A 47,803-nucleotide genomic window follows, 5' to 3' on the forward strand; every position below is an offset into this window, starting at 1 on the left:
CTACCGGTGGCTCGCTCGACACCGGGCCGGCCGCACCGAACACGTCGGCCGCGCGCTCCTGCAACTGCCGCTTCCATTCCGTGATCTGGTTCGGATGCACATCGAACTGCTGCGCCAGTTCGGCGAGCGTGCGCTCGCCCTTGACTGCCGCCAGGGCCACTTTCGCTTTGAACGCCGCTGAGTGCGTGCGTCGGGTTCGTTTCGTCATTTTCTCGGTTCCTTTGCCTGCATTATCGCTGGCTCAGGCCCCGGTCGTTCCACTTATCCCGCTGTCCGATTTTGCGCGGCCACCTCTAACCGATGTGTCGCCGGCTGAATTTGTTCCGTTGCAACTCCCTGCGCCTCTGAGTGCCGCGCCAGCGTCCGGCGCAATCGAGGTGGAAGTACGGTAAGCGTCATTTCGTGGCCGCATGGTGGACAGAGCTGAAGCCGGTGTCCAAAGTGATGCCCACTACTTCAAGTGGTGGGGACTACTGTGGACACTGGTATCATGCCGGTGTGGATGGGCGCTGATCACGGATGGTTGGCACCCTCAATGGGTCGAGGTGCATGCAGAGGAAACGAAACACTGGTCGTTCCGATGTCCATTTGACGTCGCGATTGCTGAGCTTGATCTTAAGTCCGTGAGCGGGGAATCATGAACCCACTTGCAACGCGATGCAATCTCCTGATCGGTATAGAGGTAGCCTTCAGTTGACATCTTCGAACCATTTGCATAACGAATAAGTCCCGCGGCAGGCATGTCATGAGCCAGTTCAACGAAGATTATCCGTTTTTGACTTGGGTTTCGGCCGATATGGTCCGAATTCTGATGTGCCCAACATTGAATGCGAAAAGCCTTGCCGCGATTGAATCGCTGCGCAATGCTTTTCGGAAAGATGACCGCCAGATCCGTGTTCATCACGATTTCCGGCGCGACGACGAAATGCGGCAGCCTGAGCACCACGGAGCGCTTGAAATTCAGCTCGTCGAGCCATTGTTCGACCATGCGATGGCCCGTCGCATTAGTGCTCGCGTAAATGTAGCGCAGGCCCATCAGGTCTTCGCGGGTGGGCTTCGTTTTTCGCAAGGGGTGTCCCGCCCGCACGACACAGACATGCTCGTCGACGAAGAGCGTCTGCGTCGTGCAGTTGCCGTCAAGCCCCGGCACGTAGCCCAGCGCGAGGTCGATTTCGCCCGCACGCATGGCCACGCTCACCGATTCGACTGGCAAGTTGGTCACTTCGATACGAATGCCGCGCGTCTCGCGATCCAGTTTGGCGAGCAGTGGCGGCAGAAAGTAGAACTCCGACATGTCCGACATCGAAATGCGGAATACGCGCTGCGCTGTGGAGGGCTCGAAGTTCGCGAGCTGCTGGACAGCCTCGTTGATCATCGCGAACGCCTGCGCGAGGGGCGGATAGAGGCGGAACGCGGCATCGGTCGGCACCATGCCGTTCGGGGTGCGCGCGAAGAGCGGGTCGTCGAAGAGCGTGCGCAGCCGGCGCAGTGCGTGACTCACGGCAGACTACGTGAGCTCAAGCCGCTCTCCTGCTGCAGTCAGGCTGCGCAGATCCCAGATGGCGAGGAATACCCGCAACAGGTTCAGGTCGACGCCAGCGAGGTTCGGTTGACTCATGCACTGCGCCTCTAAGTGTGCGCGCGTGGGCCGCGCGCCGGGGCATCACGCTGGCCTGATGCCACTACGGGTCAACGACCGTGCGAATGCCGGTCACGGTGCTGCGAATTTACCGTAAATACTGCGCATTGGGTAATGCGGAGTTGCCCCGCTATAGGGAGGCAACGTCTGAAAGTCACGCCGCATCGCGTCACGCACCGGCGAGGCGAGCGCGTGGGCGAGTGCGTCGGCGTCGTCGAATACGACCTTATTGCGCTGCATGAGCGCGGTACATGCGAACGGCAAAGCGCTGCGGCTTTCCACGGGCGTGTAGATCTCCAGCTCGCGCAACGCCGGTAGCTGCAGCATCAACGGCGGATGGTGCGCCAGATAATGCGTGAGCCACACATTGAAGTCTTCGGTGGGACCTTCATAGGCGACCATGTAGCTGCAACGTTCCATGCCATTATGCAAGGCCGTGCGTTGCGGCGGCGTGAAAGTCTGCACGGCCATGGTCTGCTGCGAAAACGAGTGGGCATCCATCGCGAGCGCCGCGCGTCGCAACGCGCGATCGACCGCGCCGTTTGCCGCGAGCTCGGCTTCGAGCGCGACGAGGTCGCTGAAATACCATTGCAGTATGCATGAAGGCGCCTGCGGGGCCGGGGCGATACGCGGATCGACCGCCTTTGCGATCGGCAGGTGCGCGACCAGCTCGCAAAGGCCATCGATCTCCCTGGCCTCGCGCTGCAATGCATGGACATCGACAGGCGGCTCGGCGCCGCCTTCCCCAGTGAGAAAGAGACAGACTTGCATGCTCACCCTGCCGCACAGGTGGAGGCCGCACGCGCGAGCGGGTGGAACTGCCGGCCGAAATAAATGAGACCTTCGCCTTCTTCGCGCAAGGCAATATGCTCGATACGAACGAAGATCACCGAGTGCGAGCCGACGGTCTTGCTTTCGCACACCGTGCCCTCCAGGCTTGCGATGGCTTCGTCGAGCACCGGGACGGAAAGCCGGCCCGGTTGCCATGCGCATCGTGCGAAGCGCTCTTCCATTGAACAGCCGGTCATGCCTGCGAACAGGCGCGCCAGTTCCTGGCCTCGCGCGCCCAGCACGTTGATGCACACCCGCTCGTTGCCATGCAGGATGTCGTGCACGTAGCTCGACTGATTGATGCAGACGAGCATGGTCGGTGGGGAATCCGTCACGGAACAGACCGCACTCGCAGTGATGCCGCAACGCCCCTGCGGACCGTCGGTCGTGATCACGTTGACAGCCGCAGCGAGTGAGGCCATCGCGTTGCGAAACTGCAGCCGCACATTTTCCTGAGTCATGGTGGTCGGCCCTCTTCGATTACGGGTAGGGCGTCACGGGCTGGATGCCCACGAACAGCGCCCCGGATGCGTCGTAGGTTCCTTCGCCAAGGAACGCGTGCTGCGTCACCACGATCGAGTCGCGTACGAGGCGCTGCAGGCGGCTCTCGCGGTAGATCGCGCCGATGCCCGCCATCTTGTAGGCCGCCATCACGACTTCTGCGCAGGTGTGCGCCGCATGCGTCGCGCTCAGGCGCAGGATATTGGCCTCGGCGGGCGCGACGGCATCGCCCGCGAGGATCGTTTGCCACGCCGCTTCCGCGGATTCGAAGAAGAACGCGCGGGCGCTGCGCAATTGAGCCTCGGCTTGTGCAAGGCCCGAGCGGTAATAGGCCCGGTCGGCGAGGCGCGGCGCACCGGTCGTGGTTTGGGTCACGCCCGACATGCCTGCGAGCAGATCGAGCGCGGCTCGCGCGAGACCGATATTCACCGCGGCATGCACCTGTGCCTGATAGGCGACGGTCGGGTAGCGATAGAGCGGCTCGTCGATCGTGGCCGCGCCGCCACGCGCGAAGGTCCATTGCTCGTCGACGAACTTGTCTTTGAGGCGCAAATCGTGGCTTCCGGTGCCTTGCATGCCCACGACATTCCAGTTGTCGACAATCTCGACCTCGCTGGAAGGAAAGACCGCCGTAAAGGGCTTGCCGGCGTTGTCCGGCGCACCGCCAATCCCTACGCCAATCCAGTCCGCGCCTTTGCAGCCACTCGCGAACCGCCATTGGCCGCTCACCATGAAGCCGCCCGGCACACGGATGCCTTTTTGCAGCGGGTAGAGGCCGCCGGCAAAAACCTGGTCCGGTCCGCTTGCATAGAGTTTTGCCTGGGTTTCGACAGGCAGAGAGGCGAGGTACGTATTCGCCGAGCCGAACGCGGCGACCCATGCGGTCGAGCCGTCGGCAATGGCGATGCGTTCGAGCATCGCAAGGAACTGGTGGGGTGGCAGCGCGTCGCCGCCGAAACGCCGTGGTGTTCCCGCCCGAAAGATCCCGGCGCGCTTCATTTTCCTGACCATGTCGCGCGGGACGTGCGAGAGGGCGTCGAAGTCGTCGCGCCGCCGTTTGACTTCTTCGATCAGGGCGTCGAGCGAAAGCGGACCGGCGTACTCCGGATAGTCGTCTTCTGGGCCGGCAATATGGAAACTGGCGGAACTGGCCTCGGAGCTAACGGTGTTCAGGGCGTGCATACGGGATACCTTTGGATCAAATTGGAACGAAGCGTGCGTCTCGGGTCTGGACAGAGCCACCTCATTCGGATTCTTGGCGAAATTTTTCGCGCATGGCTTTGGGAAAGGTTTCCGGAGCGAAGCAGGTCGCGATGACCGTGACCAGGCCGAGCGCACCGAGATAGAGTGCGACTGGCACCGCACTGCGGTAGTGGGCGAGCAGGCCCGTCGCGATCATCGGCGAAAGGCCGCCGCCCAGCACCGAGGAAATTTCCCGCCCGATGCCCAGCCCCGAGAAGCGCAGATGCACGGGCAGCAACTCGCTGATGAAGGCCGGCTGTGCGCCTTCGAGAATGCCGAGCGTCAGGCTGTTTGCGAGCAGGAGCGCGGCGATGACTTTCCAGTACTCGCCCGAACCGAGCAGTGCGAAGTATGGCCAAGCAACGAGGACCATGGCAATGGCGCCGAGCAGATACACCGGCTTGCGCCCTACCTTGTCTGTAAGGTGTCCGACGAACAGCGCGACCGGAATCATGAGCAGCATCGAGAGTGTGAGGCCGCCGAGTATCCACGACGATTTCACGCCCAGAAACTGGCCATATGCGATCGAGAACGCGAAAAAGATGTATGACGCGCCACCTTCGCCAAAGCGCAGGCCGAAAACCGTGAGCACTTCACGCGGGCACTGACGCAAGACGTCGATGACAGGCATGCGGCTTTCGTGCCGCGTAGCCTTTACTTGCTCGAACGCGGCGCTCTCGCTCACCGATCGGCGCATCCACAAGCCAAGCACGACGAGCGCGGCGCTGCCGAGGAAGGGCACGCGCCACCCCCAGTTCTGGAAGTCGGCGGCGGGCAGGTTCTGGGCGAGCAGAAAGGCGGCTGTCGAGAGCACGAAGCCGAGCGCTGCGCCGCATGGACTCCAGGCGGCCAGTGCGCCACGCTTCGATGGCGGCGCGCTTTCGTGGATGAGCAGGATGCTGCCGCTCCATTCGCCGCCCGCAGCGAGTCCCTGGAGTATGCGCAGCATCACGAGCAGCACAGGAGCCGCAATGCCGATCTGGTGATACGTAGGCAGCGCGCCCATCAGCATCGTGGCTGTGCCCATTGTCATGAGCGTGAGCATCATCACTCGTTTGCGGCCGTAGCGATCGCCCAGATGTCCGCAGATCACGCCGCCGATGGGGCGCGCGATAAAGCCAACGGTGAAGCCCCCAAATGCCGCGATCGTGCCCGTCAGCGGGTCGCTGCCAACGGGAAAGAAGAGCTTGCCGAATACCAGCGCGGCAGCCGTTCCATAGAGAAAAAAATCGTACCACTCGAGTATCTGGCCGAGTACAGCTGTGGTGACGGCTCTGCGGACCGCGCGCGCCGGACGCGCTGTGCGGGGCGAGGCGAGGGGAGCACTTAGGTTGGACCTGACGGCGTCTGGATTCATGGCTGATGGTCTGCACGAGATTGAAGTTCCGCGCAGCGGCAACTGCAGGCGGCGCGGGCGATCACATCGGGTTACATGGCCGAACGATAGGAGTCGCGCAATCAGCGGTCAAATTCGAGCCAAAAATGGGCGCTATGAATACGCTTCATGCTCATCGCGCACATTCCCCGAATCAACATGAAATCCATTCCATGGATGAGGGAGGAGATTTATGACTGATTTGACAGACGCGCTTCGCCGCGGGTGTGGGCATGAATCGTGCGCTTGTGAACAACCTCGAGATCAGCAACGACTAGCGATAGCCGCGTCCGGCGTTTTGGTGGATCATCTGACCCGATAGCACTGCGGGAACCACCGCCATTCACTAGGGAAGGTCTTATGTGGACGCCTCCCGGATTGCAAACAGTGTTGCGATTTTTGGCTTTCAGGTAAAGGCAGCACGCTTATGTCCGGCCCGTTTTCGCAGGTCGTTATGCGCCTGCAGGCCCTAATGGAATTCGCTGGCGAGGTCCTCATCTGCAAATCGAACACAATGGTTCATCTTCCCTATCGGGTTTTCCTCGCCCCGGTCCAACCTGTTAGCCATCATGCAGCACTTGCTTGCGCTCCTTGAGGAAGGTTTCAGGAACCCGTCATAACATGAAGTCTACGCAGCAGCGGGCGGTGAAGCCTGATAGCCCTGCGTTCGGGCAAGTACCGCCCAGATGGTTCGTGCGAGTTTGTTGGCGACAGCGGCAACGGCGACATTAAACGGTCTGCGCTTGAGCAGGCCGTCAATCCACGCCGATCGTGTGCCTTGGATAATGACCGAGCGGGCGCCGTGCATTAGCAGTGTGCGCAAATAGGTGTCGCCGCGTTTGCTCAGGCCCATCTGTCGTACCCGTCCACCCGTTCCCGTTTGCCTCGGCACCAGACCCAGCCAGGCGGCAAACTCACGGCCGGATTTGAACGTTCGCGCATCGCCTATAGATGCAACCGTCGCGGTGGCCGTGAGAAGGCCAACGCCAGGGATGTCGGCGACCTTCTGGCAGTCCCCGTTGTTACGAAAGGCGGTAGCGAGCCGCCGCTCAAGCACGGCGATTTCCTTGTCGGTGGCCTGAACGCGATTCCATTGCTCACGCAGGCTGTCGATCAGGATTGCTGGCAGACGTTCAGCGACTCCTGCAAGCGTGGCAGGGAATGCTTTGGTGAAGGCCCGATAACTCTCGGGCAGTGCTTCGCCGAACTCGTACAGCAGACCGCGCAACGCGTTGGTTTGCATGATGCGGAACTTCATGAGTTGGGCACGCATCCGATGTATCGCCAGGATGGCTTGCTGAGCTTCACTCTTGATAGCAACAAAGCGCGCGTCCGGCTGCTGCGCCGCTGTGCAGATGGCTCGGGCATCGGCCGCGTCGGTCTTGTTACGCAACACAAACGGCCGCACCGACCGGGCGGAGATGAGCCTCGCATCATGACCGAGCTGCTGCAGCCGTCTCGCCCAGTCGTGTGCGCTGCCACACGCTTCCATCACAACAATCGAAGGTGCGCGCCTGGCGAAGAACTCGAGAACCTGTGCACGCTTTAGCTTGAGTCTTTCGATCTGGCCGCTCTGCGGGTCGAGTGCATGAAGCTGGAATACCTGCTTGGCAATGTCCATTCCGATAAGGGTGGGTTTCATTTCCGGTTCTCCTTGACGCACGGTTTACGGGCACCCTTACTTTGGCACACGCAGACTGACGCGTGCCAAGTCTCCCGCGCCCGGGCCGTCACTTCCACGACGGCCCGTTTCCGGGGGGAGGCGTCCATACCATCTGCAAAAGTCCTGGAGTTGATGTCTGGTTGGCCTATCCTGGAAGAACGCGAGTTAAAGGAGTTCCTCGATGACACAGCTCGGCCTTGGTCTGGATCTTTCAACGAAACGCACGCGCAAGCGGGAATTTCTCGATGAGATGAGGCGCGTTGTGCCATGGTCGAAGTTGATTGCGCTGATCGAACCGCACTATCCGAAGGGTAAGACTGGAAGGCCGCCGTTTCCAGTTGCGACGATGCTGCAGATCCACTTTATGCAGCAGTGGTTTGGTCTGTCAGACCCGGCGATGGAAGAGGCGCTTTATGACGTGCCGCTGTATCGTGAGTTTGCGCAGCTGGACGAAGGTATGACGCGTTTGCCGGACGAGAGCACGATTCTGCGGTTCCGGCATCTTCTCGAAACGCACGGTCTGGCCGCGCAGATGCTCGCACTGGTCAATGAGATCCTGAGTGAAAAAGGCTTGATGTTGAAGGCAGGGTCAGCGGTCGACGCGACCTTGATTAGCGCGCCCAGTTCGACAAAGAACGGCTCTGGCAAACGGGACCCGGAGATGCATCAGACGAAGAAAGGGAATCAATGGTACTTCGGGATGAAAGCGCACATCGGCGTGGACGCAGAGTCGGGTCTGGTCCACACCGTCATTGGTACGGCGGCCAACGTTCACGACATCAATGCGGCCGAAGCGTTGTTGCACGGCCAGGAAAAGGATGTGTACGCTGACGCCGGCTATCAGGGTATTGAAAAGCGCTGTCAGGCGAGTCCGGTACGCTGGCATGTTGCGATGCGACCGGGCAAGCGTCGACAACTGGACCTGAACAATCGTCTGGACGCGATATACAACCAGATTGAGCGTCTGAAGGCTGGTGTGCGCGCCAAGGTTGAATATCCGTTCCGCGTGCTCAAGCAGCAGTTTGGCTATACGAAGACGCGGTACCGAGGATTGATGAAGAACACCGCGCAGATTACGACACTGTTTGCGCTGGGCAACCTCTGGATGTCGCGCAGGGCTTTAGGCAAAGCGTGAAACGCCCGTGGGTTCAGGCCGTGAGTCTCGGCAAACAATGGTCGTCATGTTTGAAAAACCAGACGACCAACCTGCGAGCAAAGGCTTACGCCTGATATGCCTAACGCGGAGAAAGATCAGCGCTCTGAAAACGTGTTGTGCAGACCTTCCCTAGCTATGGAAAACGGATTTTTGCTATTTCCGGTCGCAGCGCTTCGCGTTGAATCGACCGGCGAGCCACTCTGGTTCCGGCGCGCGCCGAGCTCGCACGCAGCGGTCATTTCCGATTTCGGAGACGTACCTGATGTGCTAATACGCTTGCCCGAAAGCTGGTCCGCCGTTCCCGGCGCGCCGCTCAAAGGATTGCATGACGACGAGGCAAGGGGCTCGTGGGTTTCCTCACCAATCTAATGGTTTTACGAGAGGTGCTACGCCACGGCGCACGGCCGCGCAAGCCGATGAAAATTGCGGGCAAAATAGACGAGCCCGTCGCCGTCGCTGCGCAGGCGGATGTGGGTCGCCTTGACGAACATGACCGAGTGAGAGCCGATGTCCTTGAGTTCGACGATTTCGCCCTGCAAGCTCGCGAGCGCATCGCGCAGCACGGGCACGCCATGCTCGCCTTCGTCCCAGAACGGCAGGTCGAAGCGCGCGTCCATGGGCAGTTGCGTGAGGCCTGCGAAATGCTTCGCTAGCAACTCGTGTTCCCCGGGCAGCACGTTCACGCACACGCGGGCATTGCCTGCGAAGGCGGCATGCATCGCGCTCGAACGGTTCAGGCACACGAGCAGCGTGGGCGGCGTGTCCGTGACGGAACACACGGCGCTCGCCGTGATGCCGCAGCGGCCGAACGGACCCGCTGTCGTAATGACATTCACGGCCGCCGAGAGATGCGCCATAGCCTGGCGAAAGTCCTTGCGGGCGTCGCTCACGGGGAGCGTGTTCGTGCTGGAGGTGTCGGACATGATGGGTGTTTTTCCGTGCAATGACTGAGCCTGTGATTCACAGCGTACGGCAAGCGCCGAGCGAAAAAAACTGTCGTGAATCGCCCGTGCGCTGGCGTCGTTCCCGAGCCGTCTAAAGGTTTCACCAGGTATTGCGGTGAGGAGCGCACGCGGTCTGGATTCGCCTGAGGGAATTACGGGGTAATGCGCATTTTCAGGGCTTTACTGAGTGGTTATGATGGGAAACGCAACTGCAGGAGCGCAAGATCGAAACGAGGCGGCACAGGGCACGTCTCGCAGCGCTCGGCAATGAACAAAAGCGGAGAGAGCAGATGACTTTACCTGCTCCGGTCATTTATATCGTCGACGACGACAACGGTATGCGCACTTCGCTCGCATGGCTGCTGGAATCGGTCGGCGTGAAGTCGGAAGGGTTCGCCAACGCAGCCGATTTTCTGCGTGCGTTCGATCCGGACATCCCCGCATGTCTGGTGCTCGACGTGCGCATGCCGGAGACCAGCGGTTTCGACGTGCAGACAGAATTGAACCGTCGCGGCGCGACGTTGCCCATCATTTTCGTGAGCGGTCACGGCGACATACCGATGTCCGTGCGTGCGCTGCAAAACGGTGCGATCGACTTCGTCGAAAAGCCGTACAACTCGCAGCAAATGCTCGATCGAGTGCAACGCGCGATGAAGCTCGCCATGCAACGTCATGCCGCCGACCAGAAACGGCGCGATTTGCGCAAGCGTCTGGAATCGCTCACGGGGCGCGAGCGCGAGGTGCTGCGCGGCGTGATCGACGGCAAGGGCAGCAAGCGTATCGCAGCGGAACTGGACATCAGCGTGAAGACGGTGGACGTGCATCGCGCGAGCATCAAGGAGAAGCTGGGTGTGGCGTCGATTGCGACGCTCGTACGCGATGTGATGGCGGTGTGGGATCAGGACGCGCAGACGCACACGCCGTGAGGCGGTGTGCGTTCTGCGTGCGCGCGGTGCGCTCTAACGCATTAACGCATGTAGAGGCCGCCGTTGATGTCCCAGCACGCGCCGTTGGCGAAATATGCGTTGCCCGAAGCGAGCAGCACGGCGGCGTCTGCGATATAGTCGGCGGCGCCCAGGCGCCCCACCGGAATGCTCGCGATCACCTTGTCGAGTTTGTCCGCGGGCACGCTTTCGTGCACGATCGGCAAATCGAGCGGCCCCGGCGAAATGGCGTTGACGGTCACGCCGGAAACGGCGAGATCGCGCGCGAAGACCTTCGTGAGCGTGATGGCGCCGCCCTTGGCCGCGGCGTAGTGCGCCCCGGTTGCCGAGCCGCCGTTCTGGCCCGCGAGCGAAGCGATATTGACGATGCGCCCTTCGCCCTGACTCGCGAAGTGCTGCCCGAACACCTGGCAGCCGAACAGCACGCTGCGCAAATTGACGTCGATAACCTGATCGAACTGCTCGGCCGTGATCTCCATGACCGGCACGACCCTGGACGCGCCCGCGTTGTTCACGAGCGCGTCGATGCGGCCCCAGCGCGCGACGATCGCATCGCGTGCGCTCACGAAATCTTCCTTGCGCGTGACGTCGAGCTTGAGCGCGAACGCGCTCGACTCATCGGTGCTCAGGCCGCGCGCGGTGGCGGTTGCGGCTTCGACAGCCACGTCGCCGAGGGCAACACGGTATCCGGCCGCATGAAAGCGCGCGGCAATCACGGCGCCGAGGCCGCGCGCCGCGCCGGTAATGAGGACGACTCTGCTGGACATGGGGTTTCCTGTTTATTGAAGTACTTCAGCTTGCAAGCGCGGCTTCGAACGCCGCTGCGACGGCGCAGACCTGTTCGTCGGCGCCATGGCGGCCGATGATTTGCAGCCCGGCCAACAGCGGCGAACCCTCGACAGGCAACGGCAGGCTCAGCGCCGGATGACCGCTGAGATTGAATGGGCGGATCAGCGACGACATCGCAATCACCGAGACACCACGGCGCGCATCGTCGATCGTGATTGGCAATGCGGGAAGCGTCGGCATTACGATGACATCGACGCCGTCGAGCGCGCGATCGACCGCCTCGGTGAAACTGCGGCGGACGCGCTCCGCCGCGCCCACCTCGTCGGGCGTCGTGGAAGAGGCGGCGCGCAGACGTGCTTCGAGATCCGCGCCGAGCTTGCCGCTATCGACGAGATGGCCAAACGCGGCCCACGTTTCGGCGTTGATGATCGCAAGCCCTGCCTGGAAAGCTTCGGCGAGGCCCGCAAGTTCGATGGCCTGCGACGACAAGCCTGCGCGTTGCGGCGCATGAGCAACGGCGGAAAGCAGTTCCGCTTGCGCATCGACCCGCGCGATACCGACCCTGCACGCCGTCACTTTTTTTAGCGCGGCTTCCCTGTCGAACGCGGGCGCCATCACGCTCATCGTGTCGACGATCATGCGCACGTCGCGCGCAAATGGACCCACGCAATCGAGCGTCGATTCAGCGGGCGCGACGCCGCGGCGGGAAACGCGTGCGAACGTGGGCTTCAGGCCCACGACGCCGCAACACGCGGCGGGGCCGCGAATCGATCCACCTGTGTCGGTGCCGAGCGCGGCCTCGGCGAGCCCCAGGCCAACGGCGCTCGCGGAGCCGCTGGACGAGCCGCCCGGAATGCGCGCCGGGTCCTGCGGATTGACGGGCGTACCCGTGTAGTCGTTTATGCCCGTCATGCCGAACGCGAGTTCGTGCATATTGGCCTTGCCCACGATTTTCCAGCCCGCGTCGAGCAGCAACTGCACGACCTGCGCGTGTTCTTGCGCGGGCGCGACGTTGGCGAGGGCGCGGCTTGCGCCCGTCGTGGGCATGCCCGCAATGTCGATGGTGTCCTTGATGGCGATGGCGGGTCCGTCGCCGCCAAGCGTGAAGGCACTGATCAATGCGCTCATCGATTCGGTCTCCTTGTGGGGTCAGGCAGTGGGACGTGGCGACACATGCCACGGCGCGTCGAAAAGACGCTCGGTGCGAAAGTGCGCGATAAGCCACGCGGAGGCATCGGGCGAACCGGCGGCCGCAGGCACGAAGTCCACTTCGAGACGTGCGCCGATCAACTCGGCGCGTTCGTCCACATAGCCCGATGCCTGCAACATGATCCAACGGCCCTTCGCGCGCTGCGGCGTCACCATGTCGATGCTCTCGGACGTGAGAAAGTGCACGTTGGTGGCGAAGTGCGGCTCCGGCGGCAGATAGCGCGAGAGCATCGCGACGATGGCCTCGCGCCCCGCGATGTGACCGAACTTGCTCGTATATTGCGGACCGATGCCTTCCCACACGGCATCCGCAGTGAACAGGACTCCGAGGGATTCGCCGTCGAGCGCACCACTCGGTACATCGCACAGCGCCATGTAGCGCGCCATCGTGCGGCGCGCCGCGGCGGCGCCTTCCAGTGCGGCGAGGCGTGCTTCGAGCGCCTCAATCGTGCGTGCAGCGTCAGTGTTCATCGCCATGCCTCAGGCGGTGGCGGCAGGCGGCACGACGAGCGCGCGGCCTACGCGCGCTTCGATCTTGCCGTAGCGCCACAGGTTGTACTCGCCCACCGGCGTCGTGCGATACAGATTGCAGACTGCCACGGCGGTGTCGAAGTCGGCGACGTCGGCCATGATGTAGAAGGTCCACGGCGCGCCGTCGGACTGGCCGACCACGAGGCGGTCGTCGTCCATGATGCCGAGCACCTTGACGCCGTCCATTGCCTCGACGGCGGCGAGCATCTTGCCGTACGCCTGCCAGATTTCGCCGATCTTCTCGCGCGGCAGGTCGAAGAAGTTTTGCGTCACACCGCAGCAGAACAGCACGCGCAACGGCAGGGTAGCGTTTGTTTCGGACATGAAATGAATTCCTTGTGACAGGTGATGTGTGTGGTTACAGATAGCCCGGAATCGGCGGCACGCCGACGAACACCGCGCCTGCGCCGTCGAAATTGCCTTCGCCAAGGAACGCGTGCTGCGTGACCACCATCGCATCGCGCAGCAAACGCTGCAACGGGTGCGTCTTGTAGATCGCCATCGTGCCGCCGAGACGGTACGCGCGATTCACGACATCGGCGCCTTCACGCGCGATCTGGGTGGCGGAAAGGCGCAGCAGGCTGACCTGCTCGGGTGTTACGGGGTTGCCGGCGAGAATCGATTGCCAGACGCTGTCGGTCGACTCATAGAAGAACGCGCGCGCCGAGCGAAGCTGCGCCTCGGCTTTCGCGAGTTCGATGCGATAGTACGCACGGTCTGCGAGTTGCGGCGCGCCGGTAGTCGTGCGGCGGCCGCCCGACATATGGTTGGCCACGTCGAGCGCGGCGCGCGCGAGCCCAAGGTTCACGACCGCGAGTACCTGGGCGGCGTAGGCAACGGTGGGATAGCGATAAAGCGGTTCGTCCACGCAGGGCGCGCCGCCGCGCACGAAGGTCCAGTCGTCGCCAACGAACTGGTCGGTCACGCGCAGGTCATGACTGCCGGTGCCCTGCATGCCGACCACGTTCCAGTTCTCGACGATCTCCACCTGCACGGGGCGGAACACGGCCGTGCGCGGCTTGTTTGGGCCGCTGCCCGCGGCGTCGCCGGTGCTGATGCCCACGCCGAGCCAGTCGGCGCCCTTGCAACCGCTCGCGAACTTCCACGTGCCGTTCACGCGCCAGCCGCCTTCGGCCGCCTGCACGGTCTGCACCGGAAAGAGGCCGCCCGCGAATGCCTGATCGGGGCCGCTCGCGTAGATCTGGGCCTGCGTGTCGAGGGGCAGCGCCGCGAGGTAGACGTTGGCCGAACCGAAGCTCGCAACCCATGCAGCGGAACCATCGGCAACCGCGATTCGCTCGATCATCTCGAGGAATTCGCCGGGCGCGCGCGCGTCGCCGCCGAAGCGCTTCGGCGTACCGGCGCGATAGATGCCCGCGCGCTTGAAAAGGTCGATGACGTCGCGCGGCACGTGCGAGAGCCGGTCGAATTCGTCGCGGCGCGCGGCCACCACGTCGATGACTTCGTCGAGCGAGAGGCTGTCGCCTGGCTGCGCCACGCAGGCCTGTGTACGGTGCTCGCTGTGGGACGCGACGGCGGTCGCAACTGATGCCATGGTGTATCTCCTGAGTGCCTGAGCCGGTGGTGGTGTTGGGGGCGTCGCTTTCGAGGGCGAATGGTCCAGTCTGGAACTCAGTCTAAAAAGGCAAAAAGGGGTCATCAATTGGGACGCCGCACGCATTTTTAAGTAGCGTTCCCCGCGCGCCTAAAGAAATCTTCAGTTTCCCCGCGCAACGGCCGGATGCTATCGTTTGGGGACCACCTGGCGGGCATGTGGCCCGCTTGGGGTTCGCTTGCGGATCATGACGATGACGTACCCCACCGAAGACGATTTCCGGCGTCTGCTCGACGCCTTGACGATGTGCGTACTGCTGCACGACGCCAGCACCAAGGCCATCGTTTGGGCCAATCGCGCGGCGTGCATCGCGCTCGGCTTTTCCGTCGAGGAACTGCTGCCGCTGAAGGCGCGCGACATGACGCGTCCCGAGCCGAAATATGCGCGCGAAATCGCCGTCGCGGCGATGGACCGGTCTATCATCGACGGCCCGCAGGGCTACCAATGGTGCTATCGCTCGCGCACGGGGCAGGACATGCTTTCCGAGGCGATTGCGACTTATGTGCCGCTCAAAGAGCGCGCGGTCGTGATGGTCCAGTTTCGCGACATCAGCGCGGAAGAGGCGATGCGCCAGGCGCTGCGGCGCTACGAAGCGCGGCTGCGCGAATTCATGCAGGACTTGAGCGAAGGCGTGGCGGTGCTCGCGCCCGGCGGCGCGGTCGAGTTCATCAGTGATTCGGGGCGGCGGCTGCTCGGCCTCGCCGCCGAACAGGCGCCGGGCTCGGTGTTCGACTATTGCAGCGAGCGCAACCGCGAACGCCTCGCCGAGCAACTCGACGACGCGCCGCAACAGCACCCGTCCGAGCCGCAGCGCTACCGCATGGTCCGGCGCGACGGTAGCGCGTGCTGGCTGCGCATCACGTGCCGGCGGCTCGTGATAGAAGGCGATCTCGACGGCCTGTTGATTCACTTTCGCGACATCTCCGACGAAATCAGCATCGAGGAAGCACGCCGCACCGAAGCGCGCATGCTCGAATACGCTGGGCGTTACAACGCGATGGGCGAGATGGCCACCGCCATCGCTCACGAGTTGAGCCAGCCGCTCGCGGCCGTGCGCAACTTCATCGAAGGCGCGATACGGCGCCTCGAACAGGCGGGGCCCGTCGAGGATGCGATCTGGGGACTGCGCAGCGCCGACCGCCAGGCGGAGCACGCCGCGCTCATCATCAAGAGCGTGCGTGAATACATCGTGAAACGCGAGCCGACCGAAACGCGCTCGGACCTGCGCGACATTCTCAGCGAAGTCGCTTACTTCATCGAACTGCGCGCGCGCGACGCCGGCGTGCGGGTGCATATCGTGCAGCCCAAGGCGCCGTTGCCCGTGCTGTGCGAACGCGTACTGATCGGGCAAGTGGTCCTCAATCTCGCGTTCAATGCGATCGATGCACTGGCGGCCGTCGATGCCGACCGGCGCGACCTGACACTCGCATGCGCGCAACACGAAGGCAGGGCGCTCGTGAGCGTGACCGACAACGGCCCAGGCGTGCCCGCCGATGCACATGGGCGCCTCTTCGACGGATTCTCTTCGTCGAAGGCGGGCGGAAACGGCATCGGCCTTTCGCTGTGCAAGAACATCGTCACGCGGCATCAGGGCGCGATCTGGGCGCAGCCTGTGCCCAGCGGCGGCCTCGAATGCTGCTTCGCGCTGCCGCTGATTTCGCCGCCCCGCGCGGACGAGCGCGCCCATTAGCGCCCGAGCGAGCGCGCCGTCTTGCCGCCGATGCCGAAGTCGGTGTTCGGGATGTCCTTGATGATGACGCGCGTCGCGTCGAGCGGCGAGTCGAGCACGTCGGCGCTGGTCGTTGCGAGCGCATCGATCAGCGCGGCTTTCTGTTCGAGCGTGCGCCCGGCTATCAGTATCGCGACGATCACCGGCAACGAAGGCGGCGCGCCGTCCGCGGCGCGCTTGCCGCCAATGCCGTAGTGCGTGTTGGCCAGTTCGCACAGGAGAATGCGCACGGATTCCGCAGGCGCGCCGATGGCTTCGACGGCGGCGTCGGTGAGGCGTCCGATCAGCGTCGCCTTGCGTGCTTCCGCGTGGCCCGCCGGCAAATAGACTTCGAGTGTAGGCATGGGGTCGAATGGAAGCAGGGCGCGCGAACATGTCTGCGCGCCCCTGGTTTTAGAGCAGGAAGCCGATCGCGCTCAACGCTTCGGTCGAATCGATCAGACGGATCACCTTCTGCATCAGTTTTGGCTCGCCGCTTGCGAAGCTGACGCGGTGCGTGAGGTCCGCGGCGAAGATCGTGTTCGTGCCGCGTTTGTACGCGACGATGATCTGCGCCGACTTCACTTCCACGGTATCGGCCGCGTCGCTCGACAGCGTGAAGCGCGAAACCGTGCGAACGGTGCGCGCCGCATCGCTCGCGGAAGCCGAATAGCCCGACGTCATGCGCTGCACGCGCAGTTCGCGCATGTGCTGGTCGTCGTACGCGTAGTTCAGCGTGGCGGCGAAGTCGGTCGTGTTCGGGTCGATCGGCACGACGTAGTGGCCCTGCGGGTCCCACAGCTCGAGCCATGCGCCATATTCGCGCCGGTCCAGCATCTCGGCTTCGCGCCAGATGAACTGCACGGCGCGCGTAAAAGTCTCTTGCGTGTTGAGTACGTTTCGATCGTCCATCATGCCTCCATCATCGCGCGCCACTGCGCATACGCTTCGCGCATGCCGGTTTCGTCGGTGGCGTGTGCGGTCTTTTCTCCGTTCGGTGCCGTCGTTTCGCGGTTCAGGCCGCGGTTCACGAGGATCGGAACGTCGGGGCCGGCGTGGGAACCGCGCTGCACGCGCTCCCAGGCTTCAGCGTCGTCGGGGCTGCCAAAACCGAATGGGCCCTGGAAATGCTCGTGAATGCGCAGCCGCACGCGGTTGGCTTCCTCCGGACCGCCGTCCATGGCGAGCGCGACGTGGCGAATTTCGGTCTCCTCGGCGGAAATCGGGCGCAGCACGCGGAAGAACGCCATCGAAAGCGCGAGGTTAGGGAACAGGTTCAGGTTGAAGCCCACACCCATCAGCGAGCGCACGATGCGGCGCACTTCCTCGGCCGTGTGGCGCTCGCCGAGTTGCGCGGCCAGTTCCTGGAAGCGCTCGGGCAGCGGCGCGCCGTCGTCCTGATCGAGGTCGACGAGTTCGGGCACGAGCACGGCGAGGCTATGGCCGTTGCCGAGCGAGCGGCAGAAGGCTTGATCGCTCGTCATGAAGCTCGTGATCGCGGCGGCCGTTTCGTCGTCGATCGACTTCATCCACGATTTGTGCACGACGGGGAAGTGATAAAGATCCGTCGTGTTTTCGAGCTGAATCTTCCAGTTGCCCTTGAACTTGAACTTGTGCTCGCCGTTGGCCTTCACGGGGTAGCCGGCGCCCTGCTTCATGAAGAGGTCGATCCACGGCTTCGCGCCGCCGAGGAAGTCTTCGAGCGGTTCGATATCCTTGTTGAAGCTCGCGAAGATGAGGCCCTGGTAAATGCCCACGCGCAGCTTTTCGAGCGGCAGGTCGCCCTTTTCGCACACGCCTTCGTAGCCGTCGCCATATGGCAGTGCGCGCAGCGTGCCGTCGAGCGCGTAAGACCAGCTATGGTAGGGGCACGTGAAGCCCTTCGCGTTGCCCTTGTGCTCTTCGCACACGGTGGCTCCTCGGTGACGGCAGCGGTTTTGCAGCACGTTCACGGCGCCCGTCTTGTCGCGCACGACGATAACGGGCTGCCGGCCGATGGTCGTGGTGCGGAAGTCGCCCGGATTGGGCAGTTCGCTTTCGTGCGCGACCCAGATCCACGTTTTATAGAAAATGCGTTCGAGTTCCGCTTCGAACAGCGCCGGATCGTAGTACAGCGAAGGCGCGATGCGGTCCGTCTCTACGCGGCCGCGCAGCGTACTCGTGTCGATGGTCTGCCAGGTATCGCTCATGATGTCGGAGTATCGGGGGTGGTTGATTGCAGGGCGTTTAGGGCCTGCGCGTTGAGTAAAAGTCTCGTCGGTGATGCTCTATACGTCAAATCGATCTAAAATTGGACCTCACATAAATCCGGCTGATAAAACCATGCCTTCTCTCGATCACGTCGATCTCAATCTGTTGCGGGTGTTTCAGGCCATCGTCGAGGAGCGCAACCTGACGAAGGCGGGCGAACGGCTCGCCCTCTCGCAGCCCGCTATCAGCTATTCGCTCTCGCGCCTGCGCTCGCTGTTCGACGATCCGCTCTTCATCCGCACGCGCGCGGGCATGCAGCCCACGCCGGTGGCGCTGGAGCTGGCGACGATCGTGGGCCGGGCACTCGACACCGTGCGCGAGGCGCTGCGTTACGCCGAGCGCTTCGATCCGGCGGTGAGTACGCGCACGTTCAGGCTCTCGCTTTCGGATGCGGGGGAAATGGCCTACTTGCCCTCGATTTGCGAGGCGCTTCATCGCGAAGCGCCGCAAATCAAGGTATGTGTCGAGCCGCTGCCGGTAGACGAGATCGAGGATGCGTTGCGCGCGAGCCGCCTCGATTTCGCGATCGGCAATCTGCCCGAGCTGACCGCGCGCACGCGCCATCAACTGCTGTTCGAGGAGACCTATGTCTGCATGACGCGACGCCGCCGTGGTTTGCCGCGCGGCGAGAAGCTGAGCCTCGCGCAGTTCGTCGAGGCCTCGCATGTGCAGGTGCGTTCGGTCGAGCACAGCCATCACGCGCTGGACGACGCGCTGCGTTCACAGGGCGTGGGCAGAAATATCGCGCTTGAACTACCGCACTTTGTTGCGCTGCCGGGCGTGCTGGCCGTGACCGATCTCTATGCGACGCTGCCTCGCCGGCTTGCGCACATCTTCAATGCGGACGGCCGCTTTCAGATCTATGAGCTGCCGGTGGCGATGCCCGTTGCTGCCGTGACGATGCACTGGCATGAGCACTTTCACGAGGACGAGGGCATTGCGTGGATGCGCGAACTCATTCAGGGCATCATGGAGCGGTTCGACGCCGGGACGCCCTGATTGGCGTGGAATGGGTCAAGCTCGTGCTCAAAGGTCGAGCACGAGAACCGGCGAGCGCGAGCGCGAAATGCAGCAGCAGATGACCTTGTTGCTCGCTCGCTCGGCCTTGCTCAGGCAATGGTCACGATGCTCCGGCTCGCCCGTCACCACATCGATCATGCAGGTGCCGCACACGCCTTCGCCGCATGAAGTATCGACCTCGATACCGATCTTTGCGAGCGCCTCGACAATCGAGGTGTTCTTCTCCACGCGCACGGTCTGCCCTGTACTGGCCACCTGCACGTCGAACGCGTCGAGCGCCGCGCCGCTCTCGGGCGCAGCGGGTTCCGCCGCGAAGCGTTCGAGATGGATCGCATCTTCGGGCAGGCGCTTTTCGGCTGCAACGACCACGCGGTCCATGAACGCGGAAGGCCCGCAGGTGTAGACATGTGCGCCTGTGCCGATGTCGGCAAGACACGAAGCGAGCGCGTCGTCCAGCGCATCGGGCTCCACGCCGAAATGCAGCTTCACATAGTCCGCGAACGGCGCGCGCGCGAGCAGCGGCAGGAACGCCGCGTGTTCCTCGCTGCGGGCGAAGTAGTGCAATTCGAACGGCGCGCCAAGTTTGACGAGGCGATACGCCATCGAAAGCAGCGGCGTGATGCCGATGCCCGCGCCAACGAGCACGTGGTGCTGCGCCTCGGGTGCGAGCTGGAACAGATTGCGCGGCGCACCGACCGAAAGCTCGGTGCCAACCGTCACGTCGTCGTGCAGCGAGCGGGAGCCGCCGCGCGACGCGCTCTCGCGCTTCACCGCGAAGAGCTGCGCGTCGCGCTGGTCGGGGTCGCCGCACAGCGAGTACTGGCGCGTGACGCCGGACGGGGCCGTGACGTCGATATGCGCCCCCGGTTCATAGGCGTCGAACGGCTGGCCGTCGAGCCGCGTAATGCTGAACGAGCGGATACCGTGTGCTTCGTCGTGCAACGCGTCGACGCGAACCTTGAATGAGCTGGCTTGCATGGTGAGGCCCGATCGCTGATATGGCTGAATGCTGTGACTGAATGGAACGCTCGCGCCGCGCACAGTGTCATGCGCGCGAGGGATGGAATCGAGCATACGGTGGCCCCGTCGATCGGGCAAATCGATAAAAAATCGCCCACCGCATAAATGCCGTTGATAATTCGGCTGCGGGAGGCGCGTTCTCGCGTCAGGCGCGCGTGGCGCTTAGCGTCGCTGCTGCCGCGCCTTGGGCGTCCCTCGTGACGTCAGCGCCCTGCGATTCCTCGCGCTCGAGGCTCAGACGGAACTGGCGGCAGCCGAAGCCCAGCAGCACGGTCGCGAGCAGCGCTGCGACAAGGCTCACGATCGACATCGAATTGCCGACGGCAAGCGGCGAGCCAAACACCTTGTCGGTCAGGAGCGCGACGAGCGTCGTGCCGATGCCGAGTCCGATCAGGTTCGACACAAGTAGAAACACGGCCGAGATCTGTGCGCGCATCTGGTTGGGCGCGAGCGTTTGCATCGCGGCGGTCGAGGTCGGCATCGGGAACGAGGCGAAGAACATCGCGATCACGAGCAACGTGAGCGAGCCGCCGAGGCTATTCACCTGCGTGAATGCAGCGGCGGGCAGCGCCATCGCCGCCGCGCCAATGCAGCCCGCGAGCATGGGGCCGTCGGTGCGGCCGCGGCGCAGCAGCCAGTCGTTGAGCCATCCTCCGCAGAACACGCCGGTCGTGTTGGCGACCAGCAGGATCGTGCCGAGGGTATAACCCGCCTCGACCGGCGACAGGCCGAAGCGGCGGATATAGAACGCCGGAGTCCAGCTCATGAGGCAGAAAAGCGTCATCGCGTAGAACGAGAAGCCGATGTAGTGGCAGAAAAACGTTTTGCCATGCGAACGGATGAAGCGCGCGGAATCGGCAAGCGAGACGCGCCGGGCGTTGCCGCTCGCGTCCTGCACGAGCCCCTTGCGTTGCGGATCGCGCACAGTAAGGATGAAGACGAGACCCACGAGCAGACCGGGCAAGCCCACGATGAAGAACGTGACCTGCCAGCCATGCACTGCACCGACAATGGGCAGCGTGACCATCGAAGCCTGCTTGAGCAGCGCGATCACATAGCCGCCGATCAGGAACGCAATCCCGCCGCCAATGAACGAGCCCAGCGAATAGACGCCTGCCGCGCGCCCGAGCTTCTCCTTGGGGAAATAGTCGGCGAGCATCGAATAGGTGCCCGGCGAGAGCGAGGCTTCGCCTACGCCCACACTCATGCGCGCGAGAAACATGTGCAGGAAGTTCTGGCTGACGCCGCACGCGGCCGTGGCGACGCTCCAGAGCGCGATGCCCGTGGCGATGATGCGCGGCCGCGCAAAGCGGTCGGCGAGATACGCGAGCGGAATGCCCATCACGGCATAGAAGAGCGAGAACGCGAAGCCGTGCACGAGGCTGAACTGCGTGTCGGTGAGATGCAGGTCGCGCTTGATCGGCTCGATCATGAGCGCCAGTACCTGGCGATCGACGAACGAAAAGACATAGGCGAGCATGCAGATCAGCACGACGTACCACTCGTACGTGTAGCGTCTTGCGCTTGTTGCGCTGGCGGGGCTGGGGTTCATTGCGTATCTCCGATGTGTCGATCGTGTTGTCTCTGGTGCATGCGCACAGATGCGCCAGCGTACGCAAACAAATTTCGCAGACATAGGCGCAAATTTCCCAGTCGTCTGCTCGCAACTACCGACCGGTCTAAAGAAATTACCAGGGGTATCGCGGCAAATCACGCGTAGACGGGCGTTTTCGGCCTTATCCGCCGTATGTCGTCGCGCTCATGAATTGAATCTATAAGTGATATATGGCCGGTTTGATCGACGTTAGATATTGGCCTTTCTAGACTCGCCCCGATTCTTCATCAACGTGACACGCTTCGCTCGCTGTGCGCGAAGCGTTGAATCACTCTCGCCGGGGACGACAGGAATGACCAACTGGAAGTGGTGTATTTCACTCGCGGGTTTGGCGGCAATGCCGGCGCTCGCGCAATCGAGTCTCACGCTTTATGGCCGCGTCGACACGTCGATCGAGTATGCGAATTTCGGGCCGAACCACGTGGTGCGCATGGGCACGGGCAATCTCTTCGCGACGCAATGGGGTTTGAAGGGCGTCGAAGATCTCGGCGGCGGCTATGCGACGATCTTCAAGCTCGAAAATGGCTTCAATTCGGCCACTGGCGCGATCAGCGGCAACGGCTCGCTGTTCGGCCGCGAAGCGTGGGTCGGGCTGACCGGTCCCTTCGGCGGTCTGCAGGCCGGCGAGACCTATACGGTGTTGCACACGTCGTTCGTGACTTACAGCCTGCCGGGCTATGGCGCGGGTCTTGCGTGGGGCAATGCGTCGAACAACTTCGTGCAGCCCTGGTTCCTGCGCACGAGCAACACGCTGCGCTATACGTCGCCGCGCGTCGCCGGGTTTTTGCTGCGTGCAACGGCTTCGCGCGGCGCGAATGGCGCGAACAATGTTCCATCGACGCTTGGCGACACCTACGGCGCCGCGCTCAATTATGCAAACGGGCCGCTGTCGATCGACCTCGACTACATGCAGCAGAAGTTCAGCACGGCAACCGCGGCGGCGCTAACGGCTGCGAGTCCCACGGGTACCGGGAACTACGCGCTCGGCGCGATCTCGTACGACTTCGGCTTCGTGAGGCCCGCGTTCATTTATTTGCGGCACCGTGGCGGCCCTGATGTGACGACGGCGGTGGCGAGCGCGTACTCGAACCCCCACAACGACTTTTTCGAAGTCAACGCGACGGTGCCCATCGGCCGCGCTTCGCTGCTCGTGAGCTATGGTCACTATCACAAGATTGCGGATAGCGCGGGCAACGCCGATTCATACGGCCTGCGTCTCGACTACCCGCTCTCGAAGCGCACGGTGCTCTACACGGGCGCGGCGATGGTCCACAACGGCGAGCACGCGGCGTTCTCGATCAATGGCGCGGGCGGAGGCGCAGTGCCGGTTGGCAAGCCGGGCGCGACCGCAAGCTCGATCGTGGCGGGCATCCTCACGTCGTTCTAGGCGTATGTCGTGGCACCCGCCCTCATGCCCTCATGCATTGAGGGCGGGCGGCTTCAGATTGGGCGGTATCGCGAGCCAGCTATCGTACGGTTCGCGCGTGCCGATACGGAAAAGCTCCATCAGGAGTGCACGGAGCCAACGGTGGCCCGGGTCGGCATCGAAGCGGCGGTGCCAGTACGCATTGACCGGCCACGTCGCCGCGTTGGCAATTTCGAACGCGGCCATTTCGCCGAGTGGCGCGAATGCCCGCGCAACGGTCCTTGGCAAGATCAGTGCATAGTCGCACCGGTAAAGTATGGCGGGCACCACCATGAAGTTGGGCACGGCCACGCGCACGCGCGAGGTGAGTCCGTGCTGCTCCAGCAAGGCTGCGGACTGCGGATGCGAACTGACCGCGATGAACTGCAGCGCGGGCGGCGCGGCGCCGTCGAGCACGAAATGATCGTCGAGCCCATAACGCTCGGCTACGCGGCGCGCCATCATCAGGACATAGCGCTCCTGCAGCAGTTCGCTGCGATGGAAGTGGCCGAACGCGTGGGGGAAATGGCCCATGGCGAAGTCGATGCGGCCCGATTCCACGGCCACGTTGAACTGGCTTTCCTCGATATGCTGCGTTTCGATCACAACGCCGGGCGCGCGCTCGTCGAGTTCGCGCATTAGCGTAGGCAGGAACGCAGTTTCCGCGAAATCGCTCATATGCAGCCGGAAGGTCCGGCGCGACGTGGCGGGCGAGAATTGCGCACCTTCGTCGAGCACGGCCTGGAGGATGGCGAGCGCGCGGTCGATCGACGCGGCAAGGCGCTGCGCACGCGGTGTGGGCTCGACGCCACCGCCCGTGCGCACGAACAGCGCGTCATGAAACAACAGGCGCAGGCGGCCGAGCGCGTGGCTCACGGAAGGCTGCGTGATGCCAAGGCGCAGCGCCGCGCGCCCGACGTGCTTTTCCGCATAGACCGCGTTGAAGGTCTTGAGCAGGTTGAGGTCGAGGTCCTGCACGCGCAGCGAGTCGACGGGTTCGTCGCCCGTGCTCGCCATGAAGTCGCTGGAGTTCGGCATGGGTGTGGGCTTCACCGGGCACGCCTGGCAGTCGCGGAAGGCGGATAGCCGTAGCGCCGCCCATACGCTTTCGCGAAGTGGCCAAAACTATGCACGCCGTGCTCGAGCAGCACGTCGGTCACGCTGCGCCCCGGGTCCGCTTTCAGCGCGCGATGCACGGCTTCGATGCGCCGCTCGCGGATGTATTCGGCAGGCGACTGGTCCAGAAACTGGCTGAACCCGTTTTGCAGCGTGCGCGGAGATACACCTGCGGCTTGCGCCAGCGTAGCGATGGAGAGCGTTTCGCCCAGATGCGCGTCGATATACTCGCGCGCGCGTTTGACATGCGCGGGCAGCGGCGGCTTCGCGCCGCGCGCGAGGGTCTCGCTATAAGAATGCGGTAGTTGCATGAGCAACAACGTCGCAAGCCACTGCGTAAAATCGGGACCGAGCAGACTGTCACGCGCGCTCGCCTCGACCTGCTCGCACAGTCCGCACAGATAGCGCAGCGTGGAATGGAACACGGCGGCACCGCTGTGCGCGCGGCTAATTTCGAGGTCGAACACGAGCGGACGGCGCAGCGAGCTTTGCAGCATCTCCGCGAGCTTGATTTCAAGTGCGGGACGATCGACGCGCAACAGCAGGCTGCGGCACGCGGTGTCGGTGCGGATCCGGCTCTTGCGCGACGGCGACGACACGCTGAGACTGCCCGCCGAAAGCGACACATGCTCAGTGCCCGATTGCAATTCGCAATGCCCCGCGAGGGTCGTGCGAAAGAGGTAATGGTGGTCGAGTTCGCCCGCGTCGATTTCGGTTTCGCGTCCGTAGCACAGTTCGAGCAGGCTCGCACGATGCATCGCGACGCTATAAAGCTCGGCGTTCAGCGGCTCGCGACCCGACACTTCCATGCGGTGCTCGCAAAGCAGCTTCGCTACTTCGCGTTCGACGTCCTCGCGCGCGCGCGTGGCGCCGAGCCGGTTGCTGTGTTTGCGCGGAATCGCAATTTCCATCGTTCAATGGCCTCGAAAGACGGCAGAGCCTCGGCGCCTATGATCCGATGGTCAATAAGTCTGTGCAAGAAAGGATTGACCCTCATAGCCGCCCAACGATACCGCCAACCATTGCGTTGCCGGAGTTGAACAGCGTCTGCGCGTGTTGAAGCGCAGCGTGCAGGCGGCCCCTTTAATCTGGACGCCAACTCATGCTCAAGCATTTGCACAAGGAGGCGAACAATGAAGGTTAGCGTACTGGGTGGCGGCCACGGCTGCTTTGCAGCGGCCATCGACATGCTCGAAAAAGGCCACGACGTGACGTGGTGGCGGCGCGATACCGCGGCATGCGCGCGTCTGCGCGAACTGGGCGAGTTGAGCGTACGGGACTGGCGCGGCACGCGCCGCGTGCCGGTAGGGGAGACGCGCGGCGCGATTCGCCTCGTCGACGATCTCGGCAGTGCGGTGCGCGAGGCGCAACTGATCGTCATTCCTCTGCCGTGTACTACGCACGAATCGCTGGCGGGCCAGCTTGCACCGCTCCTCGTGGACGGGCAAGTGGTCTATTTGCCGCCCGGCACGTTTGGCTGCTACGTGTTTGCGAAGGCGATGGCCGACGCGGGCAACCGCGCACGCGTGGCGTTCGCGGAAACGGGCACGCTGCCGTATCTCGTGCGCCGCCAAGGTGAGAACGACGTGGTCATCAGCGCCTACGCGACGCGCCTGCCCACGGGCGTGTTCCCTGCCGATGCGGCTGGCTGGGCGTTTCCGTTGCTCAAGGAGGGTTACCCCAGCGTCGAGGCGATCGAGGATGCGCTAAGCGGCGCGCTCATGAACGCCGGGCCAGTGATCCATCCGCCGCTCATCATGATGAATGCCGGTCCGCTCGAACATTTCGAAGCGTGGGACATTCACAACGAAGGCACGCAGCCGTCGATTCGCCGCGTGACGAATGCACTCGACGCGGAGCGCGTGGCCGTGCGCGAGGCGCTGGGATACGGTGCGCCGCACTTTCCGCTCGCCGATCACTACGCGAGCGAGGGCGACGAATGGATGTATGGGCGCGGCGCGCACGGCAAGCTCACGGACAGCGGCGACTGGCGCGAGAACATCGACCTGAAGGCACATCGCTACATGCTGGAAGACACGCGGCTCGGCCTCTCGTTCGTCGTGTCGGTCGGGCGCTGGGCAGGAGTGCCCACGCCGGTGGCACAAGGGCTGCTGAGCGTGGCGAGCGCCGTGTCGGAGCGCGATCTGTACGCCGAGGGGCGCACGCTCGAGAACCTCGGGCTGGCCTCGCTCTCGCGCGAGGCCATGCGCGAACTGCTGGCACGGGGGCTCGCATGACGCACAGCGCCGTCGACGTGAGGCATATCCACGTGCTCGGTGCGGGACGCATGGGGCAGGGCATCGCCCTCGCGTTCGCTTTCGCGGGATTGCGCGTGACGCTCATCGACTTCAAGGAACGCGCCGCTCCCGCACGTGCAGAATTCGCGGCGGCGGCGCTCGGCGAGATCGATCGCCATTTGCAGACACAGGTCGATTTCGGGCGCATCAATGCGCACGAGGCAGCGCTAGCGCTCGCACGCGTCGAAGTGCTCGACCGCGCGGGCGCCGAGGCCGCGCTGGCCGGCTGCGAGGTGGTCTTCGAGGCTGTTCCCGAAGTCATGGAGGCGAAAGAGGCGGCATTCGCCTGGCTGTGCGCGCATATCGCCGACGGAGCGACGATTGCGTCCACGACATCGACATTTCTCGTCACCGAACTGCAAAAGGCGGTCACACATCCACAGCGGCTCGTCAACGCGCACTGGCTCAACCCAGCGCATCTGATGCCGCTCGTCGAAATCAGCCGCAGCGGCGCAACGGACGAGGCGGTTGTCGCGCGGCTCAAGGACCTGCTGCGTTGCGTTGGGAAGGTGCCGGTCGAGTGCGCGCCATCGGCGGGTTATATCGTGCCGCGCCTTCAGGCGCTCGTCATGAACGAGGCGGCGCGCATGGTGGAAGAGGGCGTGGCGAGCGCGCACGACATCGACACGGCAGTGCGCACGGGCTTTGGACTGCGATTCTCGATACTCGGACTACTTGAGTTTATCGACTGGGGCGGTTGCGACATTCTTTATTACGCGTCGCATTACATGGCGAAGGAAATCGGTCAGCGCTTCGAACCGGCCGCCATCGTTTCGCGCCATATGGAAGAAGGGCACGACGGCATACGCGGCGGCAAGGGTTTCTACGATTATGCGGACGTCGAAGTGCCCGCCTACGTGAAGCGCCGGCTCGGCGAGTTTGGGCAATTGCTCGAATATCTCGGGCTCGCGCCGCGCTACGACTCGGCAGCATGAAAATCCATCCCATGGATGATAGGCGCCATATATGATTGATTTGACAGATATGGCGCCTGTCTTAAACTTGTGGCCTGAATCTACGTACACCACCCCACGGAATCGCAGAGTCGCCTGCCACTCTGCGAGGCGCATTTAGTATGAAATCCTAATGAATAGAGCGACGATCGAACGTATCGAAACCCGCCTCATCGATCTGCCGACGATTCGCCCTCACAAGCTATCCGTCGCCACGATGTACGGGCAAACCCTGATGCTGGTGAAGGTGTACTGCAGCGACGGCGTAACCGGCATCGGTGAAGGTACGACGATTGCCGGCATGGCCTACGGTCCCGAAAGCCCGGAAGCGATGAAGCTGGCGATCGACGCCTACTTCGCCCCGGCAATGATCGGCCAGGACGCCACGCGTATCCAGGCGCTCATGGCGCACCTGGGCAAGCTCGTAAAGATCAATCACTTCGCCAAGTGCGCGCTGGAAACTGCGCTGCTCGACGCCCAGGGCAAGCGCCTCTCCGTGCCGGTGAGCGAACTGCTGGGCGGCCGCCGCCGCGAGCGCCTGCCGGTGGCATGGACGCTCGCCTCGGGCGAGACCGCCAAAGACATCGCCGAAGCCGAGACCATGCTCGAAGTGCGCCGCCACAAGATCTTCAAGCTGAAGATCGGCGCGAAGGACCTCAAGACCGACATCAAGCACGTGGCCGACATCAAGAAGGCGATGGGCGATCGAGCCGCCGTGCGCGTGGACGTCAACATGGCCTGGAGCGAGACGCAGGCGGCCTGGGCGATTCCCGCACTGGCCGAAGCCGGCTGCGAGCTGGTCGAACAGCCGGTGGCTTCGCCCGCGGCGCTGGCGCGCCTCATGCGCCGGTTCCCGGTGGCGTTGATGGCCGACGAAATCCTGCAGGGACCGGAAAGCGCGTTCGAGATCGCGAAGAACGAAGGCGCCGATGTGTTCGCCATCAAGATCGAGCAGAGCGGCGGACTGTTCGCGGCGCAGCGCGTAGCCACGATTGCGGACGCCGCGGGTATCGAGCTGTACGGCGGCACGATGCTCGAAGGCGCGTTTAGCACGGTCGCGTCGGCGCACCTGTTCGCAAGCTTCGCCAACCTGCAGTGGGGCACTGAACTGTTCGGCCCCTTGCTGATCACCGAAGAGATTTTGACGAAGCCGCTCGATTACAGCGACTTCGAGCTGACGGTGCCGAACGGCCCGGGTCTCGGCATCGAACTGGACGAAGCGAAGGTCAAGCGCTTCACCCGCGACGGCCTCATGAAAGTCACGAAGTAATCCAGACACCTGACAAACGGAATTTGACGATGCTTTTCCACGTACGCATGGATGTGAACATCCCGGCCGACATGCCGGCCAATGTCGCCAATGAAATCAAGGCGCGAGAAAAGGCGTACTCGCAGGAGCTGCAGCGCAGCGGCAAGTGGCGCCATATCTGGCGACTGGTGGGCGAGTACGCGAACTACAGCATCTTCGATGTCGAGAGCAACGCCGAGCTGCACGACATTCTCACCGCCTTGCCGCTTTTTCCGTACATGAAGATAACGGTCACGCCGTTGTGTCGCCACCCGTCCTCGGTCAGGGACAACGACGCTTGAGCTGATTCCCCCTCAATACCAGCAAGCACCAGGAGACAAAGATGAGCGCAAAAGTATTCGACACGAAGGAAGTGCAGGACCTGCTGAAGGCCGCTGCGAATCTCAACGGCGGTAGCGGCGACGCGCGTTTCCAGCAGATCGTCCATCGTCTGCTGGGCGACCTGTTCAAGGCCATCGACGATCTCGACATCACGCCCGATGAAGTCTGGGCCGGCGTGAGCTATCTGAACAAGCTCGGCCAGGACGGTGAAGCGGCGCTGCTCGCCGCCGGTCTCGGTCTCGAGAAGTACCTCGACATCCGCATGGACGCCGCAGACAAGGCAGTGGGTCTCGAAGGCGGCACGCCGCGCACGATCGAAGGGCCGCTTTACGTTGCAGGCGCGCCGGTGCGCAAGAGCGTCTCGCGCATCGACCTCAACGCCGACGCCGATGCGGGGCCGCTCGTCATTCACGGCACGGTCACCGGACTCGACGGCAAGCCGCTCGCCGGCGCCGTGGTCGAATGCTGGCACGCCAATTCGAAGGGCTTCTATTCGCACTTCGACCCGACCGGCGCGCAGGACGACTTCAACCTGCGCGGCGCGGTCAAGACCGGCGCGGACGGCAAGTACGAATTCCACACGCTCATGCCGGTGGGCTATGGCTGCCCGCCGCAGGGCTCGACCCAGCGGCTGCTGGACGGCCTTGGCCGCCACGGCAATCGCCCGGCGCACGTGCACTTCTTCGTCACGGCCGATAACAGCCGCAAGCTCACCACGCAATTCAATATCGAAGGCGACCCGCTGATCTGGGATGACTTCGCCTACGCGACGCGTGAAGAGCTGATTCCGCACGTGGCGGAAAAGACCGGTGGCACCGCGCTCGGCCTGAAAGGCGACACGTACAAGGACATCGAGTTCAACTTCACGCTCACGCCGCTGGTCCAGGGCAAGGACAACCAGCTCGTGCACCGCCTACGCGCCGCAGCCACGGCCACAGAGACGGCGTAACTGTCCAGTAAGGCGGCGCGTCGCTGGCGCTGCCTTATCTTGAAGCGAAGGGAGAAAGTCAATCCTTCGTTCGAAGCTTCGCCGCGCGAGGCGCTGGTGTTCGACCGTGCGCCTCGCGCGGCGAAGCCGTATCAGAACTATCCGAAAGCTCCAGAAGCGGCTTCGACCAGCGACGCCGTCGTGGCGACTATCAATGACCCCTCCGCATCGGCGGACGGCAAACCGGCGATCATTCGCATCGGCATGCGCCACACGTCATCGCTTCGAAAGCAGATAGTCGAGACCCGTCGCAAACTGGTTGTATGTCGCGCCACTTTTGCCCAACATCGCATTGCCGTGCGTATAGTTGTACGCGACGCCCCATAACAATATCGGCGTAAATTGATAGCGAAAATTGACTTCGACGTTGTTGAACATCGCAGCTCCGCTCAGACCGCGCGGACTGGGTCCGGAAGAAAGCTCGCCAAAATTGCGAAAGCGCGTGTTCGAGTTGACGACACCCGCAGTGCCCGAGCCGGTCGTCCATGTAGCTGCGGCGGAGAATACGCCCATCGAGTTCGCAGACGCGTAACCTGAGTACACGGGCGCGACCGTGTTGTTGCTCGGCACGCGGTTGACGACGGCAGCTGGGCTGCCGGTGCTGCCGAAGAACGCGGAGTTGGGGTTCTGCACGACCGGGTAGCCCGCGGCGATTGTGAGCGCGCTATTCGCATCGCCAGCCGTGGCCGGCCAGATGCGATTGCGCGCGAAATTGCCGGCCAGGCAGCCCGGGCTGAACATGCCCGCGAAGGTAAAGGCCGAATCGTTGTTGCTCGTGAACTTGATCGTGGTGTTGGTTGAGTTGGTGTTGTTGATGTTGTCGAGGTCGCCAGGATGCCGTTCATTGTGTTGTCTGAACGAGAACGCGAGCTTGCTAGCAGTCTTCAGGTTGGAGCCGCTAAGTTGGCCACAGTAAGCGGCTGGATTATTAGCGTTTTGCGATATTCGCCGCGTCTACGTGATGAAAAGACGGAAGGTCCGCGATCGGGTTCGGGTTTCGCAGCCCTTCCTTAGCTCGTTGCGTAGCTTGGATTGTTTTGGCTGTTACGCATTCAACGGTTAGATTCGTCTAACATGACCAAGGGAATCTAGTACTGTTCATAGGACAGCAGTTACCACTTTCTCACGTAGGTACGAGAGAATTGATGTTTTTGAGAGATCGTGGCCAACGCCGCTGTCTTTGAACCCGCCCCACGGGAGCCTCGCGTCAAGCGGGCTCCAGCCATTGATCGCAACCGCTCCCACCTGCAATTGCGCGGCGACGCTGTGTGCAATTGAAAGGTCTCTTGTCCAAACGGTTGCTGACAATGCGAACTGCACGTTGTTTGCGATCTGCACGGCCTCCTCTGTGCTATCAAAGGGAATAATCATGCCCACTGGACCGAAGATTTCTTCCTGGGCGATACGCATTCGGTTGTCCACTCCGGCAAAAATCGTTGGCCTCACGAAATGTCCCACTGGGGGCACGCTTTCTTCCCCGGCCACAATTCGTGCGCCTTCCGACTTGCCGAGCGCAATGTACTCGAGAACCCGTGACTTGTGGCGATCATTGATCAACGCACCCATGGTGGTCGACGGGTCAAGTGGATCACCGAGCTTCAATGACTTCGCGACTTCGGCCAGTCGATTTGCGAAGTCATCCGCAATCGAGCGATGAACCAGCACGCGCGAACCCGCGGCGCAAGTTTGACCCTGATTTACGAATAGGCCCATAGCTACGCCTTGAAGCGCAGCATCGATGTTCGCGTCAGGGAAGACAATCTGGGGCGCTTTCCCGCCCAACTCCAACGTCACTTTTTTCAACTTTCCGGCGATATCTGCTGCGATCGACCGTCCTACGGCGGTACTACCTGTAAAGCTGATTTTATCCACTCCAGCGTGATTGACCAGTGCGCGTCCGGCCGTCGGGCCCCTCCCGTTGACGATATTAACGACTCCCGCTGGGAAGCCCGCGTCTGCAATAAGGGACGCGAGCGCCGAGACGCTCACCGGCGCTTCCTCGGAGGGCTTGATCACCACGGTGCAACCAGCCGCCAACGCCGGAGCGAGTTTCCAGATGCAGATCATCAATGGAGCGTTCCATGGAATGATCTGTGCAGCGACACCGACAGGCTCCATGATCGTATAATTCACGGTCGGCTTGCCCATATAGCCTGCCGTAGGAATAAATCGCCCCTCCAGCTTGTCCGCCCAACCTGCGAAATATCGAAGCGTATCCACCGCGACAGGCAGGTCCATCATCCTCATCTCACTGATCGGGCGTCCCTGCTCGCGAGCCAGCGTGATAGAAAGCGCATCTGCGTTTTCCTCGACCAAGTCAGCCAGCTTCATGATTAGTTTGGCGCGTGCGGCTGATCCCATTGTTCTCCAAGGGCCGTAGTCGAACGCGTTCCGCGCAGCGAGGACAGCGTTGTTCACATCAACTTCGGAGGAGTCCGCGACCAGTGTGAATAGCTGCCCTGTGGCGGGCTCCGTCTTTTCGAAGGACGCTTCGGTTATAGACGGGCAGGATTGGCCATCGATGAAGTTCAGGGTACGGAGGACGTCATTCATGCCGTATTACCTCATGACTCAAGTTTTACAGAGCGACCGGCCGGCGCTTTGCGGCGACTAGGCCTCTGTTTCGATTTTCCGGATCACGCCTCTGCGTGCTGGTTTGAGCTAGACAGGCGCGCCGCGGCGGATTGAGGCGACGGGCGCTAGAAGAGCGGGCCGTCGCTGTGCATTCTCGTGGTCAGTGTTTGGCCATGGGACCCATCGCGTACATGTCAGCGACGATAAGCCATACGCCGTCAATCTTCTTCCAGACGAAGAGGCTTTTGGTCGCGAACGGCTCCTCGGCGCTGGCCTTCGGTTCCACTTCCCACGTCACCCAAGTGAGTGCTGCGTTTTCATTGAGCTTTTCGGCCTTGAATATAGAGATTTTTGTGGACTTCGCGTCGCCCATCAACTCCTTAACCTTTGCGACGATCGCCGTGTGGCCTAGGGCTGCGACCGGGGTATCTTGACCCGTCACGATGGCGTTGTCGCTATAGACCGCCGCAACTCCTTCGGCGTTCTGGGCTTTCCACGTCGTTTCGATCTTGTCGAGGCGAGGTCGCAACTGATCGTTGATCGTGTCAGCAAACGAGTTCGCTGCAAAGAGGGCAAGCGCACCTGCAACTGAAGCGGCTATGACACAGCGGGAGACAATATTAGGCATGAGTGTTCCAGTTGGATTGACAGCGAAGAAAAGTGATTCGCTCGCGAGATAGGTAACGCATGGCTGCCATCCCGTCAGAAACACGGTGGTTCCCACGGGCGCCCTGCTCTTAGTGTAGAGACTTGAGGTAGGCGACTAGCGCCATTCGATCAGCGTCATTTTTTATACCGCCAAACGGCATCGCTGTTCCGGGTTGAGCGACCTGCGGATTTTTCACAAAGGCGTCGAGCGCTGCGTCATCCCAGCTGGCCTTTGAGGCCCGCAGCGCCTCGCTATACTGAAAGCCGGACAATTTCCCTATCTTTCTGCCGTATACACCCGCTAGATTCGGGCCGACTATCGTTCCTTTCGACTTGTCGGTTGCATGACACATAGCGCAGGAAGAGCTGAACTGGTGTTGGCCGATAGCGATCTGTGCGTCAGCCGAAGTCGCGCCGTGAGAAATCGTCGCGCATAGTAATGCGGAGAAAGCGAAGGTCAAGCTGAAAAGGGTGGAACGCTTCATGGCTATGCTCTCTTGCTCATGTTGTTGAAGACTTCAGTCGCGGTGCGAACACCGCTCTCGATTGCACCGTCGATAAAGCCACGCCACAGCATCGCGCTGTCGGAACTTGCGAAGTAGATATTGCCCTCCGGCTCGCGCAGCCCCGACCAGTTTCTAGTCAGTTGACCTGGTCGGTAAAATGCCCACGTACCCTGTGAGTAAGGATCGGCAGTCCACGGATAGGAGATCACCGACACGACTTCGGCGCCGGGCAGTAACCCGCGCAATGCGGCTTCGACGCCTGCCTGGTCATTTACATCAAGCGTCCCTGCGGCATCGAAGCACACGATCAGCGTGCCATCGTCGCGCTCCTGTTCCGTGAAAGCGAGGGTGATCGGGTAGGGATGTGGCGCGGTACCCATCCAGACGCCGATCTTTTGCTTGATATGGACGTAGCACTTATTTCCTGTGCCTGTTACGCCGGCTTGCGACGCGGCTAGCTTCACTGGACCCAATCCAGGCTCGAATCTGATGTTTTTGAGCGTATTGACAGGAATGGCACAAATGACGGCACCTGCCGTATAGGCTCCCTGATCTGCACCGACGGTCAGCTTGCCGTTGTACTGGACGACGGACTTCACGGGAGTACCGGTCTTCAGCTCAAAATCACCGTCGTTGCGGATCGCCTGGGCCAGTCCGGTCGTTCCTTCGGCAATCTTGTAATGCCCGCATCGATCGAACAGGAGTGCGACGTCGAAATCACCCCGTGCCCACCAGTGGAGTTGTTCCACGAAAGAGCCCGTGCCAGGATCCCGGTGTACGTTGATCGTGTACTGCGGCGCAAGCAGATCGCTCAAATCACGTCGCAGATTGATCTGTTTGAGGCGATCGTTCAGGGTGATCTGATCGTATTTCCGAACAGTATGGAAGTTAAGGAGCGGATTTGGCGCGCGAGGAAATACGGTCCTGCCCAATTGCCCGTCTACGTCGCAGAACTTGTTCATTGCCTCAGTAAGCATTGCGAAAGCAGACTGTCCGTCTGCAGTCTTGAGGCGATCGTCGGTTCGCCACGCGAACAAATTCGGTGAGGCGCCGGGCGTTTCGGTTAATGACAAGCCGTACCGGTTGATTTCGGTCCAGACGTACGGTTGCGCCCAGTGCACCCACGTGCCGCCAAGCTCGATCTGATGATCGTGATAATGGCTCACAAATGTTCGGCCGCCGATTCGCGTGCGAGCTTCGAGAGCGAGCACTTTCATTCCGCGTTTCGCGCAGTCTCGCGCGGCGGTCAGGCCCGCAAACCCGGCGCCAATTACGATGACGTCGAACTCGGTATCACGACTTCTGGACAGCCGCGGTGCTTTACGCTCGGCTGCACCGGCAAGAACCGGAACCACCGTACTTGCAGCAATAGTTGCCCCGGTGGCCGCCAGGAATCTACGGCGGGCACGGATCATTTGACTATCTTCACTCATCCACAGCCTCCTCGCTGTATCGCGATCAACTAGGTCACACGACCTTGTGTTGAGCAGTTTTATAGCTCGACTTTATTCGTTGCACAAGACCAGGCTGAGCGATTGCGGGTGGCCATAGCGAGGTCTGCCAGTCTGAAATCACGCTGATAAGCGCTCCTGGCTTGAGTTACGTGGTCTTGCATCGCAGAGGGCAAGTTCAAGATAAGTATTTGTCCTGGTTTATGAGCAATTGACGTAAGGTCATCTGACCTATAGTCTCGCTGCTGAATCGTTCGCCATGTCCGAGGGCCGGCCCCTCCAGGCTTCTGCAGGATCCGGGGCTATCTGACGGAAGCTCCTACAGAGGAGTCTGCATTTTTTTGTTAGGAAATCGAAATGAATCGACCGTGCAAAAGTTTTCGTTCTTTCGTCACCAGCGCTGTAGTCCTCTTCGCTGCATCGGTATCGATGACCGCATGGGCTCAATCGTCTGGTGATGGTGCCAAGGTCCCGACCTATTCTGGAACCCAAGCGCCATTGCCTGGATGGTCGTACGGCAATTTTCGCGGCGACTACTGGAAGCACAAGGGTGAAAAGCCGCTCTTTTCGATCGACGCGAGCAACGTCGACAAGTACGCGGACAACCTCACGCCCGGTCAGGTCGCGCTCATCAAACAGAAGAAGGGCTACCGCATGGACGTGTACCCGTCGCACCGCGAATGCGGCGCGCCGGCTTTCGTGCAGGCCAACGCGGCGCTCAACGCGACCCAGGCGAAGCTGGACTCCACGGGCGAGTCGTTGCAGAGCGCAAGCCTTCCCGGCATGCCGTTCCCGGTGCCGAAAACCGGCGCCGAGGCGATGTGGGACCACCTTGCGCGCTATCGCGGCATTGGCGCGGAATGGCAGAAGTCTGTGACGGCGGCGTCACCTCGTCCGGGCAGCACGGACTGGATCAAGGCCGAATCAAAGGAGACACTTTTCTTCCCGTGGGGCAAGAAGGGGACGACGACGCCACAGCAGGCCGGCATGCTCTACGCAATCTACTTTGCGTATGAAACGCCTGCCGCTCTTGCGGGTCAGGGCCTCGTGCAGCGCGACTACTTCGACAAGACGAGCGACACGTACTACTACTTCACGGGCCAGCGCCGCGTGCGCCGCATGCCGTCCTATTCGTATGACGCACCGCAGATCGGTTTCGAGAACCAGTATCTGGTCGACGAGCCGTGGCTCTTCAACGGTCAGCTCGACCGCTTCAACTGGAAGCTCGTCGGCAAGAAGGAAATCTACATTCCGTACAACGACTTCGGGATGTTCAACTTCAAGGCGAAGTTCGACGACGTCTTCAAGCCGGATGGTGTGAGCCCCGACGCACGCCGATACGAGCTGCACCGCGTGTACGTGGTCGAGGCGACCCTGAAGTCGGGCGTGCGCCACGTGGCTTCGAAGAAGGTCTTCTACATCGACGAGGACAGCGGCCTTGCGGTGGCGGGCGAAGACTACGATAACCAGGGCAAGCTCTGGAAGGTCAAGGAAGCGTATCCGATTCCGGTGTACGAACTGCAGGGCGCCTGTGATGTCGAGCCGTTCGTCCAGTACGACCTAAGCAACGGCCGCTACGTGACCGACCAGTCGACCATCGGCACGGACACCGACATCCGCTGGTACGAGGATTCGAACGACGCGCGCTTCAAGGACGACTACTACTCGGCCGAGAACCTGCGCGCAGTGAGCGAGCGATAACGTAGCGACCACGCGTGGCGGCGCGCACGCACCAGCGCGTTGCCACGATTCATATTCGACCTGGACGCAATCAGGCAGGGGAAGAGCGTGATATCGAAGACAAAAATCAGCGCGGCAATTTCATTAGTCATGCTAATGGTCGCACAGGGGGCATCGGCATACGAGTTCACGCTCGACGACGGCGCCGTGAACGGTTCGTGGGTCACGAACCTGACCGCGGGCGGCGGCATCCGGGTCAAGAACCCGAGCTGCTCGCTCACGGGCGACCCGAACGCCAACGGCTGCGGTGCGGGCGCGAACACCGCGCAGTGGTCCAACGGAGACGATGGCAACCTCAACTATCGCAAGGGGCAGCCGTTCAGCACGTACATCAGTGCGACGAGCGAACTGCTGCTCACGATGCCGAGTCAGGGCGTGAAGTTCATGGTACGTGGCACGGCCATGTACGACTTCCTGGCGAAGGACACCAACCGTACGGAGCTGTCGAGCACCGCGGCCGCGCAGATTGTCTATCCGGTCGACCTTCTCGACCTATGGGTCCAGAAGGACTTCACGATCAACGACAGGACCGCGCACGTACGGCTGGGCAATCAGGTCATCAACTGGGGCGAGAGCTACTTCGCGACCAACGGCATCAACGCAACCAATGCGGTCGACATCCAGAAGCTGCTAATTCCAGGCACGCAGTTGAAACAGGCGCTGCTGCCTGAGCCAATGATCAGCTTCGCGAGCGGCATCACATCCGGTCTCAGCACCGAGGCCTACTACCAGTTCAGCTGGGAGAGCAACCGCTATCCGCCGGTCGGTTCATACTGGTCAGTGGGCGACATCTTTGGACGTGGTGCCGGTCCGCTGAGTATCAGCACGGTCAATGGCAATGTGGGCGGCGTCGACGCGGGGACGATCGCGGGCGCTGGCGCGGGCAACTCGCAGACGGTTGCGGGCATCAACTCGGGTCTCGTCAATGGCGTGTATGCGGGCTCTCCGTATAACTCGATCGGCATTCCGACTTCGACGCAGCTGCCGAACAAATACCGCCCGCAGTTCGGCATCAAGTTCAGCTACAAGCCGAAGGACGTCGACGTCAACTTCGGCTTCTACTACGAGAACTATACCGACAAGTCGCCGGTTGCCGCGTCGCTGCCGAACGGCACGATGCAGTTCCAGTACCTCAACAACCGGCAGCTGTTCGGCGCGAGCGCGAACTTCGCCATCGGCGACTGGGCAATCGGTACCGAGCTTTCGTATCGCCCGCACGACGCGGTTGCTCTGTCCAGCTGTTTCGGCGCAGGTGGCCCGCTAGACATCAACACGAACAGTGTTTCGGGCATCACCTGCCAGCAATGGGAAGACCGCAAGAAGCTCCAGTACCTGATCAACGGTCAGCTCAATCTCACGCAAAGCGAATATCCATTCCTGAAGCTGCTGCATGCCGACATGGCGGTGCTCACGATGGAACTTGCGTGGATCTACTATCCCGGCCTCAATTCGAACGGCGTCACACGCACGGTGGACGGCCAGCAGGTGACGCAGGCGCCCGCGGCAGGGTACTTCACGTGGCTGAACAACGACTCGGGCCTGGGCTATCCGATTACGGCAGCGAAGGGCACGGCGAGCTCGGTCGGCGCGACGGTCGACTTCAACTGGACCTACGACGGCACGATCATTCCGGGCTGGCAGGTTACGCCTGGCGTGACGTTTACCGATGCGCTGTATGGCTACACGCCAACGTTTACAGCGAACTACATGCAGGGTGCGAAGTCGGTCAACGTCTATCTGCTGTTCAACCAGAACCCGACGGTTTGGCAGGCCGGCATCAACTTCACGGCTTTCTTCGGTGGTCACAACACCGTTGGGCAGCCGTACGCCGACCGCAATTTTGTCGGCCTGTTCGCCACACGCAATTTTTAAGCTGGCAGGCGCGTGCGTCTTGCAAGCGCACGCCCGAAATCGGACGCAGTCTTTGAGGGGCTCAATGTGTTGAATCGACTGGTGGGCAAGCTCGAGAGGTTCCTGTTCGGGCATCGCGCGATCACGCTGGGCGTGATTGCGGTATTTACGGTCGTGATGGCCGTGTTCGCGTTGCAGTTGCGTATGGACGCGGGGTTCGAAAAGCAGATCCCGACCGGACACGAATACGTCAAGACCTTCCAACAGTACCGGAACGACCTGCTGGGCGCGAACCGCATCACGGTCGTACTCAAGGCGCGCAACGGCACGATCTGGACGCGCGAAGGCCTCACCCGGCTCTACGAGATCACGGAGGCTGTGGGCTATCTGCCGAACGTCGATCGTGGTGGTGTGCAATCGCTGTGGACGCCGAACTCATTCGTCAACGAGATCACCGAGGACGGCTTTCGCGCCGACCCGCTGATCGACGGCACGATCACACCGGAAAGCCTCACGCCGGAAAAGATTTCCGCGATTCGCCAGTCGACCTCGGCCGGCGGTTATGCGGGCGTGCTCGTCTCGCGGGACCAGACGAGCGCGATGGTGACGGCGGAGCTGAACGAGCGCGACGCGAACGGCCGGGCGCTCGACTACGTGGCCTTCAACCACATCCTCGAAGAGAAGCTGCGCAAGCCCTATGAAAGCGGCGCCTACCAGGTGCAGATCATCGGCTTCGCGAAGCAGATCGGCGATATTGCCGACGGCGCCTCCGGCGTGCTGGTCTTCTGTGCACTGGCGCTGGTGCTGACGGCGGCCGCCGTATACTGGTACAGCCGCTCGCTGCGCTTCACGATCCTGCCGATCGCATGCTCGCTCACCTCGCTCGTGTGGCAGTTCGGCACGCTGCGCATCCTCGGCTTCGGTCTCGACCCGCTCGCGGTGCTGGTGCCGTTTCTCGTTTTCGCGATCGGTGTTTCGCACGGTATCCAGCAGATCAACTTCATCGTACGCGAGCTTTCGCATGGACGCACACCGATGGAAGCCGCGCGCGACAGCTTCAGCGGACTGCTGATTCCTGGCACGCTTGCGCTCGTCACTGCGTTCGTGTCGTTCATCACGCTCCTGCTGATCCCGATTCCGATGGTGCGGGAGCTGGCGATCACCGCGTCGCTCGGCGTGGGCTACAAGATCGTGACGAACCTCGTGATGTTGCCAGTCGTTGCCTCGTGCCTGCATTTCACGAAGGAATACGCGGATCGCGCATTGGCTGCGCGCGAGCGCCGTGCGCACTGGCTCAGGATTTTGGCCCGCGTGGCAGAGCCGCGCAACGCGGCGATCACGCTCGCAGTGACCGCGCTGATCTTTGGTGTGGCGGTGTGGCAAAGCCGCGATCGGGTGGTGGGCACGCTGCAGCCGGGCGCGCCTGAACTGCGCGCCGACTCGCGCTTCAACACGGATGCCGTTGCGATCGCAACGAGCTACGACGTGGGCCTCGACTGGCTCACGGTGGTGTTCGAGACGCCTCGCTCGACCGACTGCACCGACCCGCGACTGGGCCTATTCGAAGATGATTTCGTGGCCTCGATGAATCGCGTGCCTGGCGTCGTGTCGGTGAGCTCGTATCCGCAGATGCTGCGCACTTACAACGAGGGCTATAACGAAGGCAATCCGAAGATGTTCGTGGTGCCGATCGATCCGACCAACTACGCCGCACTGAGTGCCGAAATCAACCGCGTGCGCGGCTACATGACGAAGGACTGCAAGATGACCGCGGTGCATCTGTTCCTCGCGGATCACAAGGCGTCGACGATCAATCGTGTGATCGACGCGGTGAAGGAGTATCGCGCCGAAAGCCATCTGGAAGGCGTGGCGATCCGCCTGGCCGCCGGTAACGCGGGGGTGCTTGCCGCCACCAACGACGAAGTGGCGCGCAGCGAACTGCCGATGATGCTCTACGTCTACGCGGCCATCGTCGTGCTCGTGCTGCTGGCGTATCGCGACCTGCGCGCGGTGATCGCGTGTTGTCTGCCGCTCACGGTGGCGACCTTTATCGGTTACTGGTTCATGAAAGAACTGCAGATCGGGCTCACGGTCGCGACCCTGCCGGTGATGGTGCTTGCGGTGGGCATCGGCGTTGACTATGCGTTCTACATCTACAACCGGTTGCAACTGCATCTCTCGAATGGCGTGCCCGTGGTGAAGGCGGTGGAACAGTCGATTCTCGAAGTTGGCGTGGCGACGATCTTCACGGCCATTACGCTGGCCGTTGGCGTGGCGACTTGGAGTTTTTCGGCCCTGAAGTTCCAGGCGGACATGGGCAAGCTGCTCGCGTTCATGTTCATCGTGAACCTAGTGATGGCGATGACGGCGCTGCCGGCGCTCGCCGTCTGGCTCACACGGCTCTTTCCGCGCCGCTCGGCGGTTAAAAGCTCGAGCTTCTTCACTCACTAGGTTCTGTTCACATTCTCATCAGCGGTCCAAAGGCACAGGCAAGCGAAGCGAAGGCGAGATAGTTCCCTGCGAGTTTGTCGTAGCGAGTGGCGACACGACGAAAATGTTTGATACGACTGAAAAAGCGTTCGACGATGTTCCGGGTCCGATACAGCACACGGCTATAGCGACGCTTGGTCTTGCGGTTCGAACGCGGCGGGATTACGGCCTTCGCACGCGTAGTGCGGATACTCTCCACAAAGGCGTTCGAGTCGTAGCCCTTGTCAGCGATGACCGCACCGGTGCGCAAATGCTCAACCAGTTCATTCGCGCACGAAATATCGGAAACTTGTCCCTCGGTGGCAATCAACCGCAGGGGGCGTCCGGCGTCATCGACGGCCAGGTGCAACTTGGTGGTCAGTCCACCTCGCGAGCGACCGAGCGCTTGCGGACCGTTTTTTTTTGAGCTCCGGACGAATGCTGGTGTGCGCGCACGATGGTCGAATCGATCAACACATGCTTGATCTCGGTTTCGTCGGCCACGGCGAGGATCACGCGTTCCCACACACCCTTGCGACGCCACCTGGAGAAACGCATGTACACCGTATGCCATCGGCCGAACGCCTTCGGCAAATCGCGCCACGGGCAGCCGGTCCGGCCGATCCAGAGGACAGCTTCGACAAACCAACGATTGTCGGTCGCCGTTCGCCCTGGATCGCCTTCTTTGCCTGGCAAGACGGATTCGATTCGTGCCCATACTTCATCGCTCAACAACGTTCGAATCATCTTGGCCTGCTCGCGCAAAAGACAAGATGTAAACACATTTCATCGAATGTAAACAGACCCTAGTCCGCCACGAGGACTCCATCATGAAAGACGCAATCAAATTGAAGGCAGCCTGCGGAGTGCTCGCGGTGCTCGCAGGCCTCTATGTCACGAATGACGTACTTGCGGACACTGCGCCCAGAACCAGGGTCGTGCTGGCAAGCGCGAAACATCTTGCGAACGCGGACCAATCGATGATGCTCGGCGCAACGCTCGCGGGCAGCCGCATCGTCGCGGTCGGCGAACACGGAGTGATCCTGCTTTCCGACGACAACGGTGCGCATTTCCACCAGGCGAACGAGGTTCCCGCCAACGCGACGCTCACCTCGGTCGCGTTCGCCGACGCGCAGCATGGCTGGGCTGCGGGGCACTGGGGCGTCATTCTGCGTACGGACGACGGCGGCGAAAACTGGCATCTGCAACGCGCGGATGCGGGCGTCGACCAGCCGCTCTTTTCGATTGCGTTCCGCGACGCGAGTAACGGATGGGCGGTTGGACTATGGTCACTCGTACTGCGAACGAACGATGGCGGAAAAACATGGGCAGCTGCCAAGCGAGAGGACATCTCCGGAGCCGGGAAAGGCGGGTTGAATCTATATACAGTCTTCCCTGGAGGCGGTTCGAGTGTCTTCGCGGTTGGTGAACGTGGAACTGTGCTTCGATCAAAGAACAACGGGCAAACCTGGGATGCGAAAGCGACAGATTATAACGGCACGCTCTGGTCCGGTACAATGACGCGAGCTGGAATGATTTACGTTGCTGGGCTACGCGGACACATCTTTTCAAGTATCGACGGTGGGGACACGTGGACCCCGGTGGCCTCCGGGACCGATGGGTCGATTACAGATCTTGTGGCGGAAGCCGATAGCATTGCCGGTGTCTCGCTCGATGGGGACATGATTCTTGCGCGAGATCGGGAAAAGGGGTTCCAGGCTCGAAAAATTGCGGGGCACGACGGGCTTACCGCTGTGGTTTTTGACGCGCAGGGGAGGCCGGTGATATTTGCTAAAGATGGGGTTGTTGCCCCATAGGCTAAGGTAGTCGCTATCTAGTCCGCAGTGTGAAGCAGTGATGGCGAACCATTGAAGATGAGGTCGATTGACCTAAAAATGCTTGCGCGCGACATCTCGATGTCTCAGAATATCTAAAGGTTTCCCTTAGAGGCATTGGATGAACACCTCAAATGACGCGCATCGGGTGAAGCAGGTGGCGGACCACTCGCCGGTCGCTGATCAAGATCAGTTCGCTATGTTGCCTCCCATGGATAGAACTCTCACAGAAAGGGGACGCAGCACTGTCGCGCGCGTGCTCGAAAGCGCTAGCGCGATCATCGCCTTTGAGGGGTACGGTGCGCTGACTATGCGAAAAGTCGCCGCGAAAGTTGGGATGTCGTTGTCGAACGTGCAACATTACTTCAAAACTAGGGAGGACCTCCTTGCGGCTGTTATCAAGCAGACGATGACCCAGTATGTGACGAGCACCTCGACGTTTCTTGACGAGTCGTTGTCACCTCGTGACCAACTCGCCGCGGTTGTACGTTTCCTTGTCGAGGATATCAAGCAGCCGCATGTTCAGAGTTTATTTGGGGCCTTCTGGGCTCTTGCCCAGACGCATGACTTTGCCAGAATCTTGATGGACGAAATGTACGTGGCAGAGCGCAAACTCCTCGCTCAGTTCATCCGGCGGATAAATCCAAAATTGGACCAAAAGCAGTTGATGTGCCGCGCCGCATTAATTGGTTGTCAGATCGAAGGGCTAATGCTGCTAATTCCTCAACGCAACAGATTCCCTTCTGATATCCGAGGAATAGAGGAAGAACTCATGACAGCGGTATTGGCTTTAGCTAACGCATGAAATACTCTGATCGGAAATATAAGCCCGGGCTAAAGCCGACCTCAAAGTCGGGGCCAGCGATAGTGGATGCCGGATACAGCAATAATCTGGACCAACGCGTGATCGCAGCCCGCCGGTAGTGGCGGCTTATGCGACTGCCGGGGTATCGGTCGATCTGATAAACCGCCCGGTTGAATGCGTCCCAGCGCGCGAAGAAGGATGCGCTTAGTTCAAGATATCCGGCAAAGACTATTGCCATGCCTGCAATCCCCATGATCCGCCGCGCACCGCTAGTCGGCACGGCCCATTGATAGACCGCGAACCAGAGCCAAAAAAACGCGAGATCAACCGCGATACTCAACAGGGTATGGTGTTCGTACATGCTTCCTCTACCGTGCGTGCCTGAGTTAATCGACCATCCAGCTCATACCAGGACCGCCGCCCCCTCTTCTTGCATCACAAACTTCTGTCTCCCATTGCTTCAACATCACTGTTTCACCGCGATCGCGGCGCTGGCACTTCTCATCCAGTTCATGCATATCTTTCTGAAGTTGGGCTACGTTCCTCGCGCTGGCTGCATCGGCGGTTTGATCCACGACGCCTAGTGCGTCCTGCGCACGCACGGTTGTCATGGAAACGGCTGTTATCACAAAAGTGCTGTACTGAATAGCGTGTGTCGCATTTGTTTTCCTATACCGAGTTGCAGTGTTGGTCGCACTTAAAATCCTTCGCCGTCGTGCTGGCTGGGCCGTAGGTTTCTTCATGGCAGACGGCTCCGTTGCGAATCAGCCATTCGCCTCCTACCGCACGCTTGTCAGTTCCATTCGGCTGCACGTCTACCAGGTATCGCCGCGTGTCTTTCACGACGACCGGAGAAAAAACATCGATGCCAAGCATCTGCGCGGATGCCGTGGACGAAAGAATGGCCGTCATCGACAACCCAAGCACCAAAAGCAGGTTCTTCATTGTCGTATTTTCCTTAGACCTCCGAACTGCCGATCCACTGACCGCCGAGATACGCATCGGCGCCGAAGTGCCCGCTCACGAATGCTTTCACGTCGGGGCGATCCAGAACTGCCTGCAAGGTGCTGCGCGACCACGCGGGCGCCGGATCAATACGGAGCGTCGCTTCACCAGCCAGGTCAACGAGGATGAACGGTTCACGTTCGTTCCAGGTGACCAGGTCGGCCAGCGCGGGTCGGCAGTGCGACGAGACTCAACGTTGTCACTGCGGCTTGCCTTCCGGCGGGCCGCACCTGGCTGCCAGGTCAGGCGGTGGGCCGTCTGGCCTGCCTGCACCGCGCGGGCCGTCGGGTGGCGGTGGTGGCTTGCCGCTTCCGGGCCTTGTGCCCTCGGGAGGCGGGCCGGGCGGCGGCCCGCCACAGGGCGGCGGCGGGCGAAGCTGTGACAGTCCTTCGGCGGAAGGATCGGGCTGGGCGGAACTGGCTTGCGCCGAAGCGATGCCCGTGACGCAGCCCATCAATGCGAACACAACGAGTGCCTTGCGATTCATGGATCGATCCTGTCGGCTGCCGGCCGACCTGCGGTGCGCTGATGCGCCGGCTCGTTTTCACGCGTTATACCCCCTCGATGTGTCACTCAGACCGCGGAACGAGCGGAGGGGAGCCTGCGTGGGCGTGGCGTATGTCGTGCCTTCCGGAATACCGGGCCGTTGCAAGACATGACGCGTTGGGCATTCTACACGCGGCGTATGTGACGCATAACGTACTGTACAATGGCGTATGGAGTCATATTACGCGATGGAGCTCGCCGCTAGACGTTCCGGCGGCGTGGCCGCTGTGCCCCCGGACTCCTTGGAGCGCGGCTTGGCCAGCCACATCAAGGCCGATCCGCCTACGGGGCCAGTACGCGGGCCTTGACCCGCCTTTCGCGACAACGACAGGGGCAACGCCCCGAGCCGTCCTAATCTGCCTGCATCGCCCGACTGGAAACGAAACGATCCGCTTGCAATAGTCCCAATATGGGACTATCATGCCTCTCATGAAAGTTATTGCGAAAAGAGTCCTCCTGGCATTCTGCGACAGGCACCCAATGGCTCGACAGTCGCTGCTGGCATGGCATGAGGAAGCGGCAAAGGCCGTCTGGATGACGCCGCAGGACATCAAGACCAGATACGCCTCCGCGAGCTTTGTCGGGCGAAACCGGGTGGTATTCAACATCAAGGGGAACGATTACCGGCTGATCGTCGCAGTGGCTTACCGCATCGGTGTCGTCTATATCAAGTTCATCGGAACACATGGCGAGTACGACCGGATCGATGCTGAAACCGTTGAACTGGAGTAGCCAACATGGAAATTCGTCCAATCCACCACGAACGCGACTACAAGGAAGCGTTGCAAACCGTATCCCGTCTTGTTGACGTTGACCCGGAACCTGGCACCCCTGACGGGGATCGTCTCGAAATCCTCGCTACGCTAGTGGAGCGTTACGAGGCAGAGCATTTTCCGCTCGATCTTCCCGATCCTGTCGAAGCCATCAAATTCCGCATGGAACAGGCAGGACTATCGGCCAGCGACATGCAACCGTATATCGGCAACTTGAATCGGGTGTACGAAGTCCTCAATCGTAAGCGCGGTCTTAGCCTTTCAATGATTCGCCGTTTGAACCGCGAATTGAAAATACCCGCTGAAGTGCTAATCGGATAACCGACGGAAAATAATGCCGTCACGCGCGGCACAGGAAAGCAGGAGCAGCAGCAATGACGGTAGCCGAATTGCAAGGTACACGATGAAAAGCGCCAATGACGTTTTGCTTTGCGATTTTTGCGGGAACAGCCAGCATGTTGCCGCGCTGCTCGTCCGAGGTATTGCGGATGCGGCAATTTGCGATGAATGCATAGATACGTGTATCGAGATCGTCACTGAGCGTCGCGGGGAACAAGCGGAACGGAGGCCGAGGATTGTCGGCGTCGCCAAGGCTTGGGCGGCGAAGGCCATGGGGAAACGGTAAGCGCATAGCCGATACTGGTGCTATTAAACAAGGAAAATCGCGAGGTCACGTCATGAACAAGCGAACCTTTAGACGGAACGTGCTGTCGATGATCTGCGTGTATGTAATAGCGCTGGTCGTTGGAATCACCTTTAGACTTCGAAATCCGCTGGTCCATGGGGTGTCGGTCTACGACACATTTAAGGATTTGCTGCCGTTGATTATCGCAATCCCAGCGGCTTGGTTGGGATACTGCTGAGTTATCGTCGGAACTGGTGTATGCGGCGTAGGGAGGAGGCAGGAGAAGGCGGTGGCGATTGGAGGAGAATGTTGCTTTCCACGGTAACACTTCCTCAATCGAACTCCACCACCATGGCGAAACATACGCAGGAAACGAGCAACGGTCAAACAGCAGAAACGCAATTTGAAGGCGCACCTGGCCTGGACGATCTGATCCAGCAAGGGGCGCGGCGAATCATCCAGCAGGCAATCGAGGCGGAACTGGCGGCGATGCTTGAGCAATATTCGAATGTGAAGACGATGGACGGCCGGCGC

General features: G+C 61.5%; 46 protein-coding genes and 2 pseudogenes. 19 read left to right on the plus strand and 29 right to left on the minus strand.

Annotated features, from left to right (window positions below; all coding sequences use genetic code 11):
* The 7 genes and pseudogenes from E1N52_RS37505 to E1N52_RS37535 form a co-directional block, all read right to left on the minus strand.
* Positions 1–208, minus strand: a 208-nt coding sequence (locus E1N52_RS37505; RefSeq protein ID WP_133189477.1) for a transposase, incomplete at its 3' end; no start/stop codon positions are given.
* Between the two features lie 618 nt (positions 209–826).
* Positions 827–1,618 (minus strand): annotated as a pseudogene (locus E1N52_RS37510) (LysR substrate-binding domain-containing protein); the annotation flags it as partial.
* A gap of 93 nt (positions 1,619–1,711) precedes the next feature.
* On the minus strand, positions 1,712–2,410 hold the full coding sequence (locus E1N52_RS37515) for an ethyl tert-butyl ether degradation protein EthD (RefSeq protein WP_133189479.1): 699 nt from the start codon (positions 2,408–2,410) through the stop codon (positions 1,712–1,714).
* Positions 2,411–2,412: 2 nt separating this feature from the next.
* On the minus strand, positions 2,413–2,931 hold the full coding sequence (gene hpaC / locus E1N52_RS37520) for a 4-hydroxyphenylacetate 3-monooxygenase, reductase component (protein WP_133189481.1): 519 nt from the start codon (positions 2,929–2,931) through the stop codon (positions 2,413–2,415).
* A gap of 19 nt (positions 2,932–2,950) precedes the next feature.
* On the minus strand, positions 2,951–4,153 hold the full coding sequence (locus E1N52_RS37525) for an acyl-CoA dehydrogenase family protein (RefSeq protein WP_133189483.1): 1,203 nt from the start codon (positions 4,151–4,153) through the stop codon (positions 2,951–2,953).
* Between the two features lie 61 nt (positions 4,154–4,214).
* Positions 4,215–5,570, minus strand: a complete 1,356-nt coding sequence (locus E1N52_RS37530) for an MFS transporter (protein WP_133189485.1) — start codon at positions 5,568–5,570, stop codon at positions 4,215–4,217.
* Between the two features lie 646 nt (positions 5,571–6,216).
* Entirely contained in the window at positions 6,217–7,230 is a 1,014-nt protein-coding gene (locus tag E1N52_RS37535; protein ID WP_133189487.1) for an IS110 family RNA-guided transposase, read from the minus strand.
* Positions 7,231–7,432: 202 nt separating this feature from the next.
* On the opposite strand from E1N52_RS37535, the gene E1N52_RS37540 reads away from it, so the two are divergent.
* Complete coding sequence (locus tag E1N52_RS37540) at positions 7,433–8,386, plus strand: IS5 family transposase (protein WP_133189489.1); 954 nt, start codon at positions 7,433–7,435, stop codon at positions 8,384–8,386.
* A gap of 407 nt (positions 8,387–8,793) precedes the next feature.
* Here E1N52_RS37540 and hpaC (E1N52_RS37550) read toward each other — a convergent pair whose 3' ends face one another.
* The gene (gene hpaC, locus E1N52_RS37550; protein WP_133189491.1) at positions 8,794–9,330 is read right to left on the minus strand and encodes a 4-hydroxyphenylacetate 3-monooxygenase, reductase component; all 537 of its coding nucleotides are present in this window, start codon (positions 9,328–9,330) and stop codon (positions 8,794–8,796) included.
* 311 nt (positions 9,331–9,641) lie between these two features.
* Between hpaC (E1N52_RS37550) and E1N52_RS37555 the strand changes: the two genes are divergently transcribed.
* The gene (locus tag E1N52_RS37555) at positions 9,642–10,277 is read left to right on the plus strand and encodes a response regulator transcription factor (protein WP_133189493.1); all 636 of its coding nucleotides are present in this window, start codon (positions 9,642–9,644) and stop codon (positions 10,275–10,277) included.
* 41 nt (positions 10,278–10,318) lie between these two features.
* Here the strand turns inward: E1N52_RS37555 and E1N52_RS37560 are convergent, their stop codons facing one another.
* Genes E1N52_RS37560 through E1N52_RS37580 form a run of 5 tightly spaced genes read right to left on the minus strand, consistent with a single transcriptional unit; the run spans position 10,319 to position 14,379 of the window.
* Positions 10,319–11,062 carry an SDR family NAD(P)-dependent oxidoreductase gene (locus E1N52_RS37560; RefSeq protein WP_133189495.1) on the minus strand — a complete coding sequence of 248 codons (744 nt, stop codon included), beginning with the start codon at positions 11,060–11,062 and terminating at the stop codon, positions 10,319–10,321.
* Between the two features lie 25 nt (positions 11,063–11,087).
* The gene (locus tag E1N52_RS37565; protein ID WP_133189497.1) at positions 11,088–12,212 is read right to left on the minus strand and encodes an amidase; all 1,125 of its coding nucleotides are present in this window, start codon (positions 12,210–12,212) and stop codon (positions 11,088–11,090) included.
* Positions 12,213–12,233: 21 nt separating this feature from the next.
* Positions 12,234–12,764 (minus strand): nuclear transport factor 2 family protein, encoded by a 531-nt coding sequence (locus E1N52_RS37570; protein WP_425468197.1) that lies wholly within the window; start codon positions 12,762–12,764, stop codon positions 12,234–12,236.
* 9 nt (positions 12,765–12,773) lie between these two features.
* Positions 12,774–13,148, minus strand: coding sequence for a hypothetical protein (locus E1N52_RS37575; protein ID WP_133189501.1), 375 nt, complete (start codon positions 13,146–13,148; stop codon positions 12,774–12,776).
* A gap of 34 nt (positions 13,149–13,182) precedes the next feature.
* Positions 13,183–14,379: an acyl-CoA dehydrogenase family protein gene (locus E1N52_RS37580; RefSeq protein ID WP_133189503.1), complete on the minus strand. Its 1,197-nt coding sequence runs from the start codon at positions 14,377–14,379 to the stop codon at positions 13,183–13,185.
* A 253-nt stretch (positions 14,380–14,632) separates the two neighbouring features.
* Between E1N52_RS37580 and E1N52_RS37585 the strand changes: the two genes are divergently transcribed.
* A complete protein-coding gene (locus E1N52_RS37585) occupies positions 14,633–16,129 on the plus strand; it encodes an ATP-binding protein (protein ID WP_133189505.1) in 1,497 nt (498 codons plus the stop codon).
* Here the strand turns inward: E1N52_RS37585 and E1N52_RS37590 are convergent.
* Genes E1N52_RS37590 through E1N52_RS37600 form a run of 3 tightly spaced genes read right to left on the minus strand, consistent with a single transcriptional unit; the run spans position 16,126 to position 18,336 of the window.
* Positions 16,126–16,512 carry a tautomerase family protein gene (locus E1N52_RS37590; protein WP_133189507.1) on the minus strand — a complete coding sequence of 129 codons (387 nt, stop codon included), beginning with the start codon at positions 16,510–16,512 and terminating at the stop codon, positions 16,126–16,128. The genes E1N52_RS37585 and E1N52_RS37590 overlap by 4 nt on opposite strands.
* A gap of 49 nt (positions 16,513–16,561) precedes the next feature.
* Positions 16,562–17,062: an aromatic-ring-hydroxylating dioxygenase subunit beta gene (locus E1N52_RS37595; RefSeq protein WP_028208808.1), complete on the minus strand. Its 501-nt coding sequence runs from the start codon at positions 17,060–17,062 to the stop codon at positions 16,562–16,564.
* Positions 17,059–18,336, minus strand: coding sequence for an aromatic ring-hydroxylating oxygenase subunit alpha (locus E1N52_RS37600; protein WP_133189509.1), 1,278 nt, complete (start codon positions 18,334–18,336; stop codon positions 17,059–17,061). The genes E1N52_RS37595 and E1N52_RS37600 overlap by 4 nt, the downstream gene beginning before the upstream one ends.
* Before the next feature lie 133 nt (positions 18,337–18,469).
* Between E1N52_RS37600 and E1N52_RS37605 the strand changes: the two genes are divergently transcribed.
* On the plus strand, positions 18,470–19,396 hold the full coding sequence (locus tag E1N52_RS37605) for a LysR family transcriptional regulator (protein ID WP_028208806.1): 927 nt from the start codon (positions 18,470–18,472) through the stop codon (positions 19,394–19,396).
* 27 nt (positions 19,397–19,423) lie between these two features.
* Here the strand turns inward: E1N52_RS37605 and E1N52_RS37610 are convergent, their stop codons facing one another.
* Both E1N52_RS37610 and E1N52_RS37615 read right to left on the minus strand, forming a co-directional pair.
* Entirely contained in the window at positions 19,424–20,395 is a 972-nt protein-coding gene (locus E1N52_RS37610) for a PDR/VanB family oxidoreductase (protein ID WP_133189511.1), read from the minus strand.
* A gap of 187 nt (positions 20,396–20,582) precedes the next feature.
* Positions 20,583–21,989: a spinster family MFS transporter gene (locus tag E1N52_RS37615; RefSeq protein ID WP_133189513.1), complete on the minus strand. Its 1,407-nt coding sequence runs from the start codon at positions 21,987–21,989 to the stop codon at positions 20,583–20,585.
* A 355-nt stretch (positions 21,990–22,344) separates the two neighbouring features.
* On the opposite strand from E1N52_RS37615, the gene E1N52_RS37620 reads away from it, so the two are divergent.
* A complete protein-coding gene (locus E1N52_RS37620; RefSeq protein WP_133189515.1) occupies positions 22,345–23,439 on the plus strand; it encodes a porin in 1,095 nt (364 codons plus the stop codon).
* Positions 23,440–23,469: 30 nt separating this feature from the next.
* Here E1N52_RS37620 and E1N52_RS37625 read toward each other — a convergent pair whose 3' ends face one another.
* Both E1N52_RS37625 and E1N52_RS37630 read right to left on the minus strand, forming a co-directional pair.
* Positions 23,470–24,495 carry a LysR family transcriptional regulator gene (locus E1N52_RS37625; protein ID WP_133189560.1) on the minus strand — a complete coding sequence of 342 codons (1,026 nt, stop codon included), beginning with the start codon at positions 24,493–24,495 and terminating at the stop codon, positions 23,470–23,472.
* A gap of 11 nt (positions 24,496–24,506) precedes the next feature.
* On the minus strand, positions 24,507–25,484 hold the full coding sequence (locus E1N52_RS37630; RefSeq protein WP_133189517.1) for an AraC-like ligand-binding domain-containing protein: 978 nt from the start codon (positions 25,482–25,484) through the stop codon (positions 24,507–24,509).
* Positions 25,485–25,706: 222 nt separating this feature from the next.
* Here E1N52_RS37630 and E1N52_RS37635 point away from each other — a divergent pair, with 222 nt between their 5' ends.
* The 5 genes from E1N52_RS37635 (at position 25,707) to catA (ending at position 30,402) form a co-directional block, all read left to right on the plus strand.
* Positions 25,707–26,810, plus strand: a complete 1,104-nt coding sequence (locus E1N52_RS37635; RefSeq protein ID WP_133189519.1) for an NAD/NADP-dependent octopine/nopaline dehydrogenase family protein — start codon at positions 25,707–25,709, stop codon at positions 26,808–26,810.
* Positions 26,807–27,805 carry a 3-hydroxybutyryl-CoA dehydrogenase gene (locus tag E1N52_RS37640; RefSeq protein ID WP_133189521.1) on the plus strand — a complete coding sequence of 333 codons (999 nt, stop codon included), beginning with the start codon at positions 26,807–26,809 and terminating at the stop codon, positions 27,803–27,805. Before E1N52_RS37635 ends, E1N52_RS37640 begins: the two co-directional genes overlap by 4 nt.
* Before the next feature lie 151 nt (positions 27,806–27,956).
* On the plus strand, positions 27,957–29,093 hold the full coding sequence (locus tag E1N52_RS37645; RefSeq protein WP_133189523.1) for a muconate/chloromuconate family cycloisomerase: 1,137 nt from the start codon (positions 27,957–27,959) through the stop codon (positions 29,091–29,093).
* A 29-nt stretch (positions 29,094–29,122) separates the two neighbouring features.
* Positions 29,123–29,413 carry a muconolactone Delta-isomerase gene (gene catC / locus E1N52_RS37650; protein WP_133189525.1) on the plus strand — a complete coding sequence of 97 codons (291 nt, stop codon included), beginning with the start codon at positions 29,123–29,125 and terminating at the stop codon, positions 29,411–29,413.
* Between the two features lie 41 nt (positions 29,414–29,454).
* A complete protein-coding gene (gene catA, locus E1N52_RS37655) occupies positions 29,455–30,402 on the plus strand; it encodes a catechol 1,2-dioxygenase (RefSeq protein WP_133189527.1) in 948 nt (315 codons plus the stop codon).
* 255 nt (positions 30,403–30,657) lie between these two features.
* Here catA and E1N52_RS37660 read toward each other — a convergent pair whose 3' ends face one another.
* From E1N52_RS37660 to E1N52_RS37680, 5 genes are all read right to left on the minus strand, one after another.
* Positions 30,658–31,182 (minus strand): porin family protein, encoded by a 525-nt coding sequence (locus E1N52_RS37660; protein WP_133189529.1) that lies wholly within the window; start codon positions 31,180–31,182, stop codon positions 30,658–30,660.
* A 357-nt stretch (positions 31,183–31,539) separates the two neighbouring features.
* A complete protein-coding gene (locus E1N52_RS37665) occupies positions 31,540–32,994 on the minus strand; it encodes an aldehyde dehydrogenase family protein (protein ID WP_133189531.1) in 1,455 nt (484 codons plus the stop codon).
* Positions 32,995–33,175: 181 nt separating this feature from the next.
* Positions 33,176–33,739: a YybH family protein gene (locus tag E1N52_RS37670; RefSeq protein ID WP_133189533.1), complete on the minus strand. Its 564-nt coding sequence runs from the start codon at positions 33,737–33,739 to the stop codon at positions 33,176–33,178.
* A 13-nt stretch (positions 33,740–33,752) separates the two neighbouring features.
* Positions 33,753–34,148: a c-type cytochrome gene (locus tag E1N52_RS37675; protein ID WP_133189535.1), complete on the minus strand. Its 396-nt coding sequence runs from the start codon at positions 34,146–34,148 to the stop codon at positions 33,753–33,755.
* Between the two features lie 2 nt (positions 34,149–34,150).
* Positions 34,151–35,602 carry a flavin monoamine oxidase family protein gene (locus tag E1N52_RS37680; RefSeq protein WP_133189537.1) on the minus strand — a complete coding sequence of 484 codons (1,452 nt, stop codon included), beginning with the start codon at positions 35,600–35,602 and terminating at the stop codon, positions 34,151–34,153.
* Between the two features lie 447 nt (positions 35,603–36,049).
* Here E1N52_RS37680 and E1N52_RS37685 point away from each other — a divergent pair, with 447 nt between their 5' ends.
* The 3 genes from E1N52_RS37685 (at position 36,050) to E1N52_RS37695 (ending at position 41,662) form a co-directional block, all read left to right on the plus strand.
* Positions 36,050–37,321, plus strand: a complete 1,272-nt coding sequence (locus tag E1N52_RS37685; protein WP_246089395.1) for a DUF1329 domain-containing protein — start codon at positions 36,050–36,052, stop codon at positions 37,319–37,321.
* Positions 37,322–37,411: 90 nt separating this feature from the next.
* Positions 37,412–39,232: a DUF1302 domain-containing protein gene (locus tag E1N52_RS37690; protein ID WP_425468198.1), complete on the plus strand. Its 1,821-nt coding sequence runs from the start codon at positions 37,412–37,414 to the stop codon at positions 39,230–39,232.
* Positions 39,233–39,298: 66 nt separating this feature from the next.
* Positions 39,299–41,662 carry an efflux RND transporter permease subunit gene (locus tag E1N52_RS37695; protein ID WP_133189543.1) on the plus strand — a complete coding sequence of 788 codons (2,364 nt, stop codon included), beginning with the start codon at positions 39,299–39,301 and terminating at the stop codon, positions 41,660–41,662.
* Positions 41,663–41,669: 7 nt separating this feature from the next.
* Here E1N52_RS37695 and E1N52_RS37700 read toward each other — a convergent pair.
* Positions 41,670–42,427 (minus strand): IS5 family transposase gene (locus tag E1N52_RS37700; protein ID WP_165979543.1). Its coding sequence is split into 2 segments (ribosomal slippage): positions 41,670–42,106 and positions 42,106–42,427, totalling 759 coding nucleotides; the frame shifts between segments, so codons are not numbered across the junction.
* 83 nt (positions 42,428–42,510) lie between these two features.
* On the opposite strand from E1N52_RS37700, the gene E1N52_RS37705 reads away from it, so the two are divergent.
* Entirely contained in the window at positions 42,511–43,497 is a 987-nt protein-coding gene (locus tag E1N52_RS37705; protein WP_133189545.1) for a WD40/YVTN/BNR-like repeat-containing protein, read from the plus strand.
* A 139-nt stretch (positions 43,498–43,636) separates the two neighbouring features.
* Complete coding sequence (locus E1N52_RS37710; RefSeq protein ID WP_133189546.1) at positions 43,637–44,320, plus strand: TetR/AcrR family transcriptional regulator; 684 nt, start codon at positions 43,637–43,639, stop codon at positions 44,318–44,320.
* Here the strand turns inward: E1N52_RS37710 and E1N52_RS37715 are convergent.
* Genes E1N52_RS37715 through E1N52_RS37725 form a run of 3 tightly spaced genes read right to left on the minus strand, consistent with a single transcriptional unit; the run spans position 44,310 to position 45,265 of the window.
* A complete protein-coding gene (locus E1N52_RS37715) occupies positions 44,310–44,681 on the minus strand; it encodes a hypothetical protein (protein WP_133189548.1) in 372 nt (123 codons plus the stop codon). The genes E1N52_RS37710 and E1N52_RS37715 overlap by 11 nt on opposite strands.
* Before the next feature lie 25 nt (positions 44,682–44,706).
* The gene (locus tag E1N52_RS37720; RefSeq protein ID WP_133189550.1) at positions 44,707–44,931 is read right to left on the minus strand and encodes a hypothetical protein; all 225 of its coding nucleotides are present in this window, start codon (positions 44,929–44,931) and stop codon (positions 44,707–44,709) included.
* Between the two features lie 58 nt (positions 44,932–44,989).
* Entirely contained in the window at positions 44,990–45,265 is a 276-nt protein-coding gene (locus E1N52_RS37725) for a hypothetical protein (RefSeq protein WP_133189552.1), read from the minus strand.
* Between the two features lie 1,035 nt (positions 45,266–46,300).
* Between E1N52_RS37725 and E1N52_RS37735 the strand changes: the two genes are divergently transcribed.
* The 4 genes and pseudogenes from E1N52_RS37735 to E1N52_RS37750 form a co-directional block, all read left to right on the plus strand.
* The gene (locus E1N52_RS37735) at positions 46,301–46,603 is read left to right on the plus strand and encodes a type II toxin-antitoxin system HigB family toxin (RefSeq protein ID WP_133189562.1); all 303 of its coding nucleotides are present in this window, start codon (positions 46,301–46,303) and stop codon (positions 46,601–46,603) included.
* Positions 46,604–46,608: 5 nt separating this feature from the next.
* A complete protein-coding gene (locus tag E1N52_RS37740) occupies positions 46,609–46,965 on the plus strand; it encodes a helix-turn-helix domain-containing protein (protein WP_133189556.1) in 357 nt (118 codons plus the stop codon).
* 82 nt (positions 46,966–47,047) lie between these two features.
* Positions 47,048–47,269 (plus strand): ClpX C4-type zinc finger protein, encoded by a 222-nt coding sequence (locus tag E1N52_RS45625; RefSeq protein WP_133189558.1) that lies wholly within the window; start codon positions 47,048–47,050, stop codon positions 47,267–47,269.
* A 351-nt stretch (positions 47,270–47,620) separates the two neighbouring features.
* Positions 47,621–47,803, plus strand: a pseudogene (locus tag E1N52_RS37750) (IS256 family transposase); the annotation flags it as partial.

The sequence above is a fragment of the Paraburkholderia guartelaensis genome (assembly GCF_004353905.1).
Taxonomy (GTDB): Bacteria; Pseudomonadota; Gammaproteobacteria; order Burkholderiales; family Burkholderiaceae; genus Paraburkholderia; species Paraburkholderia guartelaensis.

Excerpts from the sequence above, each read along its gene's own strand:
- E1N52_RS37515 (WP_133189479.1), bottom strand. The coding sequence starts at position 2,410 with ATGCAAGTCTGTCTCTTTCTCACTGGGGAAGGCGGCGCCGAGCCGCCT.
- hpaC (WP_133189481.1), bottom strand. The coding sequence starts at position 2,931 with ATGACTCAGGAAAATGTGCGGCTGCAGTTTCGCAACGCGATGGCCTCA.
- E1N52_RS37525 (WP_133189483.1), bottom strand. The coding sequence starts at position 4,153 with ATGCACGCCCTGAACACCGTTAGCTCCGAGGCCAGTTCCGCCAGTTTC.
- E1N52_RS37530 (WP_133189485.1), bottom strand. The coding sequence starts at position 5,570 with ATGAATCCAGACGCCGTCAGGTCCAACCTAAGTGCTCCCCTCGCCTCG.
- E1N52_RS37535 (WP_133189487.1), bottom strand. The coding sequence starts at position 7,230 with ATGAAACCCACCCTTATCGGAATGGACATTGCCAAGCAGGTATTCCAG.
- E1N52_RS37540 (WP_133189489.1), top strand. The coding sequence starts at position 7,433 with ATGACACAGCTCGGCCTTGGTCTGGATCTTTCAACGAAACGCACGCGC.
- hpaC (WP_133189491.1), bottom strand. The coding sequence starts at position 9,330 with ATGTCCGACACCTCCAGCACGAACACGCTCCCCGTGAGCGACGCCCGC.
- E1N52_RS37555 (WP_133189493.1), top strand. The coding sequence starts at position 9,642 with ATGACTTTACCTGCTCCGGTCATTTATATCGTCGACGACGACAACGGT.
- E1N52_RS37560 (WP_133189495.1), bottom strand. The coding sequence starts at position 11,062 with ATGTCCAGCAGAGTCGTCCTCATTACCGGCGCGGCGCGCGGCCTCGGC.
- E1N52_RS37565 (WP_133189497.1), bottom strand. The coding sequence starts at position 12,212 with ATGAGCGCATTGATCAGTGCCTTCACGCTTGGCGGCGACGGACCCGCC.
- E1N52_RS37570 (WP_425468197.1), bottom strand. The coding sequence starts at position 12,764 with ATGAACACTGACGCTGCACGCACGATTGAGGCGCTCGAAGCACGCCTC.
- E1N52_RS37575 (WP_133189501.1), bottom strand. The coding sequence starts at position 13,148 with ATGTCCGAAACAAACGCTACCCTGCCGTTGCGCGTGCTGTTCTGCTGC.
- E1N52_RS37580 (WP_133189503.1), bottom strand. The coding sequence starts at position 14,379 with ATGGCATCAGTTGCGACCGCCGTCGCGTCCCACAGCGAGCACCGTACA.
- E1N52_RS37585 (WP_133189505.1), top strand. The coding sequence starts at position 14,633 with ATGACGTACCCCACCGAAGACGATTTCCGGCGTCTGCTCGACGCCTTG.
- E1N52_RS37590 (WP_133189507.1), bottom strand. The coding sequence starts at position 16,512 with ATGCCTACACTCGAAGTCTATTTGCCGGCGGGCCACGCGGAAGCACGC.
- E1N52_RS37595 (WP_028208808.1), bottom strand. The coding sequence starts at position 17,062 with ATGATGGACGATCGAAACGTACTCAACACGCAAGAGACTTTTACGCGC.
- E1N52_RS37600 (WP_133189509.1), bottom strand. The coding sequence starts at position 18,336 with ATGAGCGATACCTGGCAGACCATCGACACGAGTACGCTGCGCGGCCGC.
- E1N52_RS37605 (WP_028208806.1), top strand. The coding sequence starts at position 18,470 with ATGCCTTCTCTCGATCACGTCGATCTCAATCTGTTGCGGGTGTTTCAG.
- E1N52_RS37610 (WP_133189511.1), bottom strand. The coding sequence starts at position 20,395 with ATGCAAGCCAGCTCATTCAAGGTTCGCGTCGACGCGTTGCACGACGAA.
- E1N52_RS37615 (WP_133189513.1), bottom strand. The coding sequence starts at position 21,989 with ATGAACCCCAGCCCCGCCAGCGCAACAAGCGCAAGACGCTACACGTAC.
- E1N52_RS37620 (WP_133189515.1), top strand. The coding sequence starts at position 22,345 with ATGACCAACTGGAAGTGGTGTATTTCACTCGCGGGTTTGGCGGCAATG.
- E1N52_RS37625 (WP_133189560.1), bottom strand. The coding sequence starts at position 24,495 with ATGCCGAACTCCAGCGACTTCATGGCGAGCACGGGCGACGAACCCGTC.
- E1N52_RS37630 (WP_133189517.1), bottom strand. The coding sequence starts at position 25,484 with ATGGAAATTGCGATTCCGCGCAAACACAGCAACCGGCTCGGCGCCACG.
- E1N52_RS37635 (WP_133189519.1), top strand. The coding sequence starts at position 25,707 with ATGAAGGTTAGCGTACTGGGTGGCGGCCACGGCTGCTTTGCAGCGGCC.
- E1N52_RS37640 (WP_133189521.1), top strand. The coding sequence starts at position 26,807 with ATGACGCACAGCGCCGTCGACGTGAGGCATATCCACGTGCTCGGTGCG.
- E1N52_RS37645 (WP_133189523.1), top strand. The coding sequence starts at position 27,957 with ATGAATAGAGCGACGATCGAACGTATCGAAACCCGCCTCATCGATCTG.
- catC (WP_133189525.1), top strand. The coding sequence starts at position 29,123 with ATGCTTTTCCACGTACGCATGGATGTGAACATCCCGGCCGACATGCCG.
- catA (WP_133189527.1), top strand. The coding sequence starts at position 29,455 with ATGAGCGCAAAAGTATTCGACACGAAGGAAGTGCAGGACCTGCTGAAG.
- E1N52_RS37660 (WP_133189529.1), bottom strand. The coding sequence starts at position 31,182 with ATGTTCAGCCCGGGCTGCCTGGCCGGCAATTTCGCGCGCAATCGCATC.
- E1N52_RS37665 (WP_133189531.1), bottom strand. The coding sequence starts at position 32,994 with ATGAATGACGTCCTCCGTACCCTGAACTTCATCGATGGCCAATCCTGC.
- E1N52_RS37675 (WP_133189535.1), bottom strand. The coding sequence starts at position 34,148 with ATGAAGCGTTCCACCCTTTTCAGCTTGACCTTCGCTTTCTCCGCATTA.
- E1N52_RS37680 (WP_133189537.1), bottom strand. The coding sequence starts at position 35,602 with ATGAGTGAAGATAGTCAAATGATCCGTGCCCGCCGTAGATTCCTGGCG.
- E1N52_RS37685 (WP_246089395.1), top strand. The coding sequence starts at position 36,050 with ATGACCGCATGGGCTCAATCGTCTGGTGATGGTGCCAAGGTCCCGACC.
- E1N52_RS37705 (WP_133189545.1), top strand. The coding sequence starts at position 42,511 with ATGAAAGACGCAATCAAATTGAAGGCAGCCTGCGGAGTGCTCGCGGTG.
- E1N52_RS37710 (WP_133189546.1), top strand. The coding sequence starts at position 43,637 with ATGAACACCTCAAATGACGCGCATCGGGTGAAGCAGGTGGCGGACCAC.
- E1N52_RS37715 (WP_133189548.1), bottom strand. The coding sequence starts at position 44,681 with ATGTACGAACACCATACCCTGTTGAGTATCGCGGTTGATCTCGCGTTT.
- E1N52_RS37720 (WP_133189550.1), bottom strand. The coding sequence starts at position 44,931 with ATGACAACCGTGCGTGCGCAGGACGCACTAGGCGTCGTGGATCAAACC.
- E1N52_RS37725 (WP_133189552.1), bottom strand. The coding sequence starts at position 45,265 with ATGAAGAACCTGCTTTTGGTGCTTGGGTTGTCGATGACGGCCATTCTT.
- E1N52_RS37735 (WP_133189562.1), top strand. The coding sequence starts at position 46,301 with ATGAAAGTTATTGCGAAAAGAGTCCTCCTGGCATTCTGCGACAGGCAC.
- E1N52_RS37740 (WP_133189556.1), top strand. The coding sequence starts at position 46,609 with ATGGAAATTCGTCCAATCCACCACGAACGCGACTACAAGGAAGCGTTG.
- E1N52_RS45625 (WP_133189558.1), top strand. The coding sequence starts at position 47,048 with ATGAAAAGCGCCAATGACGTTTTGCTTTGCGATTTTTGCGGGAACAGC.